This window comes from Achromobacter deleyi, from assembly GCF_902859705.1.
Classification (GTDB): domain Bacteria; phylum Pseudomonadota; class Gammaproteobacteria; order Burkholderiales; family Burkholderiaceae_B; genus Achromobacter; species Achromobacter deleyi.
Genome location: NZ_CADIJO010000040.1, coordinates 1 through 41089 on the forward strand (window position 1 = coordinate 1; position 41089 = coordinate 41089).

General features: G+C 67.5%; 33 protein-coding genes. 12 read left to right on the forward strand and 21 right to left on the reverse strand.

All coding sequences use genetic code 11. The features are described 5' to 3' along the window. From HV798_RS29880 to HV798_RS29890, 3 genes are all read right to left on the reverse strand, one after another. A partial coding sequence (locus HV798_RS29880; RefSeq protein WP_175196161.1) for an ABC transporter permease subunit occupies nucleotides 1-766 on the reverse strand: 766 nt, incomplete at its 3' end. A 1-nt stretch (nucleotide 767) separates the two neighbouring features. Next, nucleotides 768-1958: an amino acid ABC transporter permease gene (locus HV798_RS29885; protein WP_175196159.1), complete on the reverse strand. Its 1191-nt coding sequence runs from the start codon at nucleotides 1956-1958 to the stop codon at nucleotides 768-770. 132 nt (nucleotides 1959-2090) lie between these two features. Then, entirely contained in the window at nucleotides 2091-3107 is a 1017-nt protein-coding gene (locus HV798_RS29890) for an amino acid ABC transporter substrate-binding protein (protein ID WP_175196157.1), read from the reverse strand. A 315-nt stretch (nucleotides 3108-3422) separates the two neighbouring features. Between HV798_RS29890 and HV798_RS29895 the strand changes: the two genes are divergently transcribed. The 3 genes from HV798_RS29895 (at nucleotide 3423) to cheD (ending at nucleotide 6176) form a co-directional block, all read left to right on the forward strand. After that, complete coding sequence (locus tag HV798_RS29895; protein ID WP_025135603.1) at nucleotides 3423-4145, forward strand: cell division ATP-binding protein FtsE; 723 nt, start codon at nucleotides 3423-3425, stop codon at nucleotides 4143-4145. Continuing rightward, nucleotides 4142-5050, forward strand: a complete 909-nt coding sequence (locus tag HV798_RS29900; RefSeq protein WP_175196154.1) for a cell division protein FtsX — start codon at nucleotides 4142-4144, stop codon at nucleotides 5048-5050. The genes HV798_RS29895 and HV798_RS29900 overlap by 4 nt, the downstream gene beginning before the upstream one ends. 325 nt (nucleotides 5051-5375) lie before the next feature. Continuing rightward, nucleotides 5376-6176 carry a chemoreceptor glutamine deamidase CheD gene (cheD, locus tag HV798_RS29905; RefSeq protein ID WP_175196152.1) on the forward strand — a complete coding sequence of 267 codons (801 nt, stop codon included), beginning with the start codon at nucleotides 5376-5378 and terminating at the stop codon, nucleotides 6174-6176. Nucleotides 6177-6242: 66 nt separating this feature from the next. Here the strand turns inward: cheD and HV798_RS29910 are convergent, their stop codons facing one another. Then, on the reverse strand, nucleotides 6243-7199 hold the full coding sequence (locus HV798_RS29910; RefSeq protein ID WP_175196151.1) for a GlxA family transcriptional regulator: 957 nt from the start codon (nucleotides 7197-7199) through the stop codon (nucleotides 6243-6245). Nucleotides 7200-7463: 264 nt separating this feature from the next. Here HV798_RS29910 and HV798_RS29915 point away from each other — a divergent pair, with 264 nt between their 5' ends. Next, on the forward strand, nucleotides 7464-8165 hold the full coding sequence (locus HV798_RS29915) for a M24 family metallopeptidase (protein WP_175196150.1): 702 nt from the start codon (nucleotides 7464-7466) through the stop codon (nucleotides 8163-8165). A gap of 100 nt (nucleotides 8166-8265) precedes the next feature. Here HV798_RS29915 and HV798_RS29920 read toward each other — a convergent pair whose 3' ends face one another. Then, the gene (locus HV798_RS29920) at nucleotides 8266-11877 is read right to left on the reverse strand and encodes an indolepyruvate ferredoxin oxidoreductase family protein (protein WP_175196149.1); all 3612 of its coding nucleotides are present in this window, start codon (nucleotides 11875-11877) and stop codon (nucleotides 8266-8268) included. A 168-nt stretch (nucleotides 11878-12045) separates the two neighbouring features. On the opposite strand from HV798_RS29920, the gene mutY reads away from it, so the two are divergent. Next, nucleotides 12046-13122: an A/G-specific adenine glycosylase gene (gene mutY, locus HV798_RS29925; RefSeq protein ID WP_175196148.1), complete on the forward strand. Its 1077-nt coding sequence runs from the start codon at nucleotides 12046-12048 to the stop codon at nucleotides 13120-13122. A 359-nt stretch (nucleotides 13123-13481) separates the two neighbouring features. Here the strand turns inward: mutY and HV798_RS29930 are convergent, their stop codons facing one another. Further along, nucleotides 13482-14309, reverse strand: coding sequence for a helix-turn-helix transcriptional regulator (locus HV798_RS29930; protein ID WP_175196147.1), 828 nt, complete (start codon nucleotides 14307-14309; stop codon nucleotides 13482-13484). A 146-nt stretch (nucleotides 14310-14455) separates the two neighbouring features. On the opposite strand from HV798_RS29930, the gene iaaH reads away from it, so the two are divergent. Next, nucleotides 14456-15904 carry an indoleacetamide hydrolase gene (gene iaaH, locus HV798_RS29935; protein WP_175196146.1) on the forward strand — a complete coding sequence of 483 codons (1449 nt, stop codon included), beginning with the start codon at nucleotides 14456-14458 and terminating at the stop codon, nucleotides 15902-15904. Here iaaH and HV798_RS29940 read toward each other — a convergent pair. The 10 genes from HV798_RS29940 to metH all read right to left on the reverse strand — a co-directional run bounded on the left by HV798_RS29940 (nucleotide 15840) and on the right by metH (nucleotide 28539). After that, the gene (locus HV798_RS29940; protein WP_175196145.1) at nucleotides 15840-17462 is read right to left on the reverse strand and encodes a mannitol dehydrogenase family protein; all 1623 of its coding nucleotides are present in this window, start codon (nucleotides 17460-17462) and stop codon (nucleotides 15840-15842) included. The two genes, iaaH and HV798_RS29940, sit on opposite strands and share 65 nt — an antisense overlap. Further along, nucleotides 17450-18661 (reverse strand): D-mannonate dehydratase ManD, encoded by a 1212-nt coding sequence (gene manD / locus HV798_RS29945; RefSeq protein WP_025135586.1) that lies wholly within the window; start codon nucleotides 18659-18661, stop codon nucleotides 17450-17452. Before manD ends, HV798_RS29940 begins: the two co-directional genes overlap by 13 nt. Before the next feature lie 28 nt (nucleotides 18662-18689). After that, nucleotides 18690-19502 (reverse strand): amino acid ABC transporter ATP-binding protein, encoded by an 813-nt coding sequence (locus HV798_RS29950; RefSeq protein ID WP_025135585.1) that lies wholly within the window; start codon nucleotides 19500-19502, stop codon nucleotides 18690-18692. After that, entirely contained in the window at nucleotides 19499-20158 is a 660-nt protein-coding gene (locus tag HV798_RS29955; RefSeq protein ID WP_175196144.1) for an amino acid ABC transporter permease, read from the reverse strand. The genes HV798_RS29950 and HV798_RS29955 overlap by 4 nt, the downstream gene beginning before the upstream one ends. Next, a complete protein-coding gene (locus tag HV798_RS29960; RefSeq protein ID WP_025135583.1) occupies nucleotides 20155-20820 on the reverse strand; it encodes an amino acid ABC transporter permease in 666 nt (221 codons plus the stop codon). The genes HV798_RS29955 and HV798_RS29960 overlap by 4 nt, the downstream gene beginning before the upstream one ends. A 33-nt stretch (nucleotides 20821-20853) precedes the next feature. Further along, a complete protein-coding gene (locus HV798_RS29965; RefSeq protein WP_175196143.1) occupies nucleotides 20854-21891 on the reverse strand; it encodes an L-idonate 5-dehydrogenase in 1038 nt (345 codons plus the stop codon). Nucleotides 21892-21901: 10 nt separating this feature from the next. Continuing rightward, entirely contained in the window at nucleotides 21902-22735 is an 834-nt protein-coding gene (locus HV798_RS29970) for a substrate-binding periplasmic protein (protein ID WP_025135581.1), read from the reverse strand. Between the two features lie 163 nt (nucleotides 22736-22898). Next, entirely contained in the window at nucleotides 22899-23798 is a 900-nt protein-coding gene (locus HV798_RS29975) for a substrate-binding periplasmic protein (protein ID WP_246289302.1), read from the reverse strand. An 83-nt stretch (nucleotides 23799-23881) separates the two neighbouring features. Next, nucleotides 23882-24610: a FadR/GntR family transcriptional regulator gene (locus HV798_RS29980; RefSeq protein WP_175196142.1), complete on the reverse strand. Its 729-nt coding sequence runs from the start codon at nucleotides 24608-24610 to the stop codon at nucleotides 23882-23884. A 155-nt stretch (nucleotides 24611-24765) separates the two neighbouring features. Further along, nucleotides 24766-28539 (reverse strand): methionine synthase, encoded by a 3774-nt coding sequence (gene metH, locus HV798_RS29985; RefSeq protein WP_175196141.1) that lies wholly within the window; start codon nucleotides 28537-28539, stop codon nucleotides 24766-24768. Between the two features lie 444 nt (nucleotides 28540-28983). On the opposite strand from metH, the gene HV798_RS29990 reads away from it, so the two are divergent. The 6 genes from HV798_RS29990 to HV798_RS30015 all read left to right on the forward strand — a co-directional run bounded on the left by HV798_RS29990 (nucleotide 28984) and on the right by HV798_RS30015 (nucleotide 36260). Then, nucleotides 28984-31035, forward strand: coding sequence for a TonB-dependent receptor (locus HV798_RS29990; protein ID WP_175196138.1), 2052 nt, complete (start codon nucleotides 28984-28986; stop codon nucleotides 31033-31035). A 121-nt stretch (nucleotides 31036-31156) separates the two neighbouring features. Next, on the forward strand, nucleotides 31157-32059 hold the full coding sequence (locus HV798_RS29995) for a cobalamin-binding protein (RefSeq protein WP_175196136.1): 903 nt from the start codon (nucleotides 31157-31159) through the stop codon (nucleotides 32057-32059). 230 nt (nucleotides 32060-32289) lie between these two features. Then, nucleotides 32290-33099 (forward strand): thiazole synthase, encoded by an 810-nt coding sequence (locus HV798_RS30000; RefSeq protein ID WP_025135575.1) that lies wholly within the window; start codon nucleotides 32290-32292, stop codon nucleotides 33097-33099. Further along, nucleotides 33096-33938 carry a bifunctional hydroxymethylpyrimidine kinase/phosphomethylpyrimidine kinase gene (thiD, locus tag HV798_RS30005; protein ID WP_175196134.1) on the forward strand — a complete coding sequence of 281 codons (843 nt, stop codon included), beginning with the start codon at nucleotides 33096-33098 and terminating at the stop codon, nucleotides 33936-33938. The genes HV798_RS30000 and thiD overlap by 4 nt, the downstream gene beginning before the upstream one ends. A gap of 205 nt (nucleotides 33939-34143) precedes the next feature. Next, nucleotides 34144-34824 carry a protein-L-isoaspartate O-methyltransferase family protein gene (locus tag HV798_RS30010; RefSeq protein WP_006386870.1) on the forward strand — a complete coding sequence of 227 codons (681 nt, stop codon included), beginning with the start codon at nucleotides 34144-34146 and terminating at the stop codon, nucleotides 34822-34824. A gap of 107 nt (nucleotides 34825-34931) precedes the next feature. Beyond that, on the forward strand, nucleotides 34932-36260 hold the full coding sequence (locus tag HV798_RS30015; protein WP_175196132.1) for a TolC family outer membrane protein: 1329 nt from the start codon (nucleotides 34932-34934) through the stop codon (nucleotides 36258-36260). A 67-nt stretch (nucleotides 36261-36327) separates the two neighbouring features. Here HV798_RS30015 and rfaE2 read toward each other — a convergent pair whose 3' ends face one another. The 5 genes from rfaE2 to HV798_RS31815 all read right to left on the reverse strand — a co-directional run. Continuing rightward, the gene (rfaE2, locus tag HV798_RS30020; protein ID WP_025135571.1) at nucleotides 36328-36816 is read right to left on the reverse strand and encodes a D-glycero-beta-D-manno-heptose 1-phosphate adenylyltransferase; all 489 of its coding nucleotides are present in this window, start codon (nucleotides 36814-36816) and stop codon (nucleotides 36328-36330) included. Nucleotides 36817-36829: 13 nt separating this feature from the next. After that, a complete protein-coding gene (locus HV798_RS30025) occupies nucleotides 36830-37708 on the reverse strand; it encodes a ferritin (protein ID WP_025135570.1) in 879 nt (292 codons plus the stop codon). Nucleotides 37709-37888: 180 nt separating this feature from the next. Then, nucleotides 37889-39442, reverse strand: coding sequence for a ubiquinone biosynthesis regulatory protein kinase UbiB (ubiB, locus tag HV798_RS30030; RefSeq protein WP_175196130.1), 1554 nt, complete (start codon nucleotides 39440-39442; stop codon nucleotides 37889-37891). A 3-nt stretch (nucleotides 39443-39445) separates the two neighbouring features. Further along, nucleotides 39446-40084: a ubiquinone biosynthesis accessory factor UbiJ gene (locus HV798_RS30035; RefSeq protein WP_175196128.1), complete on the reverse strand. Its 639-nt coding sequence runs from the start codon at nucleotides 40082-40084 to the stop codon at nucleotides 39446-39448. A gap of 218 nt (nucleotides 40085-40302) precedes the next feature. Next, nucleotides 40303-41089: Tim44 domain-containing protein (locus tag HV798_RS31815; RefSeq protein ID WP_246289305.1), on the reverse strand; the 787-nt coding region annotated here is incomplete at its 5' end.

Genomic DNA, 41089 nt, shown 5'->3' on the forward strand with positions numbered 1-41089 from the left:
GCAGGCCGCCGCGCACCGTTTCGGCGATGTACGCGGCCGCGAACATGATGATCGCGATCTGCGCGCGCAACAGCTTGTCGATGGAAAAGCCTTCGGGCAGGAACAGCGGCAGCATCACCGACGACATGAACAGCAGGCTGATCAGCGGCACGCCGCGGATGAGCTCGATGTACACGACGCACAGCGCCTTGATGGCGGGCATCTTCGAGCGCCGGCCCAGGGCCAGCAGCACGCCGATCGGGAAGGCGAAGGCAATGCCGAACGTGGACAGGATCAGCGTGAGCGGCAGGCCGCCCCAGCGTGCGTTTTCCACGTAGGTCAGGCCGAACACGCCGCCCCACATCAACAGGGCCACGGCGGTCAGGCCGACGGTCCAGATGACAGCGAGCTTCCAGTTCCAAAAGCGGCGGATGCCGCTGCAGACGATGACCGCGATCAGGATGATCGTGGCGATCAGCGGACGCCATTGTTCGTCGTACGGATACGTGCCGAACAGGATCAGGCGATGCTTCTCGATGATGAAGGCCCAGCAGGCGCCGCCGACGGACGCTCGGCATTCCTGGGCGTTGGCGGCGGTGTAGTTGGCCTTGATGAAAGCCCATTCCACCAGCGCCGGCACCGACATCAACAGGAACCAGGCCACCAGTACGGTGATCAGGATGTTCAGCGGCGAGGAAAACAGGCGCTCGCGCAACCAGGCCCACGCACCGACGTGGGTCTTGGGCGGCGGCAGCCCTTCGGTGGGGATATGCGTAGTGCTGCTCATATCAACGCTCCACCAGCGCGATGCGCTTGTTGTACCAGTTCATGAATATCGAGATCGACAGGCTGACCGTCAGGTAGGCGCCCATGATGATGAGAATGCCCTCGATGGCCTGGCCGGTCTGGTTCAGCGTGGTGTTCACCACCGACACGATGTCCGGATAGCCGATGGCCACTGCCAGGGAACTGTTCTTGGTGAGGTTGAGGAACTGGCTGGTCATCGGCGGGATGATCACGCGCAGCGCCTGCGGCAGCACCACCAGGCGCAGCATCTGCTTGCGGCGCAGGCCCAGGGCTTCGGCTGCTTCCCACTGGCCTTTGTTGACGGCCTGGATGCCCGAGCGCACCACTTCGGCGATGAACGCCGAGGTGTAGATCACCAGGCCCGCCAGCAGCGCGGCGAATTCCGGCGACAGCGTCAAGCCGCCCGAGAAGTTGAAACCCTTCAGTTCGGGCATGTCCAGCGTCAGCGAGGCGCCGCTGACCAGCCAGCCCACGAGCGGCAAGCCGATCAACAGGCCGATGGCGGCGCGGCCCAGCGGGAACACGTGGCCGGTGGCTTCCTGGCGCTTCTTGCCCCAGTGGCCCAGGAACAGGATGGCCACGATGGCCAGGCCCAATCCAGCCAGCATCCAGTCGAGCGAGTGGCCTTCCAGCGCCGGCACCTTCAGGCCGCGGTTGGAAATGAACACGCCCGGCAAGGGGTTGTGCGCCTGGCGCGGGCCGGGCATGTTCTCGGTGATGAGCGCGTACCAGAAGAACAGCTGCAACAGCAGCGGCACGTTGCGCATCACTTCGACGTAGATCGAGGTGATCTTGGCGACGAGCCAGTTCTTGGACAGGCGGCCCACGCCGATCAGCGTGCCCAGGATGGTTGCCAGCACGATACCCAGCACGGCGACGCGCAGCGTATTGAGCAGGCCCACCACAATGGCGCGGCCATAGGTGTCTGCGGGGGTGTAGGCGACGGGCGTTTCGCCGATGGCGAAGCCGGCCTCGCGGTCAAGGAATCCGAAACCCGTGGCGATGTTGCGCACGGACAGGTTGTGAAGCGTGTTTGAAACCAGGAACCACACCGCCAAAGCCACGGCGGCCAGTGCTATCACCTGATAGACCACGGCGCGCACGCCAGGGTCGTTCCAGTTCAGACGCCGGGGGGGTGCCGAAATCGGGGCGTTTTTATTTGGAGTTGTCATCGAATGAATCTACAGAAGTCGGACACCGGGCGGCTGGGGTCTGAAAGACCGCGCGCCGCCCACTCCTGCCGCCCGCTCGGAGGCGGGCTAGGCATGGCGCAAGGGGTGCGCCATGCCGGGCAGAGCCGTGTGTTAGCGCACCGGCCAGCCGTACATCAAGCCACCTTGCTTATAGCTGGCGTTCAAGCCGCGGTCCAGCTTCATGGCGCTGCTCTTGCCGAGCGTGGCTTCGAAGCTTTCGCCGTAGTTGCCGATCTGCTTGATGATGTTGTAGGCCCACTTGTCATCAACGCCCAGGTTCTTGCCCATGCCCGGGGTCACGCCCAGGATGCGCTGGATGTTGGGGTTGGTGCTCTTGGTCATTTCATCGACGTTGGCCTTGGTGATGCCGTATTCCTCGGCTTCCAGCATCGCGTTCAGCGACCAGCGCACGATGTTGAACCACTGTTCGTCGCCCTGGCGGACCATGGGGCCCAGCGGCTCCTTGGAGAAGTCTTCCGGCAGGATGATGTACTTGTCCGGATTCTCGAGCGTGGTGCGGGTCGAGGCCAGCTGCGACTTGTCGGTCGTGAAGGCATCGCAACGGCCGGCCGAGAAGGCGCGGATGATTTCGTCGTACTTGTCGATCACGACGGGCTTGAATTCGATCTTCTGGCCGCGGAACCAGTCAGCCAGGTTCAGCTCGGTGGTGGTGCCGGGCTGCACGCAGATGGTGGCGCCGTTCAATTCCTTGGCGCTCTTGACGTTCAGGTCCTTGGAGACCATGACGCCCTGGCTGTCGTAGTAGTTCACGCCCACGCCGATCAGGCCCAGGGTGGTGTCGCGGGTCAGCGTGACGGTGGTGTTGCGGGTCAGCACGTCCACTTCGCCCGATTGCAGCGCGGTGAAGCGTTGCTGGGTGTTCAGCGGGGTGACCTTGATCTTGGTGGCATCGCCGAACATGGTGGCGGCGACGGCGCGGCACAGGTCCACGTCCAGGCCCTTGTACTCACCCTTGCTGTCCGCGATGGAGAACCCCGGGATGCCCGTTGAAACGCCGCACTGGACAAACCCTTTTTTCTTGACGTTATCGAAGGTCGCACCTGCATTGGCAGCCGCGGACGCAGCGAACAGGGCGGTGCCAATGGCAGCGAGTTTCAGTACTTTCATCGTGATCTCCGTAGGGGTGATGCGAAGCCGAACGCAAGGCCGGGTCGGGCTTTACGCATGGGGCGGATGGTAGCGTCCGCAAAGCAGCCTCCGCATCCGGGAATTCCCTTGAAATATAGGGACACTGGATGAAATCAAACGCAGTTCGGCGGCAAAAACGGGGACACGGTTTTGCCGTGCAAAACGTGTCCATGCGGTCACATGCCGTGCCGGTTTCCGGTGACATCAGGACACTTTTTCCACCGGACCGGGGCTGCGGATTTGGTCCGGCTTACTGTCCCCGAGTTACTATTGCGGCTTCATCCGACAGCCGCCATGATCGAATTCCAGCACGTATTCAAATCGTATGGTCGCGGCCGCAATATTCTGGCCGACATCAACTTCCGCGTAAGCGCGGGAGAGTTCGTCTTCGTGTCGGGGCCGTCCGGTGCCGGCAAGTCGACCCTGCTCAAGCTGATCGGCGGGCTTGAACCCGCCAGCCGCGGCTCGATCCAGGTCAACGGCCAGCGGCTGGACAAGCTGCCCGCCCGCGCCCGGCCCTATCTGCGCCGCGCCGTCGGCGTGATCCTGCAGGACACCCACCTGCTGTTCGACCGCAGCGCCTTCGAAAACGTGATGCTGCCCCTGGCCGTCACGGGCCACCCCTGGGATTCCGCCGCCGCCCGTGCCCGCGCCGCGCTGGACAAGGTCGGCCTGTCGGGCAAAGAAGACCTGAACCCCATCGAATTGTCGGGCGGCGAACAGCAACGCCTGGCGATCGCGCGCGCCATCGTCAACCGGCCCGCCATCCTGATCGCCGACGAACCCACCGCCAACCTCGACCACGACAATGCGCAGCGCATCATGAACGTGTTCCGCGACTTCAACCGCGTCGGCGTCACCACGCTGATCGCCTCGCACGACCAGGAACTCATGGCGCGCTACGCCACCCGCACCCTGCGCATCGATCCGGGCAAGTTCGCCGATTCGCAGGGCGACGCCACGCCCGCCCCGACGGCCCCCGCGGCCGGTCGCGGCGTTGCCGGAGAATCGGCATGAACGCCTGGCTGCGGCAGCATCGCTATGCGCTCATGGTCACCCTGCGCCGGCTGGTGAAACAGCCGTTCTCGTCGCTGGCCAACCTGCTGGTCATGGCGCTGGCGCTGGCGTTGCCCCTGCTGGGCAGCGCCATCCTGGTGTCGGTGCAGCCGGTGGCGCGCGAAATGTCCGTCACCCCCGAGGTCACCGTGTTCATGCGCGTGGACGCGCCGGCCGGCGCCGCGGCCGACGTTGCCAAGCGCATTCAGGCCGACTACGCCGCCGACATTCGCGCGGTGCGCGTGGTGGGCCGCGAAGACGCCCTGGCCGACCTGCGCGCCAACCCCGCCTGGGCGCAGGCGCTGGCCGTGCTGCCGGGCAACCCGCTGCCCGACGCCGTGGTAGTCACGCTGGCCGACGGCGAAGATCTGGCCGGCCGCGCCGGCAAGCTGGCCAAAGACTGGAAACAATGGGACCAGGTCGACCTGGTACAGCTGGACAGCGCCTGGGTGCAGCGCCTGGAGGCCATCCTGCGCTTTGCCCGCATCGGGCTGGCCTTCCTGGCCGCCTGCGTGGCGGTGGTGGTGCTGGCCACGGTGTTCAACACCGTGCGCATGCAGGCCCTGTCGCAGCGCGAGGAAATCGCGGTGGCGCGGCTGGTCGGCGCCACCGAATCGTTCGTGCGCCGGCCGTTCCTGTATCTGGGTGCGCTGTCGGGCGCCCTGGCCTCGCTGCTCGCCATCGGCGTGGCGGCGTTGGCGCTGTCGCCCCTGAACAACGCCCTGCTCGGCCTTGCCCGCAGCTACGGGGCCGAGTTCGCACTGCACCTGCCCGGCGCCCCCGTGCTGCTGGTGGCCATCGTCGCCTCGGCCGCCCTGGGCGCGCTGTCAGCGCGCTGGTCCGTGACCCGCAGCACGCGGTTCTGAACCCGGGCCCAAGCCCGGTTCTAAACCTTCGTATAGCCCCCGATCGTCCCCGTGATCCGGGGAAAGACCCCGCCTGGTCCTGTGTAGGATGGATGCACCATCCTCGCAGCGGCCCTGCGCGGCCTGTCAGCGCCCATACCAAGGAATCGCAAACGCTTATAAATCAGGGACATAACAAAGTCGCGGTTACACAGGATTTCACCCTATTGTTGGCGAGATGTGTAAGAATAAAGCGACATTTTTCTACATATTTTGAAACGTTTATTGTTCCACCGAGCGCTGCCCTTCGTGTCCCAATCGCTGTTCTTGCCCTTTATTCCGCTCCATGGTCGCCCGTCTTGAAGCCCGTGCGACGCGCCATTACTTCGATAGCGCGTTCCAGTGTCAGGCGGTGAAGGTACTCCCCAACGAGTACTACGTCACCGACGAAGACCTGATGATCTCGACCGTGCTCGGGTCGTGCGTGGCCGCCTGTATCCACGACCCCGTCACCGGTGTGGGCGGCATGAATCACTTCATGCTGCCTGAGGGCGACATGCAGTCGCCCGCCTCGGCCACCATGCGCTACGGCGCGTTCGCCATGGAAGTGCTGATCAACGAGCTGCTCAAGGCCGGCGCGGTACGCGACCGCCTGGAAGCCAAGGTGTTCGGCGGCGGCGCCGTGCTCTCGGCCATGCAGCAGATGAACATCGGCGAGCGTAACGGCCAGTTCGTCCTGAACTACCTGAAGACGGAAGGCATTCCGGTCAAGGCGCAGGACCTGGGCGACGTGCACGCGCGCCGCATCAACTATTTCCCGCGCGACGGCCGCGTGATGGTGCGCAAGATGGCGCCCCACCACCAGCGCGCCGAAGAAATCATTGCCAAGCGCGAACAGGCCGCCGCCCAAAGCGTGCAGGCCAAGACCCAGAGCCCGCCGCGGGTCGAACGCTTTGCGCCGCCTGGCGTGGAGCGCTTTGACCGGCCGGCCGCACGTGCGGGGGTGGAACGATTCGACCGCCCCGGTGTAGAGCGCTTTGACCGCCCCGGCGTCGAGCGTTTCGATCGGCCTGCGGCCCGTCCGGGCGTAGAGCGCTTCGACACCGGCGTCACCCGGCGCCGCAAGCCCGAAACGGCCGGCAGCTAGACCGGCCCGGCGCGTGCCGCCGGCCGGCCTGCCCGCAGGCCGCGCCCTGGCGGCGCTGCTGCCGTGTCAGCGGCCGAAGCGGGCGCGGTACTCGCTGGGCGACACGCCCAGCCGCCGCTGAAACACCTCGCGCAAATGGCGCGCATCCCGAAAGCCGCAACGAAAGGCCACTGTCTTGAGCGGCGCGGACTCTCGTTCGAGCCGCGCACGCGCCGCATCCACGCGGGCGCTTTCGACGAAATCGGCGGGCGTCACGCCTGCATCGCGCAAGAACACGCGCGAGAAATTGCGGCGGCTCATGTGGGCCTGCGCCGCCAGCGCATCCAGGCCCAGGTCGTCGGCCAGGTGCCCCAGCACGTATTGCTGCGCCTGGGCCACGGCGGACGTTTCCTCGACGAACGGCGTCAGGAACGGGCTGAACTGCGATTGGCCGCCCGCGCGCTGCATGAAGACGACCAGCCGCTTGGCCACGTTCAGCGCCACATCCGGCCCATGGTCCTGCGCCACCAGGTACAGCGCCAGGTCGATACCGGCCGTGACGCCGGCCGAGGTGTGCAGCCGGCCATCCTGGGCATACAGGCGGTCGGCCTGCACCTGCAGGTCCGGATAGCGCTCGGCCAGCGTCTGCGCGTCGTTCCAGTGGGTGGTCACGACGGCGCCGGGCGGCAGACCAGCGCGGGCCAGCAGGAACACGCCATTGCAGATCGAGCCGTAGCGCGGCGCCTCGGCACAGGCTTCGCGCAGCCAGGCCAGGGCCTCGTCCGGTTCGCGGATGTCGGGCAGGCCCGGTCCGCCCGCGGCCAACAGCAGGTCGGGCACGTCGACGGCATCGGTGTAGTGCCGCTGCGGCGCCAGCAGCATGCCGTTGGAACAGGGCACGGCGCCGCGCGTCAGGCCGATCAGTTCCAGCCGGTAATGCTGGGCGGGCAGCAGGAAGCGATTGGCTTCGGCGAACACGTCCAGCGGCCCGCTGACGTCCAGGGACTGCACTCCGGGGAACACGACGATGGCGACGGATTTCATGGCGGCGGGCAATGGCGCAGGAGAGGAAGGCCGGCGGGCGGCATGCCGCTACCTTAGCCCAGCGCGGCCGCCCCGCGCGCCCTGCCGCACACGCCCTGGCCGCAATCCGTACCACGGCGGCCCTGATCCGCCGCCGTCTCGGGCCTTGGCCGCAGGACGCGCCACGCTGGCCGGAATCCGTGCCGCGCGGCGCTCGTGCACACAGGCGCCACCGCCCAGAATGCCTGCATCGGCCTACGCGCCGCCCACCAGGAAGCGTCCTTCATGCAGAACCCAACCCAGACCCAGCCCCCCGCCGCCAGCGAACGCGTCGGCCCCGCCTTTTCCGTGGACGGCATGCTGCGGGCCCGCAACAAGACCCGCCATGCCATCGAAGCCATTGCCGCGCGCATCCAGCCCGGCATGGTCGAGGAAGACGCGGTGGCGATGGCCAAGCAGACGCTGATCGACGCCGGCATGGCGCTCAGCTGGCACCCCACCCGCGTGCGCTTCGGCGCCAACACCATGAAAGCCATGCGCCAGGCCTCGACCCCCGGCGCGGTGCTGAGCGACGACGACATCTTCTTCCTGGACATCGCCCCCCGGCTGGATGCCTGGGAAGGCGACGGCGGCAAGAGCTACGTGGTGGGCAACGACCCCGGCCAGGCGCGCTGCGCCCGCGACGCCGAAGCCCTGTTCCACGACGTGCGCGGCGTGTGGCTGCGCGAGCGCCTGAGCGGACAGGCCTTGTATGCCTATGCCGACCGCCAGGCCCGCGCCATGGGTTGGGAATTGAACTTCGACCTGCCGGGCCACCGCGTGTCGGACTTTCCGCATGCGGCGATCCATACCGGGTCGCTGGCCGACCTGGCCATCAGCCCGTCGGAAATGCGCTGGATCCTGGAGATCCACCTGCGCGATCCGCAGGGCCGCTATGGCGCGTTCTTTGAAGACATGCTGCTGGACGACGCGCACTACCCGGCGTAGGCCGCCGGCGTAACGCATCACAGAAGCGTATGACGACAGGCGCGCATGAAACCCGCGCCCGTCGCCACTGCATCACGTCACGCGCATCACGTCACTTACATCACGCCGCCCGCGCCCCGCCGATCGACACCACGCTGGCCGTGAAGTCCTTCAGCAAGGCCTCGCGCCGCGCCGCGGCCTTTTCCATTGCCGCCTCTTTCACGTGGCCATAGCCGCGGATGTCTTCAGGCACGCTGGCCAGCGCCACCGCGCGGTCCAGGTTGCCGCGGTTCAGCTTGCACAGGATGGCTCCGATGGTCTCGCCATACTCGCGCGCCAGTTCACGCTCGGCACGGCGCTCGCGCGTGTAGCCGAACGGGTCCAGCCGCGTGCCGCGCAGGCGCTTCATGCGCGCCAGCAGGCGGAACACGCGCAGCATGCCCGGCCCGTAAGCCTTCTTGACCAGGTGACCGTCGGGACCGCGGCGCGCGAACAGCGGCGGCGCCAGGTGAAAGCGCAGTTTCCAGTCGCCTTCGAACTGCTCGCCCACACGCTTGAGGAAATCGCCATCGGTGTACAGCCGCGCCACTTCGTACTCGTCCTTGTAGGCCAGCAGCTTGAAGTAGTAGCGCGCCACCGCCAGCGCCAGCCGCTGGGTGCCGGTGGCCTCGTGCTCGGCGTGCGCCACCTTGTCCACCAGGTCCGTGTACTGCCTGGCGTAGGCGGCATCCTGGTATTGCGTGAGAAACGCGCGCCGCACCTCGACCAGCCGGGCCAGCTCGCCCGGCGGCTTCTTCAGTTCCAGCACCGGCGTTGCGCGCGGCCGGCGAATCTCGATGATGCCATCCGGATGCGCGGGCGCCGCACCGCCCGCGGCCAACAACCGCATCACGCCGGCCAGGTCGTGGGCCGCGCGGCGCCCCCAGGCGAACGCCGCCAGGTTGTTGGGCACCTGCTGGCCGTTCAATTCAATCGCGCGCAGCAGCGCTTCGCGCGACAGCGGCAGCCAGCCCTTCTGGTAGGCGTAGCCCATCATCAGCGGATTGGAATAGATGGCGTCGCCCAGCAGGCCCACCGCCAGCGCCGACGCGTCCACCGCGTGCAGGTTGTCTTTACCGCAGGCGGCCTGCAGGTCGGCGGCCAGGTTGGCCCCGGGCAGCGTCCAGTCCGGGTTGGACACGAACGCCGCGGTGGGCGCGGTGTCGCTGTTGAGCAGCGCATGGGTACGCCCCGGACGCAGCCGCGCCATGGCGTCCGCGCTGGTGGCCACCACCAGGTCGCCGGCCAGCAGCAGATCGGCCTCGCCCATTGCCACGCGCGTGTTCATCAGGTGGTCTGGCGTTTGCGCCAGCACCACGTGCGAATACACGGCGCCGCCCTTTTGCGCCAGGCCGGCCATGTCCAGCACCGAACAGCCCTTGCCTTCCAGGTGCGCGGCCATGCCCAGCAGCTGGCCGATGGTGACCACGCCCGTGCCGCCCACGCCGGCAATGAACACGCCATACGCCTGGTCCAAGCCGCGCGCGGCCGGCTGCGGCACATCGTCGTCGACCGCACCGTCGGGCGCCAGGGCGCGCGGCTTTTTCAGCTTGCCGCCTTCCACCGTGACGAAGCTGGGGCAAAAGCCCTTCAGACAGGAAAAGTCTTTATTGCAGCTGGACTGGTTGATCGTACGCTTGCGCCCGAACTCGGTTTCCAGCGGTTCGACCGACAGGCAGTGCGACTTCTGAGAACAGTCGCCGCAGCCCTCGCACACGCGCTCGTTGATGACCACCCGGCGCGCCGGGTCGGGATACGCATTGCGCTTGCGGCGGCGGCGCTTCTCGGTCGCACAGGTCTGGTCGTAGATCAGCACCGACACGCCGGGATATTCGCGCAGCTCGCGCATCACCGCGTCCAGCTCGTCGCGATGCTTGACCGGCACGCCCGGCGCCAGGCCGGCCATGTCCTTGTATTTGTCCGGCTCGTCCGTCACGACCACGATCTTGTCGATGCCTTCGGCCGCCACCTGGCGGCTGATCATCGGCACGCTGATGGGGCCGTCCACCGGCTGCCCGCCGGTCATCGCCACCGCATCGTTGAACAGGATCTTGTAGGTGATGGGCGCCTTGGCCGCCACCGCGGCGCGGATCGCCAGCAGGCCCGAATGGAAGTAGGTGCCGTCGCCCAGGTTGGCGAACACGTGCTTTTCCTCGGTGAACGGCGCCTGGCCCAGCCACGGCACGCCCTCGCCGCCCATCTGCGTGTACACCTGCGTATTGCGGCCCATCCAGGTCACCATGTAGTGGCAACCGATGCCCGCCATGCCGCGCGAACCTTCCGGCACGCGGGTAGACGTATTGTGCGGACAGCCCGAACAGAACCAGGGCTTGCGGTCTTCGACCACACGCGGCCGCGCCAGCGCCTGCTCGCGGCCGGCAATGAAGGCCAGCCGCGCCTCGATGCCCGCGCGCACGTCCGGCGGCAGCTCGAACCGCAACAGCCGCACCGCGATGGCCTTGGCCACCATGGCGGGCGAAAACTCATAGTGCGCCGGCAGCAGCCAGTTGCCCTGCGGCACCGACCATTCGCCGCCGTCCTTGTCGTCGAACTTGCCCACCACGCGCGGAATCTTCTTGCCGCTGCCGATCCAGCTGAACAGCTCTTCCTTCAGCTGGTATTCCAGCACCTGGCGCTTTTCCTCGACCACCAGGATCTCGTCCAGCCCTTCGGCGAAATGCGCCATGCCGGTCGATTCCAGCGGCCACACCATGCCCACCTTGAACAGGCGCAGGCCGATGCGCTGGCACACCGCTTCGGTCAGGCCCAGGTCCGACAGCGCCTGGCGCGTATCCAGATAGGCCTTGCCCGACGTCATGATGCCAAAGCGCGCATCGCGCTGCGGCACCTGCCACAGTTCACGGTTGAGCTTGTTGGCGCGCGCATAGGCCAGCGCCGCGTACAGCTTGTAGTCCAGCAGCCGCGCCTCTTGCAGCAGCGGCGTATCCGGCACGCGTATGTTCAGCCCGTCGGGCGGCAACTGGAAATCTTCCGGCAGCACGATCTGCACCCGGTACGGGTCCACCTCGACCGACGCCGACACCTCGACGATATCGGTGATGCACTTCATGCCCACCCACACCCCGGCGTAGCGGCTCATCGCCCAGCCATGCAGGCCGAAATCCAGCACCTCTTGCACGCTGGACGGAAACAGCGCCGGGATCATGCAGGCCTTCAGGATGTGGTCGCTCTGGTGCGGCAGCGTCGACGACTTGGCCGGATGATCGTCGCCCGCCACCACCAGCACCCCGCCGTGCGGCGCCGTGCCCGCGGCATTGGCGTGCTTGAACACGTCGCCGCAGCGGTCCACCCCCGGCCCCTTGCCGTACCACATGCCGAACACCCCGTCGTACTTCGCCCCGGGGAACAGATTCACCTGCTGCGAGCCCCACACCGCCGTCGCCGCGAGGTCTTCGTTGATGCCCGGCTGGAACTCCACGTGGTGCGCCTTCAGGTACTTGGCCGCCTTCCACATGTTCTGGTCCACCCCGCCCAGCGGCGACCCCCGATACCCCGACACGAACCCTGCCGTGTTCAGCCCCGCGCGCAGGTCGCGCAGCCGCTGCATCATCGGCAGGCGCACCAGGGCATGGATGCCGCTCATCCAGGCGCGGCCGGTTTCAAGGGTGTATTTGTCGTCCAGCTGGACGGATTCGAGCGCCGCGCGGACCGCGGGCGTGAGAGGGGCATTCATGTCTACTCCGAGGGTCGTGGAACGCCCGCAGCAGCATCGCGCCGAGTTCTTCTGGAGCCCGGGCGGGCCTGCGGCGGAGGTGAATTCCGGGCGCTTGGCGCGCCTCTTCCTGACGGTTGTAACCGCTCGCCCCACCCCCGGCAATAGGGCGATGCGATAATTGCCGACATGGACTTCGCCCCTCGCATCGTCGCCTGGCAACGCCAGCATGGCCGCCACGATCTCCCCTGGCAGAACACCCGGGACCCCTACCGCATCTGGCTATCCGAGATCATGCTGCAGCAGACGCAGGTGGCCACCGTCATCCCCTACTACGAACGCTTCCTGCAGCGCTTCCCCGACGTCGCCGCGCTCGCCGCCGCCGCCCAGGAAGACGTCATGCCCTACTGGGCCGGCCTGGGCTACTACGCCCGCGCCCGCAACCTGCACCGCTGCGCCCAAGAAATCGCACGCGACTGGAACGGCCGCTTCCCGCCCACCGCCGAAGCCATCGCCACCCTGCCCGGCATCGGCAGATCCACCGCCGCCGCCATCGCCGCCTTCGCCTACGGTGAACGCTCGCCCATCCTGGACGGCAACGTCAAACGCGTCTTCACCCGCCACTTCGGCATCGCCGGCGACCCCGCCAAACGCGAAACAGAACAACGCCTCTGGGCCCTGGCCGACGCCCAGGTCGACGCCGCCCCCGGCCTGGACATGGCCGCCTACACCCAAGGCCTGATGGACCTGGGCGCCACCCTCTGCACCCGCGGCAAACCCGCCTGCGACCGCTGCCCCGTCACCACCACCTGTATCGCGCGGCAGGAAGGCCGCCAAGCCGAACTGCCCACCCCCAAGACCCGCAAAGCCATCCCCGAACGCGAAACCGGCATGCTCGTCCTGCAATACCAGGGCGCCTTCCTCCTGCAACAACGCCCCGAACCCGGCATCTGGGGCGGCCTCTGGAGCCTGCCCGAATTCGACGCCGCGGGCGACCCCCTCACCGCCTCCCGCGCCCTGGGCCTCATCCCCGAACACCGCTTCGAACTCGCCGCCTTCGCCCACACCTTCACCCACTACCGCCTGCACATCCGCCCCTGGTACATCCCGGTACGCAGCGCCACGCTGCGCGAACCCACCCAGACCGAACGCTGGATCCCCCAAGAAGACCTGCCAAAAACAGCCCTGCCCGCCCCCGTAAAAAAGCTGCTGCTAGGCCTGGTAGAAGCCGGCCTCCCCGGCGACCTGCTGACCACCACCAAATAACCCCCCCGCCAGCGCGCAGCGTCATCCGCCGACGCAAGACACGACGGAAGCCGAGCAAGGCCGCCCGCGCGGCCGGCGCGAGGCGAGCAACGCAAACCGCTCCAAACCCAAACGATGTTGGCCACCAAGCCAAGCACACCGCCCGCCCCAACGGCCGGCAGTAAGGCACATCAAGAGCGCGTGACGGGGCAGGCGGGTGAGGGCGGGGCGTGTAGATTGCGCCCGAGGGAATCCGTAGGGAAGGCCGAAGGCCTGTACGAGGATGACGAAGGGGCAGTCCGGAGCGAAGGCTCCGGACCGCAATCGTAGCCCCGCCCTCACCCGCCTGCCCCGTCACGCGCGGCTTAAGAACCAACACGTCAAGACCCCCCGCTATCCCCCAACAGCATCACCAACTTCAAATCCAGATGCGTAGCCAACCGGAACGTAATCTGCTGAAACCCCATCCGCCCCCGCCGCGGATGCGAAAACTCCCGCAACCCCCCTTCCCGCTCAACCACAGCATGCCGATTCCACCAATGCGCAAACACCGCACTCTGCCGATTCAACGCATCGATTAACGCCAACACCGCCGGCTCATCAAGATGCGCCCCCGCATCCGCCCGAAACTCTGCTACCACCCGGCGCGCCCGCTGCTCCCAGTCCACCACCAGCTCCCGCGCCGCCGGATCCAGAAAGATATAGCGCAGCAAATTAGGCTCGGGATCCCGATCCGGCCAGTCATCGAACAGATCCCGCAGCGGCGCATTACAGGCCAGCACATTCCACGCCCGGTCCAGCACATAGGCCGGCGCCGTGATCGCATCCACGCACTCCCGCAACGACCCTGGCGCTCCCAACGCATCATCCCGCGCGTGCTGCGGATCTGCGCAGTCCGCCAGATCGAACAGATACGCCCGCTCGGCCCGCGCCAACTGCAGCACCCCCGCAATCCGCGACCACACCGACGGTGACACCGACACCTCGCGCCCCTGCTCGATCCACGTGTACCAGGTGACGCTGATCCCGCACAGCTGCGCCACCTCTTCGCGGCGTAGCCCCGGCGTGCGCCGCCGCATGCCTTCGGGCAGTCCGGCCATCTGCGGCGTGATGCGCGAGCGGGCGCTGCGCACGAATTCGCCCAGCGCCTGACGGCGCAGGCGGGAGCCTTCGTGGCCGGCCACGCCGGCTTGGGGGGAAGTGTTCATACCAGGATAAGGTGCAGGCTTGTACGTGTATAAGTGCCGTCTATCTTAGCGCCTCGACGCCCAGCGCTCGACAGCATCACCGTCGACCCTGTATAGATCGGGATTGAGCCGAAAAAATTGAATCAACAAGCAGGAGACAACCCGCCATGCCCGTCCCCCACACGCCCCCCCTCTGCCCCACCGTCACCGACGCCGCCGCGCGGTTTCGCGACGGCGCGGTCACCAGCGAGGCGTTGACCCAAGCCTGCCTGGACCGCATCGCCTCCCGCCAGGATCTCAATGCCTTCATCACCGTCGATGCCGACGGCGCCCTGGCCCAAGCCCGCGCCGCCGACGCCGCGCGCGCCGCGGGCCGCGCCGCCCGACCCCTGGAAGGCGTGCCCCTGGCCATCAAAGACAACATTCACGTCGCCGGCTTGCCCAATACCGCCGGCACCCCGGCCTTGCGCAACTTCCGCCCTGCCGCGGACGCGCCCGTCGTGCAGCGCCTGCGCGATGCCGGCGCCATCATCGTCGGCAAGGCCCACATGCATGAACTGGCTTTCGGCGTCTCGGGCTACAACGCTGCCTATCCCGGCTCGCGGGGCGCCGGCACCCGCAACGCCTACGACCCGGAACGCATCGCCGGCGGCTCGTCCTCGGGCAGCGGCGCTGCCGTGGGCGCACGCCTGGTGCCGGCCGCCCTGGGCACCGACACGGGCGCCTCGGTGCGCCTGCCGGCTGCACTCAATGGCGCCGTGGGCTTGCGCCCGTCCGTCGGACGTTACGACGGCGCCGGCATCACCCCGATTTCCCACACCCGCGACACCCCCGGCCCCATCGCCAACAGCATGGCCGACATCGCACTGCTCGATGCCGTGCTGACCGGCGACCACTCGCCCCTGCCCGCCCTGCGCCCCACAGACCTGCGCCTGGGCCTGCCCGCCTACTTCTGGCAGGACCTGGACCCGCAGGTGCAGGCCATCATGCAGGCGGCCCTGGACACGCTGCGCGCGGCCGGCGTCACCCTGATTGCCATGGACATGCCCGGCCTGGAGGCCAGCAACGCCGCCAGCGGCATGCCGATCTGCCTGCATGAGCAGAAAGTGGATCTCATCGCGTACCTGCAACGCTACGAGGTCGGCGTGAGTTTCGAGGACGTCGTGGCGCAGATTGCCAGCCCCGACGTCAAGGGCATCTTCGACAACCTGGTCGTGCCGGGCGTGCTGCCCACGCCCACCGGCGAATTGCTGGCGCTGCAGCCGCTGTACGACAGCGCGATGGCGGTGCATCGCAATGCGCTCATCGATGTCTATCGGCGCGCGTTCCAGGCGCATGGCCTGCACGGCCTGCTGTTTCCCACCGTGCCGGTCCTGCCGCCGGTCGCCGCGCCAGAAGCCAGCAGCCTGGAGACATTCCTGCGGCTGGCGCGCAACGTCGACCCCGGCAGCAATGCGGGCCTGCCCGGCTTGAGCCTGCCCGCCGGCCTGTCTGAAGGCGGATTGCCGATCGGGCTGGAGGTGGATGGATTGCCGGGCGATGACCGCCAGGTCATCGCGATCGGCCTGGCGCTGGAGGGAGTGCTGGGAAGACTGGCGCCGCCGACGTCGGCATGACCGCCAGCGTGGCTTCCAGCGCCCCCGCCACGCCCAGCGTGCGCAGCGACTGCGCGGCCTGCGCCACCGCCCGCACAAAACGCGCGTCCTGGCCCAGGTCGCCGAATACCGCAGACAGGCCCGTCATCTGCACCGTCCAGGCCGACGCCGCTGCCGGCCCCGGCCCGGCAGCCCGCGCCGCCTGTTCCGCCAGATCCAGCCGCGCTGCCAACACGTCTGCCAGCGGATCCTCAATGGCGTAGCGGCGCCCCGCCTGGTCCACCCCGCGCAGAAAGTGCAGCCAGCCCGCCACCGCCAGCGCCAGCCCCGCCATCGGCTGATCCGCCGCCAGCCGGTCGCGCACCGTGCCCAGCAGCCGCTGCGGCAATTTCTGCGAGCCGTCCATGGCGATCTGCCGCGTCTGGTGCTTGAGCGCCGGATTGGCATAGCGCTGCAACAGCCGTTCCTGGTAGTGCGCCAGGTCCAGCCCCGGCAACGCCGGCAAGGTCGGCGCGATCTCCGTCTGCATCAGCCTGGCCAGATAGCGTCGCAGCAGCGGTTGCGACACCGCCTGATCCACCGTGCTCCAACCCGCCATCACCGACAGATAGGCCAGCGCCGAATGCGCGCCGTTCACCATGCGCAGTTTCAGCGTCTCGAACGGCGCCGCCTCGGCCACGAAGCGCGCCCCGCCCACCGCCCACTCCGGGCGGCCGGCGGCGAAAGTGTCTTCCACCACCCATTCCAGATACGGCTCGGCCAGCACCGGCCAGGCATCCGCCAGGCCCAGCGCCTGCGTCACAGCAACGCGGTCCTCGTCCGTGGTGCGCGGCACGATGCGGTCCACCATCGAGCACGGGAAGGTGCAGGCCTGTCCGATCCAGTCGGCCAGCCCCGCGTCCACCTGCGCGGCAAACGCCAGCACCAGGCCGCGCAGCAGGCGGCCGTTGGATGGCAGATTGTCCAGGGACAGCAGCGTCAGCGGGCCCAGGCCCGCCGCGCGCCGGCGTTGCAGCCCCCACACCAGGAAGCCGACGACGCTGCGCGGCGCGGCTGGCTGGCCCAGGTCATGGACGATGTCCGGGTGCTTGAAATTCAGCGCACCGCTGGCCGGATCGTGGCAATAGCCCTTCTCGGTCACGGTCAGGCTGACGATGCGCGTGTCGGCGGCAGCGATGCGCGCCAGCACGGCTTGCGGATCTTCGGGCGCCACCCGCGTTTCCAGCAGGCAGCCGATCACGGCCAGCTGCTGGCGCGGCTGCCCCTGGGCATCGGCGCTGCGCAGCGCCAGCGAGTACAGACCGCCCTGCGGCGCCAGCGCATCGCGGGTGTCGGCCTGGCGCAGCGACACGCCGCAGATGCCCCACGCCAGCTCGCCGCCGGCATGCAGCGCGGCTTCGTTCACCGCCGCCAGGTGGCCGCGAGCGAACGCGCCCAGCCCCAGGTGCACGATGCCGGTGCGCAGCGCCGCGCGATCGTAGGCCGGCCGCGCCACGCCGGGCGTCAGCCCCGCCAACCGTTGCGGGTGCAGGCGGGCGACGGGTTGCACCGGGTCAGGCTGCCGCGCTACCAATTCCATAACGTCCCATCCTGCTGCAGCCGGTTCACCGGCAGGTAGGCGCGCTTGTACGGGTACTTGGCGGCCAGCTTCTCGTCGATATCCACGCCGTGGCCCGGCACGTCGCCGGGGTACAGCATGCCCTGGTTGAACGTGTAGGCGTGCGGGAACACCGCGTCCGTCTCATCGGTGTGGCGCATGTATTCCTGGATGCCGAAATTGGGCACCCACAGGTCGAAGTGCAGCGCCGCACCCATGCACACCGGCGACAGGTCGGTGGCCCCGTGGCAGCCGGTGCGCACCTGGTACAGCGAGGCCAGGTCGGCGATGCGCCGCAGGTGGGTGATGCCGCCCGCGTGCACCACGGTCGTGCGGATGAAGTCGATCAGCTGGTTCTGCACCAGGTCCTTGCAGTCCCAGATCGAGTTGAAGATCTCGCCCACCGCCAGCGGCGTGGTGGTGTGCTGGCGGATCAGGCGAAAGGCCTCCTGATTCTCGGCTGGCGTGGCATCTTCCATCCAGAACAGGTTGTAGGGTTCGAGCGACTTGCCCAGCCGGCCTGCTTCGATCGGCGTCAGGCGGTGGTGCACGTCGTGCAGCAGGTGGTGGTCGAAACCCAGCTTTTCGCGAATGCGCTCGAACAGCTTGGGCGTGTGCTGCAGGTATTTCTCGGTGGACCAGTCGTGCTCGCTGGGCAGGTCGCTGTCGGCGGGTTCGTAGAACAGGTTGCCGCGGCCCACGCCGTAGACCTTGTCCAGGCCCGGCACGCCGCTTTGCGCGCGGATGGCTCGATAGCCCATGTCGGCATAGCGCAGCACTTCGTCGACCGTGTGCTCGATGTCGCTGCCGTTGGCGTGGCCGTAGACCATCACGCCGCTGCGGCTCTTGCCGCCCAGCAGCTGGTACAGCGGCAGGCCGGCGGCCTTGGCCTTCAGGTCCCACAGCGCCGTGTCCACCGCGGCGATGGCGGTCATGGTGACCGGCCCGCGGCGCCAGTAGGCGCCCTTGTACAGGTACTGCCAGATGTCTTCGATCTGGTGCGCGTCGCGGCCGATCAGGCAAGGCACCACGTGTTCGGTCAGGTAGGCCGCCACGGCCAGCTCGCGTCCGTTCAGGGTGGCATCGCCGATGCCGGTCAGGCCCTGGTCGGTTTCGATTTTCAGGGTCACGAAATTGCGGCCCGGCGAACAAACAATGACGCGTGCGTTCGTAATTTTCATCATGGGTTCCGTAAGGACGGGAGAGTGTTCAGCCTTCCCAGCCCAGGTGGCTGAGGAAGTCGCGGGTACGGGCGACCTGCGGGTTGTCGAAAATCTGCGTGGGCGGGCCCTGTTCCAGGATGGCGCCGTTCTCGAACACCACCACCCAGTTGGCCACGCGCTTGGCGAAGCTCATTTCGTGGGTCACGACGATCATGGTCATGCCCTCCTGCGCCAGTTTCTTCATGACGTTGAGCACTTCGCCCACCGTCTCGGGGTCCAGCGCCGACGTCGGTTCGTCGAACAGCATCACCTCCGGCTCCATCGCCAGGGCGCGCGCGATCGCCACGCGCTGCTGCTGACCGCCGGACAGGTTGGCCGGAAAGTTGCCGGCCTTGGCGGCCAGGCCCACCTTTTCCAGCAGCGCCATGGCGCGGGCGCGGGCCTGTTCGGGCGCCATGCCCAGCACCGTGATGGGACCCATGGCCACGTTGTCCAGCGCCGACTTGTGCGGAAACAGCTCGAAGCTCTGGAACACCATGCCCATGCGCTGGCGCACCTTGCGCACTTCGGATTCGGCCTCGGGCAGTGCCACCCCGTCCAGCAGCACGCGGCCGCCATCCAGCTTTTCCAGCGCGTTGGTGCAGCGAAGCAGCGTGGACTTGCCCGAGCCGGACGGCCCGATCAGGCACATGACCTCGCCCTTGTTGACCTGCAGCGACACGTCGCCCAGCGCCACGAAGTCGCCATAGACCTTGCGCACGTTTTCATAGACCAGCACCGGCGGCTGGTCGGCGCCTTTGCGTGCCGCGGCGGCAGCCGCCGCGCCCACCGCTTGTTGTTCCAGGATCATCTCGTTCATTCCTTGACTCCGTATTTGCGATGGATCCAGTCGACCAGCTTGGCCTGCGGATACCCCATCAGCCAATAGATCACCGCCATCGCGGTCAGCATCTCCAGCACGCGGAAACTCTGCGCGCGCACCTGCATCGAGGCGTAGGCCAGCTCGCTGACCGCGATCACCGACACCAGCGACGTATCCTTGAACAGCGAGATCCAGGTGCTGGCCAGCACCGGCAGGATGCGCCGCGCCGCTTGCGGGATCAGCACCTTGAACATGGCCTGGCGGCGCGACATGCCCATCGCCAGCGCGGCTTCCATCTGCCCCTTGCGGATGGAATTGATGCCGGCGCGAAAGGTCTCGGAGTTGTAGGCCGACACATTCAGCACCAGCGCCACCAGCGCGGTCGTCACCGCCGAGAACTGCACGTCCAGTGCCATCGGCATGACGTAGAACGCCCAATAGATCACCAGGATCAGCGGCAAGTTGCGAAAGAACTCGACGATGGCCACGGCGACGCCGTTGGCCAGGCGGTTGGACGACAGCCGCATCAGCGCCAGCACGATGCCCCCGGGCACGGCCAGCGCCATGGTCACCACCGTCAGCATCACGGTCATGGCCGCGCCCTGCAGCAACACCTGGCGCGAGTCCCAGATAATTCCCCAGTCCAAGTTCATGAGCGCCCCAGATGTGCGTAGCGTTGGTACAGGCGGTCGACGCCGCGGGTCACCGGGAACAGGATCACGAAGTACGCCACGATCACGGCGGTGAACACCTCGATGGGCCGATAGCTCTGCCCGGCGATGGTCTCCGCTTTGTGCATCAGTTCCGGCACGGCGATCACCGTGGCGATCGCGGTGTCCTTGATGGCCACCGTCAGCACCGACCCGAAGGCCGGCAGCATGCGGATGGTGGCCTGCGGCAGGATGATCTTGCGCAGCGCCTGCGCCCGCGACATGCCCAGCGCCAGCCCGGCGCGCATCTGCCCCGGGCGCACCGATTCGATGCCCGCGCGGATCACCTCGGCCGAATAGGCCGCGATGTGCAGGGTCAGCGCCACCAGCGCGGCCCAGAACGGCGCGAAGTTCACGCCGGCCAGGAGCGGGAAGGCGAAGTAGATCCACACCAGCACGACCAGTACCGGAATGGCGCGCATGCTGTCGATGTAGAACACCAGCAGCACGCGCAGCCAGCGCGGCCCGTACAGGCGCAAGAGCGCGATCACCAGCCCCAGCAGGATGCTGGACACCGCGGTGACCGCGCTGAGCGCGACCGTGATGCCCAGGCCGCCAGCAAAGAAGCGCCAGTTCTCGACGATGGGTGAAAAATCAAAGTCCATGGAATCTCCGTGCGGACAGGAACGCAGACCGGCTCAGAACGTCACCATCACTTTCATGGCCTGGCGCCGGTCGGCCGCCAGCGCAAAGGCCTCGTGCGCCTGACGCGCCGGAATCGCCGCCGTCAAGAGCGGCGCCACGTCCACCAGGCCGCGGCTCAGGTAGTCCACCGCCCAGGCGTATTCGTCAACGAAGCGGAAGCTGCCGATGACGTTCAGGCTCTTGACCATGATCTGGTTGAAGGGGCACTGCTCGCTGCTGCCGCCCAGCGTGCCCACCGTCACGATGGTGCCGCGCGGCCGAGTCACGCGGATGCAGTTCGCCAGCCCGGCGTAGTTGCCCGAGGCCTCGAAGCACACGTCGACCGTGCCCTTGCCCGCCGCCAACGCGTCCAGCGCCGCCGGGTCGGTGGCCGCGTTGATGGTGCGCGTGGCGCCCACCTTGGCGCAGGTGGCCAGCGTCTGGTCGACGATGTCGACCACGATCAGCTGGCTGGCCCCGGCCAGCTTCGCCGCCATCATGACCAGCGCGCCGATGGGCCCCGCGCCCACCACCATCACGGTCTTGCCCAGCAACGAGCCGGCGCTGCGCACCGCGTGCAGCGCCACGGCCAGCGGTTCGCCAAAGGCGGCCAGCTCGAACGACAGGCTGTCGGGCACCGGCAGGCACTGCTTTTCCTCTACCACCACCTGCTCGCGCATCGCGCCCTGCATATGCGGATAGCGGCTGGCGCTGCCGAAGAAGAACACTGCCTCGCAATGGTTGGAATCGCCCTGGCGGCAGTAGCGGCACACACCGCAGGTGCGGGCCGGGTCCAGCGCCACGCGGTCGCCCGGCTTGACGGCGGTGACCGCGGAGCCGATCTCCAGCACCTGGCCCGACGCCTCGTGGCCCGGCGTCAACGGCTCGCGGATGACGAAGTCGCCCACCCGACCGTGGCGGTAGTAATGCAGGTCAGACCCGCAGATACCCACCGCCTTGACGCCGACCCGCACCTGGGTCGGGCCCAGGGGTTCGGGCGCCTGTTCGACCAGCCGCAGGTCTTCGGCCCCATGGATTGCGCAATTGAGCATGGCGTCCGCCTTATTTCAGCTGCTGGGTCATGCGGCGCTCTTCGGCGACCAGCTCGGGATGCATGCGCGCTTCGACCTTGCGCAGCCATTCCAGGTACACGGGCTGGCCCTTGGCCACGCCCATGCCGGCGTCGATTGCGAAGATCTTGCTGTCCTGGCAGTCGTTTTCCTTGGGAAACACGGCCAGGCCCTTGACCTTCTTGCTGATATTGGGCCACAGCATGCGGTTCAGCGGCGCCACGTCGGAACGGCCGGCCAGCACTTCCTCGATGGGCGCGACCGAGCCCGAGTTGGTCACGCCGCGCAGCTTGGCCTTGGGAAAGTTTTCCAGCACCAGCGGCTCTTCGCCGGCACCCGAGAAGTACGCCATGGTGATGCCGGGCTGGTTGAAGTCCTCGACCTTGGTGGCGTTGGTGAACTTGGGGTTGGACGCCAGCCCGAACATGCACACGCTGGTGTTCGAGAAGGTCACGAAGTCGATGATCTTGGCGCGTTCGGCGTTCTGGTTCAGCGGTCCGATCATGACGTCCATCTGGTTGGCGATCAGCGCCGGCACCTTGGTTTCGTGGCTGACCTGCACCGGCACGATCTTCACGTCCAGGAGGCGCGCGAATTCCTTGCCCAGCAGCCAGGACGACCCCATCCACGGCTCGCCCGAGCCGCTGGTGTTCTGCACCAGCCAGGGCGGGTTGTTCACCACGCCCACGCGCAGCACGCCGGCCTTGCGGATGGCGTCGATGCGCGGGCTTTCGCCGGGCGCGGGCGGCGTCTGCGCCTGGGCCACGGATGCCGAGGCCAGCAGCAGGGCCGCGGCGGCAAGACGAAGGAAGTAAGGCTGTTGCATTGCTGTCTCCTTGGAGGGAAGCCCGGCGGTTTGCGCCGGATACGGCCGCACGAAGCCGCGGGCAGTCGCCCGGGCCGCGCGCGCCTTGCGCGGGGTCGGAAAATCGGTGTGTGTGTCGGGGGGTGTTGCCGGCGTGTGCTGCTGAAAATAGCGGCCCGGCCGCTTACGGACTCTGTTCGATGATGCGCATTTCGTCGGCATCCAGGCGCGGCTTCATCCCTGCCGCCACCTGTCGCAACCAGGCCAGGAATTCAGGCTGGTTCTTGTCGATCGCCAGGCCCACCGGCGAGGCCTTTTCGGTGCTTTGCTGGCAATTGGCTTCGGCGGGCAGCACGGCCAGGCCGCGCACCTTGCGGTTCAGGCCCACCCAGGGCACCCGGTTGATGGGCGCCGCGTCGGCGCGCTTGGCCATGATTTCCTCGATGGGCGCGGTGGCGCCCGAATTGGCCACGGCGCGCAGCCGGGCCTGCGGAAAGCGCTGCTTGACCCAGGCCTCTTCGGCCCCGCCGGTGAAGTAGGCGATGGTGACCTCGGGCCGGTTCAGGTCGTCCACCGATTTGGCCGCGGCCAGCTTGGGGTTGGCCGCCAGGCCGAACATGCAGACGCTGGTCGACGAATACAGCACGAAGTCCACCACCTTCAGGCGCTCGGGCGTTTCGGCCAGCGGGCTGATGGTCATGTCGACCTGGTTGGCCGCCAGCACGGGCACCTTGGTTTCGTGCGACACCGGCACGGCGGTCAGCGTCACGCCCAGTTGGCGGGCATATTCCTTGGCCAGCAGCCAGGCCGGGCCGCTCCAGGCTTCACCGCCGCGGCCGGAGACATCCTGGATCAGCCAGGGCGCATTCTGCAACACGCCCACGCGCAGTTCACCGGCCTTGCGGATGGCGTCGATGCGCGGGCTCTGGCCCGCGGCGGGCGCTTGCTGCGCCGACGCGGGCGCGGCCAGCGCGCAGGCGGTCAGCACGCATGCGGACAGCGCCTTGGCCACCCCACGGATGGTCGCCCCGCGGATGGCCGCCCCACCTGTCGCGGTGCGGCTCCCCTTGTTCGTTTGCTGCATTGCTTGTCTCCTGATTCGAATAAGCCCGATTCCGGGGCGCGGTATCTTCCGCGCTCAGCCGGGGGCCGCCTGCCGTTGCCGCGTTAGCGCCACCCTTGCGCGAATTCGCCGATGACGCGTTCCAGATGGCCGCGCATGGCCAGGCGCGCGCCATCCGCATCGCGCGCCACCAGCGCGCTGAAGATGCGCTGATGGTCTTCCTGCGAGGCCTGGCGCAATTCCTGGGTGTGGAAATGCTGTTCGATCTTTTCCCAGATGGGTCCCTGGGCCTGGTCCCACATCGCCGACACCGTGCCCAGCAGCACGCTGTTGCCGGTGGACTGGGCGATGTACAGGTGAAAGGCCCGGTCGGCGGCCTCGTTGGCCGCCTTGTTCATCATCTGTTCGCGCATGGTCGTCAGCGCTTCGAAGATGCGGTCCAGGTCGGCGTCGTTACGCGTGGTGGCCGCCAGCGCGGCGATTTCGGATTCGATCAGGCAGCGCGCGCGCAACAGCTCGAACGGCCCGGCGCCCGGCTCTTGCGTGGCCGGCAGACGGGCCACGCCCGCGGGCGCTTCACAGACATAGATGCCCGAGCCGCCGCGTACTTCCACCACGCCCTGCAGTTCCAGTGCGATGATGGCCTCGCGCAGCGAGGTGCGGCTGACGTCGAAGCGCTCGGCCAGCGCGCGCTCGGCCGGCAGGCGCTTGCCCACCGCGAATTCACCCTGGGCGACTAGCGCCTGGATCTGCGCGGCCAGCCGCAGGTAGGCGCGATCGGCCACGGGCTTGGCGGCGGGTTCCTCGGGCTTGGGGATCAGTTGTAGTGTCATGGCGGTTAAAAGTGGTTGGACCAAATATTATTTGGTTTACCAATTTGGCACATCATGGTTTACCACTATCACGGTGGTGAACCATTGGGGACAAAACAAAGCGCCGCGCCGGACGGGCCGGGGCGGCGCTTGGGGGAAGACGGCCGCGGGCCGGATCAGCCCAGGTTGGGCGCCAGGGTGCGCTTCAGGTCTTCCAGGCTGCGGCCGCTGCGCGCGGCGTAGTCCTGCAACTGGTCTTCGCCGATGATGCCGACGTTGAAGTACTGCGACTGCGGGTGGCTGAAGTAAAAGCCCGACACGCTGGACGCCGGGAACATAGCATAGCTGTCGGTCAGCATCATGCCGATGTCGGCGCCGTCCAGCACGCGGAACATGTCGGTCTTGATGACGTGTTCCGGGCAGGCCGGGTAGCCGGGCGCCGGGCGGATGCCCACGTACTTCTCGGCAATCATGTCTTCGTTGGACAGGGCCTCGTCGGCCGCGTAGCCCCACAGGTCCTGGCGCACGCGGGCGTGCAGGCATTCGGCGAAGGCTTCGGCCAGGCGGTCGGCCAGCGACTTGAGCATGATGCTGGAATAGTCGTCCAGCGCCTTCTCGAACTCGGCTTCCTTCTTCTCGATGCCCAGGCCGGCCGTGACCGCGAACATGCCGATGTAGTCCAGCTTGCCGCTGGACTTGGGCGCAATGAAGTCCGACAGCGACTTGTTGCTGACGCCTTCGCGCTTGGCGCCCTGCTGGCGCAGGTTGCGATAGGTGAACAGCACTTCGCTGCGGGTCTCGTCCTTGTAGACCTCGATGTCTTCATCGTTGACGCTGTTGGCCGGGTAGAAGCCGACCACGCCGTTGGCGGTCAGCCAGCGGCCTTCGACGATGCGCTTCATCATGGCCAGGCCGTCGGCGTAGACCTTGCGGGCCTGCTCGCCCACCACCTTGTCGTCCAGAATCGCCGGGAACGGCCCGAACAGGCTCCAGGTCTGGAAGAACGGGCCCCAGTCCACGTACCTGGCGATTTCGGCCAGGTCGTAGCTCTTGAAGGTACGGCGGCCGATGAACTTGGGCCGCGGCGGGGTGTAGGCGTCCCAGTCGATCTGCGGCCGCGAGGCGCGCGCCTCGGCCAGCGGCAGGATCGGCGTGGCCTTGCGGTTGGCGTGGCGGCGGCGCACGTCCTCGTATTCCTCGGCCAGCTCGGCCAGGTAGGCGTCCGCCTGGTCCGACATCAGGTTGGTGGCCACGCCCACCGAACGACTGGCGTCCGGCACGTAGATGACCGGGCCTTCGTAGTTCGGCGCGATCTTCACGGCGGTGTGCACGCGGCTGGTAGTGGCGCCGCCGATCATCAGCGGCACCTTGCGGCTGCGGAAGTACTCGTCGCGCTGCATTTCCGAGGCAACGTAGGCCATTTCCTCGAGGCTGGGCGTGATCAGGCCGGACAGGCCGACGATGTCGGCGTTCTCTTCCTTGGCCTTTTCCAGGATCTGGGCGCAGGGCACCATCACGCCCATGTTCACGACTTCGAAGTTATTGCACTGCAGGACCACCGACACGATGTTCTTGCCGATGTCGTGCACGTCGCCCTTGACGGTCGCGATGACGATCTTGCCCTTGGCGCGCACATCGCCGCCAGCCGCCGCGATCTGGCGCTTTTCCTCTTCGATGAACGGAATCAGGTGGGCCACGGCCTGCTTCATGACGCGCGCCGACTTCACCACCTGCGGCAGGAACATCTTGCCTTCGCCGAACAGGTCGCCCACCACGTTCATGCCGTCCATCAGCGGGCCTTCGATCACTTCGATCGGCCGGCCGCCGCGCGCGGCGATCTTCTGGCGCACTTCTTCGGTGTCTTCGACGATGAAGGCGGTGATGCCGTGCACCAGCGCGTGCGACAGGCGCGCCTCGACCTCGGCATTGCGCCAGACCAGGTCTTCTTCCTTCTTGGCGCCCGACCCCTTCACCGTGTCGGCGAACTGCACCAGGCGTTCGGTGGGGGTGCGTTCGTCGGCCGGGTCGGTCTTGCCGACCGGCACGGGGCGGTCCAGCACCACGTCTTCGACCAGATCGCGCAGCGCCGGGTCCAGATCGGCGTACACGCCCAGCTGGCCGGCGTTGACGATGCCCATCGTCATGCCTTCCTTGACCGCGTAGTACAGGAACACGGTGTGGATGGCCTCGCGCATCGGCTCGTTGCCGCGGAACGAGAAGCTGACGTTGGACACCCCGCCCGAAATGCGGGCGTGGGGCAGGTTCTCGCGAATCCAGCGCGTGCCTTCGATGAAGTCCACCGCGTAGTGATTGTGCTCGTCGATGCCGGTGGCGACCGCGAACACGTTGGGATCGAAAATGATGTCTTCGGGCGGGAAGCCTTCTTCTTCGACCAGGATCTTGTAGGCGCGGCCGCAGATTTCCTTGCGGCGCTCCAGCGTGTCGGCCTGGCCGAGTTCGTCGAACGCCATCACCACCACCGCGGCGCCGTAGCGGCGGCACAGGCGGGCATGGTGGCGGAAAGGCTCCAGCCCTTCCTTCATCGAAATCGAGTTCACCACCGGCTTGCCCTGCACGCACTTCAGGCCGGTCTCGATGACTTCCCATTTCGAGCTGTCGATCATCACCGGCACCCGCGCGATGTCGGGTTCGGACGCGATCAGGTTCAGGAAGCGGTGCATGCAGGCCACCGAATCCAGCATGGCCTCGTCCATGTTGATGTCGATGATCTGCGCGCCGTTCTCGACCTGCTGGCGGGCCACGGCCAGCGCCTCGTCGTATTTCTCTTCGCGGATCAGGCGCGCAAACATCTTGCTGCCCGTCACGTTGGTGCGTTCGCCGACGTTCACGTACAGCGTGTCTTCGTCGATGTTCAGCGGTTCCAGGCCCGACAGGCGGGTCTTGACCGGAATGTCGGGCACGACGCGCGGCGTCAGCGCCGTGACCTTCTCGGCGATCGCGCGGATGTGGTCGGGCGTGGTGCCGCAGCAGCCGCCGGACATGTTCACCAGGCCGGCGCGGGCGAATTCCTCGAGCAGCGCCGACGTGTCGGCCGGCGTTTCGTCAAAGCCGGTTTCGGCCATGGGATTGGGCAGGCCGGCGTTGGGGTACACGCAGACGTAGGTGTCGCAGAGCTTGGACAGCTCGGCCACGTACGGGCGCATCAGGGCGGCGCCCAGCGCACAGTTCAGGCCGATGGTCACCGGGCGGGCATGGCGCACCGAGTTCCAGAAGGCCTCGACGGTCTGGCCCGACAGGATCCGGCCGGACGCGTCGGTGACCGTGCCCGAGATCATCACCGGCAGGCGGATGCCGCGTTCCTCGAACACTTCTTCGGTGGCGAAAATGGCCGCCTTGGCGTTGAGCGTGTCGAAAATGGTTTCGATCAGGACGATGTCGATGCCGCCGTCCAAGAGGCCGTTCAACTGCTCTATATAGGCGACCCGCAATTCGTCGAAGGTGACGTTGCGCGCGCCCGGGTCGTTCACGTCCGGCGAGATCGAGGCGGTCTTGGGCTGGGGGCCCAGCGCGCCGGCCACGAAGCGCGGCTTGTCGGGCGTGCTGTATTGGTCACAGGCCTCGCGCGCCAATTGGGCGGACACCAGGTTCAGTTCGTAGGCCAGTTCCGGCAGGTCGTAGTCGCCCTGCGCGATCGACGTGGCGCCGAAGGTATTGGTTTCGATGACGTCGGCGCCGGCCTCCAGGTACTGGCGGTGGATCTCCGAAATCACGTCCGGGCGCACCAGCGTCAGCAGCTCGTTGTCGCCCTTCAGGTCCTTGCCGTGGTCGGCGAAGCGCTCGCCGCGAAAATCGGCCTCGCCCAGCTTGTAGCGCTGGATCATCGTGCCCATGGCGCCATCCAGGATCAGGATGCGCTGGCCAAGCAGGCGGGCGAAATCGCCGCCGCGGGTATAGCTTTCGGGCGGATAAGGCAGGCGGGGATACGACACGTTCAGGTCCGGATGGGGTTGGGCGGCGGCGCCAGAGGCTGCGCAATTGTCGCTAAAAAGCGATAAACACCGAAAAAACAAGCCCTGATCGTAACAAAATGGGCTCGATTTCGCCCCGCGGTGATACAGTTTCGGCCCCGAACCGGTGCTTTCGGCGCATCAGGACGGGCAAGAACGCAACACTTGCCCGGCGCGCGCGAAAGGTAAACGGGAAACAGGAAGACGCTTGCGCCCCGCCGCCCACAAGGCCGGCCCGGCCAGCTTCCAGCCTGTGCTGCCCCCGCAACGGTCCCCATGCGCGCGATGCGCCCATGGCAGCCCGATACCGGCCAGTTCGATCGCCAGGATGTCCGCCCGGCGCCCTTCACGGGGCCGCTGCAGGCTTGGGCATCCTCCCCATCGTGATTGACCTGCGGGGTCGCGGGTCGCATCGAGGTTACGTAGATGAAATCCCGCTCCATCCGGCGCTACGCCGGCGCCCTGCTCTGTTCCGCTCCCGCCCTGTCGGCAGCCCAGCAAGCCGCTACCCCCGCTACCCCGTCCGAACTCGACGCCATCACCGTCACCGCGCAACGCGTGCCGACCGACGGCCGTACCCTGCCCGTGTCCATCTCGGTCATCACGGCCGACGACATCGCCGCCAGCAGCGCGCGCACCATGCAGGACCTGCTGTCGACCCAGGCCGGCATCCACCTGATCAACACCAGCAGCGCCAGCGACAACGCCATCGTCGACCTGCGCGGCTTCGGCATCACCGGCGCCAGCAACACGCTGATCATGATCGACGGCGTCAAGCAGAACACCAACGACCTGTCGGCCCCCAGCCTGGGCGTGGTGCCGCTGGACCAGGTCGAACGCGTCGAAATCGTGCGCGGCAGCGGTTCGGTGCAATATGGCGGCGGCACGACCGGCGGCGTGATCAACATCATCACGCGCAAGGATTTCTCGAAGGAACCGGTGACCGCCCGCGCCACCGCCACCTTCGGCAGCTACGGCCTGCGCCAATATGACGCCGCCGTGGCCATGAACAACCAGAAAGTCGGCGTGGACGCCTACCTGCAGTCGCTGCACAGCGACGGCTACCGCGACCACAGCGGCGAAAGCCGCGAGGGCGGCGGCGGCGGCGTGACCTTCCGCCACGACAACGGCTCGATCCGCCTGTACGGCAACACCACCACGCAGAAGCTGGACCTGCCGGGCCCGCGCCTGATCAACCCGACCACGGGCGAAAACCAGTTCGAAAGCGACCCGCGCGGCGCCAAGAACAAGGTCGACTACATCAAGACGACCACCACCACCTTCGGCCTGCAGGTCGAGCAGCAGCTTGGCGTGGGCACCCTGTACGCCGACGCCTCGACCCGCGAGAAGAAGCTGAACGGCCTGTCGTACGACGGTTTCGGCGACACGCTGCGCGATCAGAAGCTGGAAGAAAACCTGGCCAGCCTGCGCTACCGCCTGCCGATCAATGGCGGCCACAGCGTGGTGTTCGGCGCCGACGCACAGGAAGCCAAGACCACCGCCGACCAGAACGCCTACTACGACTTCGCGCCGTCCAAGTGGCAGTCGCGCCAGCACCAGTACGGCCTGTTCGCCGAAGGCCAGATCCGCGCCACGGACAGCACCTACGTCACCATGGGCGTGCGCCGCCAGTACGCCTCGGACAAGCTGGAAGTGATTTCCGGTTCGGGCGAAGAATCGGACAAGGGCCATCACCTGACCGCCTGGCAACTGGGCGTGCGCCAGGACCTGGCCGCCGGCTTCGGCCTGTACGGCAAGGTCGGCCGCAGCTTCCGCCTGCCCAACGCCGACGAAGCGCTGTCGGTGCAGTCGCCGCTGGCCCCGCAGACGTCCACCGACAAGGAACTGGGCCTGACCTGGGCCTCGGACAAGAGCAGCGCGCGCCTGTCGTGGTTCCGCTATGACCTGACCAACGAAATCCAGTACAACCCGCTGGCCGACGGCATGTGGGGCCCGGGCACCGGCGCCAACACCAACCTGGACCCGACCCGTCGCCAAGGCGTCGAGCTGGAAGGCCACCACGCCCTGACCAGCAGCGTCACGCTGGACGCCAACGTGACCTGGATGCAAGCGCAATTCCGTTCGGGCACCTATGCCGGCGTGGACCTGTCGGGCAAGACCGTGCCGCTGGCGCCCAAGTGGCTGGCCAACGCCGGCGTGACCTGGCGCCCCACCGACGCTTTCCTGTGGAACGTGTCGGCGCAATACGTCGGCAAGTCGCGCATGGACAACGACCAGGCCAACCAGTTCGACACCGAACTGGACGCCTACGTGCTGTTCAACACCAAGGTGGCCTACAAGTTCACCCGCAACATCGAAGGCGCGTTGGGCGTGAACAACCTGCTGGACCGCAAGTACGCCACCTACGGCATCCGCGGCGGCAATGCGTCGTTCGAAATGCTGGGCCCGGTTGCCAACTACAACCTGTACCCCGCGCCTGGCCGCAATTTCTACGCCTCGCTGACGGTGCGCTACTAAGCCGCGCGGCCGCGAGCCCGGTTACGCGACAGCGCGGCGCCATGCCTGCCTGCCGCGTGACCGAGGTTCTTGGCAGCCATCCGATATAGTCGGCGCTTCGCGCCGACTTTTTTTTGCCCCCATGAAACTTCTCCGCGCGCTTTGCCCCGCCCTCCTGGGCCTGCTGCCGGTCTTCGGACCGGCCATTTCGAACGCGGCGGATGCCAACGCGATCCACGCGCAGGACGACCGCGGCCGCACCGTCGACCTGGCCGCCCCGGCCCGCCGCGCGGTCACCCTGGCGCCGCATGCCACCGAACTGGTCTACGCCGCAGGCGCGGGCGGCTACCTGATCGCCACCATCCGCGGCAGCGACTATCCGCCCGCCGCCCGCCAGTTGCCCGTCATCGGCGACGGCACCCAGCCCGATCCCGAACGGGTAGCTGCCGTCCGGCCCGACCTGATCATCGCCTGGCAGCCGTCGGCCGCCGCGCCGTTGGTGCGCGTCATGGACAAGCTGGGCGTGCCCGTCTATTACAGCGATCCCCAGACGCTGGCCGCCATTCCCGAGGCCATCGAGCGGCTGGGCGTGCTGTTCGGCACCGAATCGACTGCCGCGCCCGCGGCCCAGGCGCTGCGGGCACGGCTGGACGCGCTGGCCGCGCGCTACGCGTCGCGCAAGCCCGTACGCGTGTTCGTGCAAGCGGGCCTGGACCCCATCTACACCCTGAACCGCGCCAGCATCGTCAGCGACGCCCTGCGCCTGTGCGGCGGCGTCAATGTGTTCGCCCAGGCGCCCGTGGTGGCGCCGCAGGTGGGCCTGGAAAACGTGCTGGCCGCGCGCCCGGACGCCGTGCTGGCCGGCGTATCCACGCCCGCCGATACCGCCCGCAACCTGGCCGCCTGGCGCGGCATGGGCCTGCCCGCCGCGCAGGCCGGCCATGTCTTCGGCATCGACGCCGATGCGCTCTACCGCCCCGGCCCGCGCCTGGTCGATGCGGCCGAGCAGCTGTGCGCGGACCTGGACCGCGTGCGCGCGCCGTAGGCCGGCGCATCCTGCCCGCGGCGGCCGACGCGATTTGGGCATGCGGGCGTCTGCCCCGCCGACTCGCAGGCCATGCAGGAAGCGCGGTTTCTGGAACGGCGCCCGCCCCCGGTGCTTTATGATTCGCGTAACCGTGATCAACCCGCCGAGATCGACCCGTTGATCCGCCTCTGATCATCAGCCAGCCCCCGCGGGTCCCGCAGCGCGCGCCCGCTCTTTGAAACACCGCCATGACCACTCAAGACACTCTCAGCATCGCCGGCCGCGCCTATTCGTCGCGCCTGCTCGTCGGCACCGGCAAGTACAAGGACTTCGAACAGACCCGCGCGGCGCTGGACGCCAGCGGCACCGAAATCGTCACGGTCGCCATCCGCCGCACCAACATCGGCCAGAACCCCGGCGAACCGAACCTGCTCGACTACGTGCCGCCGTCCAAGTTCACGCTGCTGCCCAACACCGCCGGCTGCTATTCGGCCGACGACGCCGTGCGCACGCTGCGCCTGGCGCGCGAACTGCTCGACGGCCATGACCTGGTCAAGCTGGAAGTGCTGGGCGACTCGCACACCCTGTTCCCCAACATGCCCGAAACGCTCAAGGCCACCAAGACGCTGGTCGACGAAGGCTTCAAGGTCATGGTCTATTGCACCGACGATCCCATCCAGTGCCGCATGCTGGAAGACCTGGGCGCCGTGGCCGTCATGCCGCTGGCCTCGCTGATCGGCTCGGGCATGGGCATCCTGAACCCCTGGAACCTGCGCCTGATCATCGACCAGGCCCGCGTGCCGGTGGTGGTGGATGCCGGCGTGGGCACCGCATCCGACGCCGCCATCGCCATGGAACTGGGCTGCGACGCCGTGCTGATGAACACCGCCATCGCCGCCGCGCGCGACCCGGTGCTGATGGCCAGCGCCATGAAAAAGGGCGTGGAATCCGGCCGCGAGGCCTTCCTGGCCGGCCGCATGCCCAAAAAGCTGTACAGCGGCGCGCCCAGCTCGCCCACCGAAGGCCTGATCACCGCCGCCCCCGGCGCCGCCAAATGAGCAGCCGCCAATCGGCCGCCAGCGAGCGCCGCATTCCCAACGCGCTGACCATTGCGGGCGTCGACCCCTCGGGCGGCGCCGGCATCCTGGCCGACGTCAAGGCCATGAGCGCCCTGGGCGCCTACGGCTGCGCCGTCATCGCCGCCCTGACCGCCCAGAACACCCAGGGCGTCACCGGCATTTCGCCCGTGCCGCCCGACTTCGTCGGCCTGCAGATCGACACCCTGTTCACCGATGTGCGCATCGACGCGGTCAAGATCGGCATGCTGGGCCAGAAGCCGGTCATTCAGGTGGTGGCCGAAAAGCTGGCCAAGTGGGGCCCCGCCCACGTGGTGCTGGACCCGGTGATGGTCGCCAAGAGCGGCGATCTGCTGCTCGAACGCGAGGCCGTCGGCGCCATGCGCGAAGCCATGCTGCCGCAGGCCACCCTGCTCACGCCCAACCTGCCCGAAGCCGGCGTGCTGCTCGAAGAGCGGCCTGTCGAAACGGTCAAGGAAATGCGCCGCGTGGCCGAGCGCCTGCGCAACAAGATGGCCCATTCCGGCCAGCGCTGGGTGATGGTCAAGGGCGGCCACCTGCCCGGCAACGAAACCATCGATCTGCTGCACGACGGCGACCGCATGATCGAGCTGCCCGGCCACCGCATCGAAACCGCCAATACCCACGGCACCGGCTGCACCCTGTCGGCCGCCCTGGCCGCCCTGCTGCCGCAGGTCGAAGACGTGCCCGAGGCCGCCCGCCGCGCCAAGGCCTACCTGACCGAAGCCATCCGCCACGCCGAACGCCTGTCGGTCGGCTCGGGCCACGGCCCCGTGCACCACTTCCACGGCTGGTGGTAAGCCCCGGCAGGCGGGTGCGGCCACTGGCCCTATCCGTCTGAGGGCGGTTACATCCGGCAGGCCCCGTGCGGGCCTGGCCGGTGTACAGACCGGCAGGCCTGAACGGTCAGTCCGGCCTGTAACTTCTCTGTCGCCCCCCGGCGCGTCACAGGACGCTACGAATCGGTACAATGGTCAGTTGATTCCTCTGTTTTTTCTGACCGTCATGAACGCTTCGACCCTGCCCGACGTAGAACAAGCCCGCTTCAACATGGTGGAACAGCAGATCCGCCCATGGGACGTCCTGGACGCCAACGTGCTGCAAGCGCTGTTCGACGTGCGCCGCGAACAATTCGTGCCGCCCGCCCTGCGCGCCCTGGCGTTTTCCGACCTGGAACTGCCGCTGGAAATCAACGCGGTCAACACCCGCCAGACCATGCTCGCCCCCAAGGTCGAAGCCCGCCTGGCGCAGGAACTGCAACTGAGCAAGTCCGACTGTGTGCTGGAAATCGGCACCGGCTCGGGCTACCAGGCTGCCCTCCTGGGCTACCTGGCGCAACAGGTCACCTCGGTCGAGATCGACAGCCGCCTGGTCACGTTCGCGCAGCAGAACCTGCAGATGAACAACGTCACCAACGTCAAGGTCGAAACCGGCGACGGCCGCAACGGCTGGGGCTCCACCGAATACGACGCCATCCTGGTCACCGGCTCGGTGCCGGTCGTGCCCGACGCGCTGAAGTACCAGCTGCGCGTGGGCGGCCGCCTGGTGGTCGTCGTGGGCCAGGCCCCCGTCATGACCGCCTGTCGCATCACCCGCACCACTGCCGCCAGCTTCGAGACCGTGAATCTGTTCGAAACGGTCATCAAGCCCCTGCGCGGCGCGACGGTGTCGCAGTTCAAGTTCTGAGTCCCCTCTGGGTGGGGCCTCGTCGGCCCCGCCCTTGCGACCCGCGTCCGCCGGCCGGCAACGGGACCCCGGGTTTCCTGGAGCAACACCCCTCCTCCTGACAGATCATGCGCGTCCGACTGCTTACGGCTTTACTGGTTTTTACCTCCGCCGCAAGCGTCGGCCCGTCGCCCGCGTCCGCGCAGAATCTGTTGCAGGTCTGGCAGGCCGCGCTGGGCAATGATCCGCTCTATGCCTCGGCGCGCGCCAACTACCGCGCCGGCCTGGAAAAAGAACCCCAGGCCCGCGCCCTGCTGCTGCCTGAAGTATCGGCCGGTGCGGGCGGCGCCTACCAGCAGACCCGCAGCACCCGCGGCGGCGTCGCCTACAGCGGCGGCCGAGGCGTCTGGGACCTGGCGCTGACCCAACCGCTGTTCGACTGGGGCCGCTGGCAGAATTTCGAGCAGTCCAAGCTGATCGTCGCCGACGTCGAAGTCCAGCTGCAACAGGCCTACCAGGACCTGCTGCTGCGCGTGGCCGACGCCTACTTCAACGTGCTGTACGCCCAGGACACCCTGTCGGCCACCGAGGCCGAAAAGGCCGCCGTGGCCGGCCAGCTGGAATCGGCCAAGCGCAACTTCGAGCTAGGCAACGCCACCATCACCGACACCTACGAGGCGCAGGCGCGCTACGACCTGGTGGTGGCCCAGGAACTGCGGCTGCAGAACGACCTGGACGTGCGCCGCGACGAACTGGCCAAGATCATCGGCACCCCGCCCGGCGCCCTGGCCGAACTGCCGCAAGGCGTCCAGTTGCCCGCCCCGCAGCCGGCCCGCGTGGCCGACTGGAGCACCCAGGCCGAGGCGTCCAGCCTGGACGTGCTGCGCGCCCAACTGCTGACCCGCATCGCCGGGCGCGAAATCCAGATCGCCAAGAGCGGCCACTACCCCACCCTGAACCTGCGCGCCACCAGCGGCAGCGCCAGCGACGCCGTGATGCGCAACGGCGCGCCGGGCAAGCCCATCGACAGCAGCATCGGCGTGGTGCTGTCGATTCCGCTGTATTCGGGCGGCGGCGTATCGTCGCAGGTCACCGAAAAGGTGCAGCTCGAACAAAAGGCCCGCTATGACTTCGAGGCTGCACGCCGCCAGGCCGTGCAAGCCGCCCGCCAGTACTACACCGGCGTGACCAGCGGCCTGGCCCGCATCCAGGCCCTGGAAGCCGGCGAAAAATCCAGCCGTGCCGCCGTCGAGGCCAACCGCACCGGCTACGAAGTCGGCGTACGCATCAACCTGGACGTGCTCAACGCCCAGCAGCAGCTCTACGCCACCCAGCGCGACCTGGCGCTGGCGCGCTACAGCACGGTGCTGGCCGGGCTGCGCCTGAAGGCCACCAGCGGCATCCTGGCCGAAACCGACCTGGACGCGATCAACCGGCTGCTGCGCGAACCGCGCTGATTTGTCCCTCAATGAAAAAAGACGGCCCGCAGGCCGCCTTTTTCGTGGACGCTCGCCGGCTTGGCGGCTACGCGCCCTGGATCTTCTTGACCAGCGCCGTGGTGGACCTTTCGAACTCGAACGGAATGGCCACCGCGCGGCCGCCCCAGGATTTCACCAGGGCGGTTTCGGGCAGTTTTTCCATGTCGTAGTCGCCGCCCTTGACGATCAGGTCGGGCTTGAGCTGGCCGATCAAGGCTTCGGGGGTGTCTTCGTGAAACGACGTGACCACGGTCACGAAGCCCAGCGCCGCCAGCAGCGCGGCGCGGTCTTCCATGCGGTTCAAGGGGCGTTCTTCACCCTTGCCCAGGCGGCGCACCGATTCGTCGGTGTTGACCGCCACGACCAGCGTGGCGCCCAGTTGGGCAGCCTGGTCCAGGTAGGTGGCGTGGCCGCGGTGCAGGATGTCGAAGACGCCGTTGGTGAACACCAGCGGCCGCGGCAGGCGGCCGGCAGCGACCGCGGCGACGCAGTCGTCGCGGGACAGGACTTTGGATTCGAAACGGGCGGCAGGCATGGCGCGATTGTACTCAGGCGCCGGCCAGGATGATTTCCTTTTCCTTGGGCATCACCAGCGCGGTCATTTCCTTGCGGTAGCGGTTCAGGTCCTTGACGGACTCGAAGCTGCGGTCCATCAGCTTGGACAGGATGTGCAGGATGCGCGTGGCGACCTTCTGTTCCCAGACGCCGTCAAAACGGATCTGCGTGTCCAGCCAGTGTTCCAGCCAGCCCGGTTCGGGCAGGCGCGACTGCACCGTGTCGTTGGGGAACAGGTCTTTGTTCACGTGCAGGTTGGTCGGGTGCAGCGCCTGCTGCGTGCGGCCGGCCGAGGCCATCAGCACGCCGATCTTGGAAAACGCCAGACGGGCCTGGGCGCTGGTGTCCTGGCCGCGGTCGTGCAACGCGCGGCGCATGTATTGCAGGTACGCGCCGGCATGGCGGGCTTCGTCCTGCGCCACGGTCTTGTAGATGGCCTTGATGACCGGTTCGGTGTGCCATTCGGCGGCACGGCGATACCAGTGGTTCAGGCGCACTTCGCCGCAGAAGTGCAGCATCAGCGTTTCGAGTTCAGGCGCCACGTCGAATTCGAAGCGCACGTTGTGCAGTTCTTCTTCGGTGGGCACCAGGTCGGGGCAGAAACGGCGCAGGTATTCGATCAGCACCAGGGAATGCTTCTGCTCTTCGAAGAACCACACCGACATGAACGCGCAGAAATCGCTGTCGCCGCGATTGTCGCGCAGGAACATTTCGGTGGCCGGCAGCGCCGCCCACTCGGTGATGGCGTTCATCTTGATCGTCTGGGCCTGCTCGTCCGAGAGCTTGCTGCGATCAAAATCGCCCCAGGGAATATCGTGCGCCATGTTCCAGCGCACCGCTTCCATGGTCTTGAAGAGTTCAGGATAAAGCATGTTCTGCCCTTGTTTTCGTCCCGCTAGTGGGGCTATAGAAATTAATGAATGGCGCACGCGCTTGCTGGCGTGACGCTGCATTGGCCGCCGCAGCGCTATTTTTCGCCGTCTCCCGCGAAGCTATGATGACTGTTTCATGAATGAAACATGACAGGGGATCGCACTACACCATCGCGCCGCCTATCGCGTCAATGCCCATAAGGCGACCCCGATCGCCAAGGCAAGCACTCCAACCAGCGCCGCGACGAGCCGGTTGCTCTGTTCCTGGGCCCGCCGCAACTGCACCATTTCGGCCAGCAAAGCCGGCGACAGGTTCGGGCGGTTCAGGTGGTCATGGACCAGCCTGGGCAGGGCCGGCAGCATCTGCGACCACTGCACGGCTTCTTTTTCCAGGCTCTGCCGCAGGCCCTTGATGCCGACGCGCTGGCGCATCCAGCGTTCGAGATAGGGCTTGGCGGTCTTCCAGAGATCCAGGTTGGGGTCCAGCTGGCGCCCCAGGCCCTCGACGTTCAGCAGGGTCTTTTGCAACAGCACCAATTGCGGCTGGATCTCGACGTTGAAACGACGCGAGGTCTGGAACAGGCGCAGCAGCACCTGGCCCAGCGAAATCTCGGACAAAGGCCGATCGAAATAGGGTTCGCAAACCGCACGCACCGCGCCTTCCAGTTCTTCTTCGCGCGTGTCCGGCGGCACCCAGCCGGATTCGATGTGCAACTGCGCCACGCGGCGGTAGTCGCGGTGGAAGAAGGCCAGGAAGTTCTGCGCCAGGTAGTTCTTGTCGAACTCGGACAGCGAACCGACGATGCCGAAGTCCAGCGCGATATAGCTGCCCAGCGTTTCGGGGCGGTCGGACACGTAGATGTTGCCCGGGTGCATGTCGGCGTGGAAGAAGCCGTCGGTGAACACCTGGGTGAAGAAGATCTCGACGCCGGTGCGGGCCAGCGTGGGAATGTCGATGCCCAGCTCGCGCATGCGCTCGACCTGGCCCACCGGCACGCCGTACATGCGCTGCATGGTGAATACGGTGGACGCGGTGTATTCCCAGATGACCTCGGGCACCATCAGCATGTCGCCGCGGCCGGATTCGGGGCCGAAATTGCGGCGCAGCTGGCTGCAATTGGAGGCCTCGCGCACCAGGTCCAGCTCGTCGTGCAGGTACTTGTCGAACTCGGCCACGACCTCGCGCGGCTTGAGCCGGCGGCCATCGGCGCCCAGGCGCTCGATGATGCGCGCCACGATCTTGAGCAGCGACAGGTCTTTTTCGATGATGTTGAGCATGCCCGGGCGCAGCACCTTGACCGCGACTTCGCGGCCGTCGTGCAGCACCGCGAAGTGCACCTGCGCGATCGAGGCCGACGCCACCGGGTCGACCTGGAACTGCGCGAACAGCTTTTCGGGCGGCGCGCCCAGCGCGGCCTCGATGCAGGCCGCGGCCTGCGCCGACGGGAACGGCGGCACGCGGTCTTGCAGCAGCGCCAATTCGTTGGCGATGTCGGCGGGAATCAGGTCACGGCGGGTCGACAGCACCTGGCCGAACTTGACGAAGATCGGGCCCAGCGATTCCAGCGCCAGGCGCAGGCGCTGGCCGCGCGGCTGGCGCGGGCGGGTGCCCAGGCGGATGACGCGCAGCAGGCAGGTGGCCAGCGGGTGGTTCAGGCTGGAAAGCACCAGCTCGTCCAGGCCATAGCGCAGCGAAACCAGGATGATGCGTAACAGGCGCAGCAACGGGAACATGGATCAGGCGCCCCGCTTCGCGCCGGCCGTGGCCAGACGGGTTTGCAGGGCGGCGGCCGAACGGGCCACGGCATCGGCGCGGGCGTTCAGTTCGGCCAGGTCCAGGCGCCACTGCTCCAGCGCCGGGCGGCCCAGCAGCATGCCGCTTTCCTCGGCCAGGTATTCGGACACGTTTTCAGCCAACCGCTGGCTGGCCTTGCGGGCGCCACCGGCGGCCGCGCGCAGCCCGCCGGCAATGCGCAGCGCGGGAATGTCGCCCACCACGCGGGCCAGGCTGTCTTCGGGGTCCCAGCGCAACTGCTTGGACAGGTCCGCCACCACCTGGGCCAGCGCCGCGTCGCCCGAGATATGCGTGGCCTCGGCGAAATCAGGGGCGTCACCGGTCGCGCCCAGGCGCGGCAGCGGCAGCTTCTCGGGTGCGACGGTCAGCGTCACGTCGGGCACCACGGCCGGGTCGGCCTGGGCCGCCAGGCCCTCGCTGTCGATGGTCAGGCCCAGCGTGAATCCGCCCAGCGCGAAGCGCACGGTCTTGCCGGCATGGCGGGCCAGGCGTTCGCGCGCCCAGTCTTCGCGCTTCAACAGGGCGTTGAGCGCGTTCACAGCCAGCCGCGAGGGAGTGGGCAGAAACGAGAAAGGCAACATGACGGTCCGCAGCCCCGCGGGCGGGGTGACGAAGTTGATGGGTAAATCGGGAGTGTAACGGGTTAGTTGAGGGTCTGTTCCCGGGAGACTGGGCGCCGTTTGCGCGGACGCATGGGGGACGCGTGCGGGGCACATGGAAAAACCGGCCCTCGCGGGCCGGTTGCAACGGGCGGCCCGCCAGGGGCCCCCGCGATGTCTGGCGAAAACCGCCGGCCTGCTTAGCTGGCGAATTCCACCGGAATCTGCTGGATGCCGGCCAGCAGCCAGCCGCCGTTGGCGGGCTTGAACAGGTTCCAGACTTCTTCGAAGCGGAAGGCTTCGGCGCCGGCAGCCTCGCGCAGCATGCCCGAGAAGCGGACGCTGGCCAGGTGGCCGTCGGACACCGTTTCAATGCCCAGCAGTTCGGCGTTGAGCAGCACCACTTCGGTCTTGTTGGGGGTGGCGCCGCGCTCGGCCAGTTGCGGCTTGAGCTCGGTGATCAGGTCGTCGGTCAGGTAGTCGCGCAGGCGGTCGGTGCTGCCGCTGTCCCAGACAGCCTGGATGCGCACGAACTGTTCCTTGGCTTGCTTCAGGAAAGCGGGCGTATCGAAGTCGCCAGGCACGTACCAGTTGCTGTCCTCGCCCGGCTTGGGCAGGTCGGCCACCGGCGCCGCCACGGCAGCGGCGACGGGCGCTGCGGCCGGCGCGGCCGGCTTCAGCGTTTCACGCCACATGGGTTGCTGCGGCTGCTGGCCCGGGGCGTTGTTGGCGCCGCCGAAGGCACCTTGCGTCGCCGGACGCGGGGCCGCGCCACGCAGGCGGCGGATGATGAACATGACGGCGAACACGGCCACGGCGATCAGGAGCGCCGACGACAGGAATTCGGCAAAGGCGCCGGACAGGCCCATGCTGGACAGCAGGGCGGCGATGCCCAGGCCGGCGGCGATGCCAGCGATGGGGCCGAGCCAGCGCGACGCGCCGCTCTTGGCGGCGGCGCCCGCGGCGCCGGCCGTGGCCGCACCGGCG

Excerpts from the sequence above, each read along its gene's own strand:
- HV798_RS29885 (WP_175196159.1), bottom strand. The coding sequence starts at position 1,958 with ATGACAACTCCAAATAAAAACGCCCCGATTTCGGCACCCCCCCGGCGT.
- HV798_RS29890 (WP_175196157.1), bottom strand. The coding sequence starts at position 3,107 with ATGAAAGTACTGAAACTCGCTGCCATTGGCACCGCCCTGTTCGCTGCG.
- HV798_RS29895 (WP_025135603.1), top strand. The coding sequence starts at position 3,423 with ATGATCGAATTCCAGCACGTATTCAAATCGTATGGTCGCGGCCGCAAT.
- HV798_RS29900 (WP_175196154.1), top strand. The coding sequence starts at position 4,142 with ATGAACGCCTGGCTGCGGCAGCATCGCTATGCGCTCATGGTCACCCTG.
- cheD (WP_175196152.1), top strand. The coding sequence starts at position 5,376 with ATGGTCGCCCGTCTTGAAGCCCGTGCGACGCGCCATTACTTCGATAGC.
- HV798_RS29910 (WP_175196151.1), bottom strand. The coding sequence starts at position 7,199 with ATGAAATCCGTCGCCATCGTCGTGTTCCCCGGAGTGCAGTCCCTGGAC.
- HV798_RS29915 (WP_175196150.1), top strand. The coding sequence starts at position 7,464 with ATGCAGAACCCAACCCAGACCCAGCCCCCCGCCGCCAGCGAACGCGTC.
- HV798_RS29920 (WP_175196149.1), bottom strand. The coding sequence starts at position 11,877 with ATGAATGCCCCTCTCACGCCCGCGGTCCGCGCGGCGCTCGAATCCGTC.
- mutY (WP_175196148.1), top strand. The coding sequence starts at position 12,046 with ATGGACTTCGCCCCTCGCATCGTCGCCTGGCAACGCCAGCATGGCCGC.
- HV798_RS29930 (WP_175196147.1), bottom strand. The coding sequence starts at position 14,309 with ATGAACACTTCCCCCCAAGCCGGCGTGGCCGGCCACGAAGGCTCCCGC.
- iaaH (WP_175196146.1), top strand. The coding sequence starts at position 14,456 with ATGCCCGTCCCCCACACGCCCCCCCTCTGCCCCACCGTCACCGACGCC.
- HV798_RS29940 (WP_175196145.1), bottom strand. The coding sequence starts at position 17,462 with ATGGAATTGGTAGCGCGGCAGCCTGACCCGGTGCAACCCGTCGCCCGC.
- manD (WP_025135586.1), bottom strand. The coding sequence starts at position 18,661 with ATGAAAATTACGAACGCACGCGTCATTGTTTGTTCGCCGGGCCGCAAT.
- HV798_RS29950 (WP_025135585.1), bottom strand. The coding sequence starts at position 19,502 with ATGAACGAGATGATCCTGGAACAACAAGCGGTGGGCGCGGCGGCTGCC.
- HV798_RS29955 (WP_175196144.1), bottom strand. The coding sequence starts at position 20,158 with ATGAACTTGGACTGGGGAATTATCTGGGACTCGCGCCAGGTGTTGCTG.
- HV798_RS29960 (WP_025135583.1), bottom strand. The coding sequence starts at position 20,820 with ATGGACTTTGATTTTTCACCCATCGTCGAGAACTGGCGCTTCTTTGCT.
- HV798_RS29965 (WP_175196143.1), bottom strand. The coding sequence starts at position 21,891 with ATGCTCAATTGCGCAATCCATGGGGCCGAAGACCTGCGGCTGGTCGAA.
- HV798_RS29970 (WP_025135581.1), bottom strand. The coding sequence starts at position 22,735 with ATGCAACAGCCTTACTTCCTTCGTCTTGCCGCCGCGGCCCTGCTGCTG.
- HV798_RS29975 (WP_246289302.1), bottom strand. The coding sequence starts at position 23,798 with ATGCAGCAAACGAACAAGGGGAGCCGCACCGCGACAGGTGGGGCGGCC.
- HV798_RS29980 (WP_175196142.1), bottom strand. The coding sequence starts at position 24,610 with ATGACACTACAACTGATCCCCAAGCCCGAGGAACCCGCCGCCAAGCCC.
- HV798_RS29990 (WP_175196138.1), top strand. The coding sequence starts at position 28,984 with ATGAAATCCCGCTCCATCCGGCGCTACGCCGGCGCCCTGCTCTGTTCC.
- HV798_RS29995 (WP_175196136.1), top strand. The coding sequence starts at position 31,157 with ATGAAACTTCTCCGCGCGCTTTGCCCCGCCCTCCTGGGCCTGCTGCCG.
- HV798_RS30000 (WP_025135575.1), top strand. The coding sequence starts at position 32,290 with ATGACCACTCAAGACACTCTCAGCATCGCCGGCCGCGCCTATTCGTCG.
- thiD (WP_175196134.1), top strand. The coding sequence starts at position 33,096 with ATGAGCAGCCGCCAATCGGCCGCCAGCGAGCGCCGCATTCCCAACGCG.
- HV798_RS30010 (WP_006386870.1), top strand. The coding sequence starts at position 34,144 with ATGAACGCTTCGACCCTGCCCGACGTAGAACAAGCCCGCTTCAACATG.
- HV798_RS30015 (WP_175196132.1), top strand. The coding sequence starts at position 34,932 with ATGCGCGTCCGACTGCTTACGGCTTTACTGGTTTTTACCTCCGCCGCA.
- rfaE2 (WP_025135571.1), bottom strand. The coding sequence starts at position 36,816 with ATGCCTGCCGCCCGTTTCGAATCCAAAGTCCTGTCCCGCGACGACTGC.
- HV798_RS30025 (WP_025135570.1), bottom strand. The coding sequence starts at position 37,708 with ATGCTTTATCCTGAACTCTTCAAGACCATGGAAGCGGTGCGCTGGAAC.
- ubiB (WP_175196130.1), bottom strand. The coding sequence starts at position 39,442 with ATGTTCCCGTTGCTGCGCCTGTTACGCATCATCCTGGTTTCGCTGCGC.
- HV798_RS30035 (WP_175196128.1), bottom strand. The coding sequence starts at position 40,084 with ATGTTGCCTTTCTCGTTTCTGCCCACTCCCTCGCGGCTGGCTGTGAAC.